53 protein-coding genes and 3 pseudogenes (1 of these 56 cut by a window edge) are annotated in these 57,154 nt (G+C 66.5%); 33 read left to right on the forward strand and 23 right to left on the reverse strand.

The features are described from left to right. The 4 genes and pseudogenes from A5706_RS30965 to A5706_RS30980 form a co-directional block, all read left to right on the forward strand. Positions 1-183 (forward strand): annotated as a pseudogene (locus A5706_RS30965) (hydroxylase); the annotation flags it as partial. A gap of 14 nt (positions 184-197) precedes the next feature. Further along, positions 198-1,106, forward strand: coding sequence for a biphenyl-2,3-diol 1,2-dioxygenase (bphC, locus tag A5706_RS30970; RefSeq protein ID WP_068140204.1), 909 nt, complete (start codon positions 198-200; stop codon positions 1,104-1,106). A 208-nt stretch (positions 1,107-1,314) separates the two neighbouring features. After that, positions 1,315-2,166, forward strand: coding sequence for an IclR family transcriptional regulator (locus A5706_RS30975; RefSeq protein WP_068140357.1), 852 nt, complete (start codon positions 1,315-1,317; stop codon positions 2,164-2,166). Then, positions 2,163-3,095 carry an alpha/beta hydrolase gene (locus tag A5706_RS30980; RefSeq protein WP_068140207.1) on the forward strand — a complete coding sequence of 311 codons (933 nt, stop codon included), beginning with the start codon at positions 2,163-2,165 and terminating at the stop codon, positions 3,093-3,095. The genes A5706_RS30975 and A5706_RS30980 overlap by 4 nt, the downstream gene beginning before the upstream one ends. Here A5706_RS30980 and A5706_RS30985 read toward each other — a convergent pair. After that, positions 3,072-4,310: an NADH:flavin oxidoreductase gene (locus A5706_RS30985; protein ID WP_068140211.1), complete on the reverse strand. Its 1,239-nt coding sequence runs from the start codon at positions 4,308-4,310 to the stop codon at positions 3,072-3,074. The two genes, A5706_RS30980 and A5706_RS30985, sit on opposite strands and share 24 nt — an antisense overlap. Positions 4,311-4,550: 240 nt before the next feature. Here A5706_RS30985 and A5706_RS30990 point away from each other — a divergent pair, with 240 nt between their 5' ends. Beyond that, on the forward strand, positions 4,551-4,988 hold the full coding sequence (locus tag A5706_RS30990) for an SRPBCC family protein (protein WP_068140214.1): 438 nt from the start codon (positions 4,551-4,553) through the stop codon (positions 4,986-4,988). Positions 4,989-5,075: 87 nt separating this feature from the next. Here the strand turns inward: A5706_RS30990 and A5706_RS30995 are convergent, their stop codons facing one another. After that, positions 5,076-5,963: an SDR family NAD(P)-dependent oxidoreductase gene (locus A5706_RS30995; RefSeq protein WP_068140217.1), complete on the reverse strand. Its 888-nt coding sequence runs from the start codon at positions 5,961-5,963 to the stop codon at positions 5,076-5,078. Continuing rightward, positions 5,960-7,891: an NAD(P)/FAD-dependent oxidoreductase gene (locus A5706_RS31000; RefSeq protein ID WP_068140221.1), complete on the reverse strand. Its 1,932-nt coding sequence runs from the start codon at positions 7,889-7,891 to the stop codon at positions 5,960-5,962. The genes A5706_RS30995 and A5706_RS31000 overlap by 4 nt, the downstream gene beginning before the upstream one ends. A 200-nt stretch (positions 7,892-8,091) precedes the next feature. Here A5706_RS31000 and A5706_RS31005 point away from each other — a divergent pair, with 200 nt between their 5' ends. After that, positions 8,092-9,666, forward strand: coding sequence for an acyl-CoA synthetase (locus A5706_RS31005; protein ID WP_231985483.1), 1,575 nt, complete (start codon positions 8,092-8,094; stop codon positions 9,664-9,666). A 562-nt stretch (positions 9,667-10,228) separates the two neighbouring features. On the opposite strand, the gene A5706_RS31010 is transcribed toward A5706_RS31005, so the two are convergent. Continuing rightward, entirely contained in the window at positions 10,229-11,131 is a 903-nt protein-coding gene (locus A5706_RS31010) for a hypothetical protein (protein WP_068140227.1), read from the reverse strand. 261 nt (positions 11,132-11,392) lie between these two features. On the opposite strand from A5706_RS31010, the gene A5706_RS31015 reads away from it, so the two are divergent. From A5706_RS31015 to A5706_RS31060, 11 genes and pseudogenes are all read left to right on the forward strand, one after another. Then, positions 11,393-12,013, forward strand: coding sequence for a TetR/AcrR family transcriptional regulator (locus tag A5706_RS31015; RefSeq protein WP_231985484.1), 621 nt, complete (start codon positions 11,393-11,395; stop codon positions 12,011-12,013). A 183-nt stretch (positions 12,014-12,196) separates the two neighbouring features. Further along, on the forward strand, positions 12,197-13,303 hold the full coding sequence (locus A5706_RS31020; protein WP_068140230.1) for a zinc-binding dehydrogenase: 1,107 nt from the start codon (positions 12,197-12,199) through the stop codon (positions 13,301-13,303). Between the two features lie 17 nt (positions 13,304-13,320). After that, a complete protein-coding gene (locus A5706_RS31025; protein ID WP_197518039.1) occupies positions 13,321-14,739 on the forward strand; it encodes an aldehyde dehydrogenase family protein in 1,419 nt (472 codons plus the stop codon). Then, positions 14,736-15,512 (forward strand): crotonase/enoyl-CoA hydratase family protein, encoded by a 777-nt coding sequence (locus A5706_RS31030; RefSeq protein ID WP_068140237.1) that lies wholly within the window; start codon positions 14,736-14,738, stop codon positions 15,510-15,512. The genes A5706_RS31025 and A5706_RS31030 overlap by 4 nt, the downstream gene beginning before the upstream one ends. Next, positions 15,512-16,651 carry an acyl-CoA dehydrogenase family protein gene (locus tag A5706_RS31035; RefSeq protein ID WP_068140239.1) on the forward strand — a complete coding sequence of 380 codons (1,140 nt, stop codon included), beginning with the start codon at positions 15,512-15,514 and terminating at the stop codon, positions 16,649-16,651. Before A5706_RS31030 ends, A5706_RS31035 begins: the two co-directional genes overlap by 1 nt. Before the next feature lie 17 nt (positions 16,652-16,668). Continuing rightward, positions 16,669-17,706: an acyl-CoA dehydrogenase family protein gene (locus A5706_RS31040; RefSeq protein ID WP_369831984.1), complete on the forward strand. Its 1,038-nt coding sequence runs from the start codon at positions 16,669-16,671 to the stop codon at positions 17,704-17,706. A 38-nt stretch (positions 17,707-17,744) separates the two neighbouring features. Then, positions 17,745-18,506, forward strand: a complete 762-nt coding sequence (locus A5706_RS31045) for a TetR/AcrR family transcriptional regulator (RefSeq protein WP_068140242.1) — start codon at positions 17,745-17,747, stop codon at positions 18,504-18,506. 70 nt (positions 18,507-18,576) lie between these two features. After that, a complete protein-coding gene (locus tag A5706_RS31050) occupies positions 18,577-19,065 on the forward strand; it encodes a nuclear transport factor 2 family protein (protein ID WP_068140245.1) in 489 nt (162 codons plus the stop codon). Then, positions 19,049-19,960, forward strand: coding sequence for an SDR family NAD(P)-dependent oxidoreductase (locus A5706_RS31055; RefSeq protein WP_156767428.1), 912 nt, complete (start codon positions 19,049-19,051; stop codon positions 19,958-19,960). Before A5706_RS31050 ends, A5706_RS31055 begins: the two co-directional genes overlap by 17 nt. 159 nt (positions 19,961-20,119) lie before the next feature. Next, positions 20,120-20,465 (forward strand): annotated as a pseudogene (locus tag A5706_RS35415) (alpha/beta hydrolase fold domain-containing protein); the annotation flags it as partial. After that, positions 20,465-21,541 carry a hypothetical protein gene (locus tag A5706_RS31060; protein ID WP_068140251.1) on the forward strand — a complete coding sequence of 359 codons (1,077 nt, stop codon included), beginning with the start codon at positions 20,465-20,467 and terminating at the stop codon, positions 21,539-21,541. The pseudogene A5706_RS35415 and the gene A5706_RS31060, both read left to right, overlap by 1 nt. 212 nt (positions 21,542-21,753) lie before the next feature. Here the strand turns inward: A5706_RS31060 and A5706_RS31065 are convergent, their stop codons facing one another. Together A5706_RS31065 and A5706_RS31070 are read right to left on the reverse strand one after the other, a co-directional pair. Further along, on the reverse strand, positions 21,754-22,059 hold the full coding sequence (locus A5706_RS31065; RefSeq protein WP_068140367.1) for a ferredoxin: 306 nt from the start codon (positions 22,057-22,059) through the stop codon (positions 21,754-21,756). Positions 22,060-22,064: 5 nt separating this feature from the next. Continuing rightward, positions 22,065-23,201 (reverse strand): Rieske 2Fe-2S domain-containing protein, encoded by a 1,137-nt coding sequence (locus A5706_RS31070; protein ID WP_068140255.1) that lies wholly within the window; start codon positions 23,199-23,201, stop codon positions 22,065-22,067. Positions 23,202-23,302: 101 nt separating this feature from the next. On the opposite strand from A5706_RS31070, the gene A5706_RS31075 reads away from it, so the two are divergent. Then, on the forward strand, positions 23,303-25,006 hold the full coding sequence (locus A5706_RS31075; protein WP_082964762.1) for a 3-ketosteroid-delta-1-dehydrogenase: 1,704 nt from the start codon (positions 23,303-23,305) through the stop codon (positions 25,004-25,006). On the opposite strand, the gene A5706_RS31080 is transcribed toward A5706_RS31075, so the two are convergent. Beyond that, complete coding sequence (locus A5706_RS31080; RefSeq protein WP_068140259.1) at positions 25,003-25,692, reverse strand: PadR family transcriptional regulator; 690 nt, start codon at positions 25,690-25,692, stop codon at positions 25,003-25,005. The two genes, A5706_RS31075 and A5706_RS31080, sit on opposite strands and share 4 nt — an antisense overlap. A 231-nt stretch (positions 25,693-25,923) precedes the next feature. On the opposite strand from A5706_RS31080, the pseudogene A5706_RS35420 reads away from it, so the two are divergent. Then, positions 25,924-26,507 (forward strand): annotated as a pseudogene (locus tag A5706_RS35420) (PaaI family thioesterase). On the opposite strand, the gene A5706_RS31085 reads toward A5706_RS35420, so the two are convergent. The 3 genes from A5706_RS31085 to bfr form a co-directional block, all read right to left on the reverse strand. After that, positions 26,485-26,979 carry a carboxymuconolactone decarboxylase family protein gene (locus A5706_RS31085; protein ID WP_068140261.1) on the reverse strand — a complete coding sequence of 165 codons (495 nt, stop codon included), beginning with the start codon at positions 26,977-26,979 and terminating at the stop codon, positions 26,485-26,487. The pseudogene A5706_RS35420 and the gene A5706_RS31085 overlap by 23 nt on opposite strands. Next, entirely contained in the window at positions 26,976-29,072 is a 2,097-nt protein-coding gene (locus A5706_RS31090) for an MDR family MFS transporter (protein ID WP_068140266.1), read from the reverse strand. Before A5706_RS31090 ends, A5706_RS31085 begins: the two co-directional genes overlap by 4 nt. Positions 29,073-29,137: 65 nt before the next feature. Continuing rightward, on the reverse strand, positions 29,138-29,617 hold the full coding sequence (gene bfr, locus A5706_RS31095) for a bacterioferritin (protein WP_068140371.1): 480 nt from the start codon (positions 29,615-29,617) through the stop codon (positions 29,138-29,140). A gap of 239 nt (positions 29,618-29,856) precedes the next feature. Between bfr and A5706_RS31100 the strand changes: the two genes are divergently transcribed. Beyond that, the gene (locus A5706_RS31100) at positions 29,857-30,036 is read left to right on the forward strand and encodes a bacterioferritin-associated ferredoxin (protein WP_067154578.1); all 180 of its coding nucleotides are present in this window, start codon (positions 29,857-29,859) and stop codon (positions 30,034-30,036) included. On the opposite strand, the gene A5706_RS31105 is transcribed toward A5706_RS31100, so the two are convergent. The 4 genes from A5706_RS31105 to A5706_RS31120 form a co-directional block, all read right to left on the reverse strand. Further along, positions 30,037-30,786 (reverse strand): enoyl-CoA hydratase/isomerase family protein, encoded by a 750-nt coding sequence (locus tag A5706_RS31105; RefSeq protein WP_068140268.1) that lies wholly within the window; start codon positions 30,784-30,786, stop codon positions 30,037-30,039. A gap of 95 nt (positions 30,787-30,881) precedes the next feature. Further along, entirely contained in the window at positions 30,882-31,325 is a 444-nt protein-coding gene (locus A5706_RS31110) for a PPOX class F420-dependent oxidoreductase (RefSeq protein WP_068140271.1), read from the reverse strand. Positions 31,326-31,334: 9 nt separating this feature from the next. Beyond that, complete coding sequence (locus A5706_RS31115; RefSeq protein WP_068140274.1) at positions 31,335-32,036, reverse strand: hypothetical protein; 702 nt, start codon at positions 32,034-32,036, stop codon at positions 31,335-31,337. Between the two features lie 26 nt (positions 32,037-32,062). Then, positions 32,063-32,998 carry a hydrogen peroxide-inducible genes activator gene (locus A5706_RS31120; protein WP_068140277.1) on the reverse strand — a complete coding sequence of 312 codons (936 nt, stop codon included), beginning with the start codon at positions 32,996-32,998 and terminating at the stop codon, positions 32,063-32,065. Positions 32,999-33,099: 101 nt separating this feature from the next. On the opposite strand from A5706_RS31120, the gene A5706_RS31125 reads away from it, so the two are divergent. Genes A5706_RS31125 through A5706_RS31135 form a run of 3 tightly spaced genes read left to right on the forward strand, consistent with a single transcriptional unit; the run spans position 33,100 to position 35,524 of the window. Next, the gene (locus tag A5706_RS31125) at positions 33,100-33,687 is read left to right on the forward strand and encodes a peroxiredoxin (protein WP_068140279.1); all 588 of its coding nucleotides are present in this window, start codon (positions 33,100-33,102) and stop codon (positions 33,685-33,687) included. Positions 33,688-33,696: 9 nt separating this feature from the next. Further along, positions 33,697-34,233: an alkyl hydroperoxide reductase gene (locus A5706_RS31130; RefSeq protein WP_068140282.1), complete on the forward strand. Its 537-nt coding sequence runs from the start codon at positions 33,697-33,699 to the stop codon at positions 34,231-34,233. Positions 34,234-34,243: 10 nt separating this feature from the next. Continuing rightward, positions 34,244-35,524, forward strand: coding sequence for an alpha-amylase family protein (locus A5706_RS31135; protein ID WP_068140373.1), 1,281 nt, complete (start codon positions 34,244-34,246; stop codon positions 35,522-35,524). On the opposite strand, the gene A5706_RS31140 is transcribed toward A5706_RS31135, so the two are convergent. After that, entirely contained in the window at positions 35,521-35,958 is a 438-nt protein-coding gene (locus A5706_RS31140; RefSeq protein ID WP_068140287.1) for a DUF1810 domain-containing protein, read from the reverse strand. The genes A5706_RS31135 and A5706_RS31140 overlap by 4 nt on opposite strands. Before the next feature lie 17 nt (positions 35,959-35,975). Between A5706_RS31140 and A5706_RS31145 the strand changes: the two genes are divergently transcribed. The 5 genes from A5706_RS31145 to A5706_RS31165 all read left to right on the forward strand — a co-directional run bounded on the left by A5706_RS31145 (position 35,976) and on the right by A5706_RS31165 (position 41,684). Beyond that, positions 35,976-37,220: an alpha-hydroxy acid oxidase gene (locus A5706_RS31145; protein ID WP_068140290.1), complete on the forward strand. Its 1,245-nt coding sequence runs from the start codon at positions 35,976-35,978 to the stop codon at positions 37,218-37,220. Between the two features lie 151 nt (positions 37,221-37,371). Beyond that, entirely contained in the window at positions 37,372-39,684 is a 2,313-nt protein-coding gene (gene lon, locus A5706_RS31150; protein ID WP_068140294.1) for an endopeptidase La, read from the forward strand. Positions 39,685-39,902: 218 nt separating this feature from the next. Beyond that, entirely contained in the window at positions 39,903-40,403 is a 501-nt protein-coding gene (locus tag A5706_RS31155) for a hypothetical protein (protein ID WP_068140298.1), read from the forward strand. A 156-nt stretch (positions 40,404-40,559) separates the two neighbouring features. Beyond that, positions 40,560-40,892, forward strand: coding sequence for a TfoX/Sxy family protein (locus A5706_RS31160; protein ID WP_068140301.1), 333 nt, complete (start codon positions 40,560-40,562; stop codon positions 40,890-40,892). A gap of 66 nt (positions 40,893-40,958) precedes the next feature. Then, complete coding sequence (locus A5706_RS31165; protein WP_068140304.1) at positions 40,959-41,684, forward strand: DUF72 domain-containing protein; 726 nt, start codon at positions 40,959-40,961, stop codon at positions 41,682-41,684. A gap of 6 nt (positions 41,685-41,690) precedes the next feature. Here the strand turns inward: A5706_RS31165 and A5706_RS31170 are convergent, their stop codons facing one another. The 3 genes from A5706_RS31170 to A5706_RS31180 all read right to left on the reverse strand — a co-directional run bounded on the left by A5706_RS31170 (position 41,691) and on the right by A5706_RS31180 (position 47,877). Continuing rightward, on the reverse strand, positions 41,691-43,814 hold the full coding sequence (locus tag A5706_RS31170) for an NAD(P)H-binding protein (protein WP_068140307.1): 2,124 nt from the start codon (positions 43,812-43,814) through the stop codon (positions 41,691-41,693). Positions 43,815-43,925: 111 nt separating this feature from the next. Then, entirely contained in the window at positions 43,926-45,410 is a 1,485-nt protein-coding gene (locus tag A5706_RS31175; RefSeq protein ID WP_068140312.1) for an acetyl-CoA acetyltransferase, read from the reverse strand. A 58-nt stretch (positions 45,411-45,468) separates the two neighbouring features. Continuing rightward, a complete protein-coding gene (locus A5706_RS31180; protein WP_068140315.1) occupies positions 45,469-47,877 on the reverse strand; it encodes a CoA transferase in 2,409 nt (802 codons plus the stop codon). A 150-nt stretch (positions 47,878-48,027) separates the two neighbouring features. Between A5706_RS31180 and A5706_RS31185 the strand changes: the two genes are divergently transcribed. Next, positions 48,028-48,930 (forward strand): undecaprenyl-diphosphate phosphatase, encoded by a 903-nt coding sequence (locus tag A5706_RS31185; RefSeq protein WP_068140318.1) that lies wholly within the window; start codon positions 48,028-48,030, stop codon positions 48,928-48,930. Positions 48,931-48,995: 65 nt separating this feature from the next. Beyond that, positions 48,996-49,493 carry a DUF427 domain-containing protein gene (locus A5706_RS31190; RefSeq protein WP_068140321.1) on the forward strand — a complete coding sequence of 166 codons (498 nt, stop codon included), beginning with the start codon at positions 48,996-48,998 and terminating at the stop codon, positions 49,491-49,493. A 7-nt stretch (positions 49,494-49,500) separates the two neighbouring features. On the opposite strand, the gene A5706_RS31195 is transcribed toward A5706_RS31190, so the two are convergent. The 4 genes from A5706_RS31195 to A5706_RS31210 form a co-directional block, all read right to left on the reverse strand. After that, entirely contained in the window at positions 49,501-50,304 is an 804-nt protein-coding gene (locus A5706_RS31195) for an SDR family oxidoreductase (RefSeq protein ID WP_068140323.1), read from the reverse strand. A gap of 57 nt (positions 50,305-50,361) precedes the next feature. Further along, entirely contained in the window at positions 50,362-51,018 is a 657-nt protein-coding gene (locus A5706_RS31200) for a TetR/AcrR family transcriptional regulator (RefSeq protein WP_068140326.1), read from the reverse strand. Between the two features lie 72 nt (positions 51,019-51,090). Beyond that, positions 51,091-51,507, reverse strand: a complete 417-nt coding sequence (locus tag A5706_RS31205; protein WP_156767429.1) for a hypothetical protein — start codon at positions 51,505-51,507, stop codon at positions 51,091-51,093. 91 nt (positions 51,508-51,598) lie between these two features. Then, complete coding sequence (locus A5706_RS31210; protein ID WP_231985485.1) at positions 51,599-52,126, reverse strand: GNAT family N-acetyltransferase; 528 nt, start codon at positions 52,124-52,126, stop codon at positions 51,599-51,601. Between the two features lie 46 nt (positions 52,127-52,172). Here A5706_RS31210 and A5706_RS31215 point away from each other — a divergent pair, with 46 nt between their 5' ends. The 3 genes from A5706_RS31215 (at position 52,173) to A5706_RS31225 (ending at position 56,981) form a co-directional block, all read left to right on the forward strand. Beyond that, a complete protein-coding gene (locus tag A5706_RS31215) occupies positions 52,173-53,021 on the forward strand; it encodes an SDR family oxidoreductase (protein ID WP_068140334.1) in 849 nt (282 codons plus the stop codon). Positions 53,022-53,123: 102 nt separating this feature from the next. Next, positions 53,124-55,511, forward strand: a complete 2,388-nt coding sequence (locus tag A5706_RS31220; protein WP_068140337.1) for a phosphoketolase — start codon at positions 53,124-53,126, stop codon at positions 55,509-55,511. A 222-nt stretch (positions 55,512-55,733) separates the two neighbouring features. Next, entirely contained in the window at positions 55,734-56,981 is a 1,248-nt protein-coding gene (locus A5706_RS31225) for a PE family protein (RefSeq protein ID WP_068140340.1), read from the forward strand. A gap of 69 nt (positions 56,982-57,050) precedes the next feature. Here A5706_RS31225 and A5706_RS33370 read toward each other — a convergent pair whose 3' ends face one another. After that, a protein-coding gene (locus A5706_RS33370; RefSeq protein ID WP_156767430.1) for a hypothetical protein crosses the window boundary here: on the reverse strand, positions 57,051-57,154 show its 3' portion. It continues 64 nt past the right edge of the window; the window shows 104 of its 168 coding nt (coding positions 65-168); its start codon lies off the right edge, out of view; it ends in the stop codon at positions 57,051-57,053.

The raw sequence follows: 57,154 nt of genomic DNA on the forward strand, positions 1-57,154 counted from the left end.
GACGAAATCTTCGCCCGCTCCGGCGGAAACGCGGCCCGGATGGACAAGCCCCTGCAACGGTATTGGCGGGACGTGCATGTCGGGCAGGCCCACGCCATCCACGTCCCCGGCACGGTCTACCACGCCTCGGCGCTGAGCTCCCTCGGCGTCGACCCGCAAGGTCCACTCCGAGCGATGATTTAGACAGGGCGGCTTTTGTGAGCGATCTGAAAAGCCTGGGTTACATCACGATCTCGACCAACGACGTCGACGGTTGGCGCCGCTTTGCCTTCGGTGTGCTGGGTTTCGCCGAGGGCAAGGGCCCTGACCCGTCGGCGCTATATCTGCGGATGGACGAGCGGGCGGCCCGGCTGATTGTGGTGCCCGGTGAGACCGACCGCGTGCTCACCGTCGGTTGGGAGGTGCGCGACCACCCGGCATTGCTGCGGGTGCAGGCCGCTCTGGATAGCGCTGGCGTGCCGTATAAACAGCTGTCGACCGAGGAGGCCGAGGCCCGCCGCGTCGAAGAGGTGATCAGCTTCGAGGACCCCGCTGGCACCACGCTCGAGGTGTTCCACGGTGCGGTCCTTGATCACAGCCCGGTCATCACTCCGTTCGGCGCCAGGTTCGTCACTGGTGATCAGGGTCTGGGCCACGTAGTGGTACCCGCGATCGATGCCAATGGGCTCTTCGACTTCTACACCGAGGTCCTCGGTTTTCGGTCCCGGGGTGCGTTCCGGGTGCCGTTGCCCAAAGAGTTTGGCCCGGTGCGGGTGCGTTTCCTGGGTATCAATGAGCGCCACCACAGCCTGGCGATCTGCCCGGCGGCCCATCAGCGCGACCCGCGCCTGGTGCACATCATGGTGGAGGTCGACACCCTCGACGCTGTCGGGCAGGCGCTGGACCGGGTCAACGCCGAGGGCTTGCAGTTGTCGTCCACGCTGGGCCGGCATACCAACGACAAGATGGTCTCGTTCTACGTCCGCGCACCCGGCGATTGGGACATCGAATTCGGCACCGACGGGATGCGGGTCGACGAAACCTATTACACCGCGGAGGAAATCACCGCCGACAGCTATTGGGGCCACCAGTGGCTCGGCGCAATGCCCGCGGCCATGCAGCCCTGACAACTCCTGTGTCGCCGCCGTCGGGCGGGCCAATGCTGAACCCCGTTGAGGGGTGCTGACCTGCGCTGTTCTCCACCTGGCTGGTCCAGATTCGAGCTGTGGTCGGTGGCACAGCCGACGCCGTGTGTGACAGCACCCACACCAATGTGGTAGAAATCCTTCTAGCTGAGATATTACGACTAGTCATACTGAAGTTTGGAGGACGATGATGTCGGGAACCGGGTGCGACGCTGCCCCTGTCGATCCATCCACGCCGAGCGCAGTCATCGACCGCATCTCGCTGCTGTTGGACTCCTTTGAAGGATCGGGACGGTTGACGCTGGCCCAGATCGTGCGCCGCACCGGCCTACCACGATCCTCGGCACACCGGATGCTTGAGCGTCTGGTGCAGCTGCGCTGGCTGCGCCGCAGCGGCCGCGACTACGAGCTCGGCATGCGCCTGGTGGAGCTGGGGTCACTGGCCGTGCATCAAGACCGCCTGGTCCGCGCGGCCACCCCGTTGATGGGCGAATTGCACCGCGCGACGGGGCTGGTCGCACACCTTGCGGTGCTGGATGGGCCCGATGTCGTCTACCTTGAGAAGGTCGGCGATCGGGTGATCGCCCTGCTGCCCACCCGGGTTGGGAGCCGTCAACCGGCGCACTGTACGGCAGTCGGCAAAGCCATCTTGGCCTTCGCCGACCACGACGCTGCGGTGGACCTACAGGCCCGCAAGACCAAGTACTCGATCTCGAGCAGCTCCCAGCTGGCCGCCGAATTGGCCAAGGTACGAGCTCACGGTGTGGCTTTCGAGCGCGAGGAATCACTGCTCGGGTTCGGTTGTGTGGCCGCACCCATCGGCAATCCCGGTGAAGCGGTCGCGGCGGTGTCGGTGTGCGGGCCGATGAATCGGATGACGTTCGATCACCGGCTGGTCGCCCCGGTCCGAGTGACGGCGATGGGCATCTGGCGCAACGTCGATGACGGCGCGCAGCGCGTCGCACCCACCTTGCAGCCCCTGCGACCCCTGTTGGTTCCGCGCCCGGGCACCGAGCCGCAGCCGGCCCTGCAGTACGCGTGAGCCTTGATCCACAGATCGGCGCCCTGATCGAGACGCTGGACGCGAACTTCCCGCCGGTCCACACCATGACCGGAGCGCAGGCCAGGGCGACGATCCGGTCACGATTCGTGCCGGCCGCCGAGCCCGAACATGTCGCCCAGGTGCGCGACGAGGACATCCCCGGCCCGCGCGGCGACATAGCCGTGCGGATCTATTGCCCGGACGCTGGAGGACACACCAAACCGTTGCCGCTCTTGGTGTACGCCCACGGCGGCGGTTTTGTGTTCTGCGACCTGGACAGCCACGACGGGTTGTGTCGCGATCTGGCCAACCGGTTGCCCGCAGTCGTGGTTTCGGTGGCTTACCGGTTGGCGCCCGAGCATCGCTGGCCTGCCGCCGCCGAGGACTTGTACGCCGCCACCCAGTGGGCGGCGTACAACGCCGTGACATTGGGCGCTGACCCAGGGTGCATTGTCGTGGGCGGCGACAGCGCCGGCGGCAACCTTGCCGCCGTCACCGCGCTGATGGCCCGCGACCGCGGCGATCCGGCGCTGGCGGCCCAGTTGCTGCTGTATCCGGTGATCGCCGCCGACTTCGACACAGACTCTTACCGATTGTTCGGCCGGGGCTACTACAACCCCACGCCAGCACTGCAGTGGTATTGGGATCAGTACGTGCCTTCGGTGAGCGACCGCGCGCACCCATACGCCACACCGCTCAACGCCGACCTGAGGGCACTGCCTCCCGCGGTGGTGGTGATCGCCGGACACGATCCGCTGCGCGACGAAGGATTGGCGTTTGGCGCGGCGTTAGACGCCGCCGGTGTGACCACGGTGCAGCTGCGCTATGCCGGCGGAATCCACGGCTTCATGACGATGCCTGCGTTTGATATCGCACACCGCGCCCGCAAAGAAGCCGCCGCCGCGTTAACCGAAATCCTGCAGCGATAATGCCGTCGCGGGCACAGATTGTGCCGCACCGTAACGCTGCGCGGGGTCGAGCACGCAATGTGTGCGGCCAAACACCGTGACCATGCATTTATTGTTGTGGGTGCAGCGGCTGCGCACCGTGGGGTCGGCGATCATCGCGGCGACGAGGTCCGGCTCGCGCAGCAGTGCCCGGCCCATGGCCACGAAATCGAATCCCTCCCGCAGGCCCGTCTCGACGTGGTCGCGGTTGGTGATCCCGCCGAGCAAGATCAGCTTGGTGTTGCGCATGACGGGGACGAATTGACGGGCGTTTTGCAGCATGTACAGATCCTCATACGGATAGCTGCCCATCCCCCACTTACCGAAGACCCGCACCGCGGCCCGCATCGACGGCGGCATCACGGCGGCGAACTCTTTGACCGGGACATCGCCGCGGAACAGGTACATCGGTTTGAACACCGAGGAACCCTGGGTGAGTTCCAGGGCATCCAGGGCAGCGTCAGCGTCAAGTAGCTGGGCGGTCCGCAAGGCCTCATCGATCCAGATGCTGCCCGGCAGACCGTCGTCCATGTCGAGTTTGGCGATGACCGCGATCTGCCGGCCCACCACGCCGCGCACGTGAGAGGCGATCTCACGCACCAATCGCGAACGGTTGTCGATGCTGCCGCCGTAGACGTCGCGCCGGCGATTAATCAGCGGGCTCAGAAACGAGCTCGGCAAGTACAAATGGCCGAAATGGAGTTCTACGGCGTCGAATCCAGCGTCGACGGCCAACTGCGCGGCGTGACCGAACTGAATGATCACCGCGCGGATCTCCTCGCGGGTGATCTGACGGCAGTACGACATCGACGCGGGATTGATGAAGCGACTCGGAGCGACGGGTGTCAGCCCCGTGAGCTTCTTCTGGGCCACTACTCCGGCGTGACCGAGCTGGGCCGAGATCGCGGCGCCTTCGCGATGAACTGCGTCAGTCAATTTGCGTAGTCCCGGCAGCGCCGCCGGGCTCATGACGATCTGGCCGGGGGCGCTGGCCCCCTCCGGTGACACACAGCAGTAGGCGACGGTGGTCATACCGACACCACCCTGGGCGAAGCTGCGGTGAAACTCGATCAGATCTTCGGTGACCAGCCCGTCTGGTGAGCGCCCTTCCGAGGTGGCAGCTTTAATCACCCTGTTACGCAACGTCGCTGGCCCCAGTACTGCAGGGGAAAACGGATCGGGCCGGGTCGCACTCATCAGCTAACCTTGGCCTCGGTCGTGTTCAGGGTCAAGGCGGTCTCCCGATAGTCGGGAAGACCACGGCTGGCACCGGCCGTCTGCCTTACAGTCGGTGCATGGCTGGCGGCGAAGTGTTTGTGAATTGACTGGGTGGTGACCCGACCCGGCCGCGCCATCACTCCGCGTGTCCGAGTCGGACGTCCCGGTGGACGGGAAGGCGCGTGCAGTTCGGATCTTTTCATCACCTAGCTTCAAAGCGTGCGCTTCTGGTGTCGATTCGAGCAGGCTTGCGCCGCGCCAGCGCAGGTCGTTTACGACCTGCTTATTGATGTCGAGCGGTGGCCGGATTGGTTGGCAGGTGTGCGGAACGCCGTCTGGGAGTACCCGGGAGATCCGGACACGCGAGAAGGGGCCATACGCCAAGTCAGGGTGAGCGGCCTGGCCATGCGCGAGAAGATTCTCGTCGGCCACCGGCCGCACCACCACGCCTATGCCATCTTGTCTGGCATCCCCGTCGCCGGCCACCGCGCGGACGTCCATATACACGACGCGCCGGGCGGATCCCTTATCGTGTGGCAATCGACGTTTCGCGCGCGAATCCCGTTCACAGGGCCCATGATTTGGATGATGCTGCGCGCGAGCATGCCACGGATGGCCGGTGCGCTAGCCCGAGGTGCAGAACGCCAGCCGACCTGAAGCGGCCTCACAGATCATCCCGACATCTGGTGCTGTGCCGATGCGTTCCCACATGACCGAGCGCCGAGGGCCCCGGGTTGCGCGACGTTAGAGCCCAGCGGGCAAAATATTGGGATTAGCAGTGGGGGGTGGTTGCAGCGGCGGGAGCAAACGGCCGCCGTCCAGGCTTCGCACCGGTAGCTGCTGCGACCACGGATAGTGCAGGCTGAACGCGATCAGTCCAGTGCGCTCAGCGGCCGGCAAGTGACACATCGCCAGCACCGTTTCGGCCAAATACTCCACCGGCTCGGTCGGGAAAGAGTCCGGAATCAGTTGTGCGGCACCGGGTGTGCGGATCGCCGTCGACGGGCCCACACAGTTGACCGCGATGTTGGCATCCATCAGTTCAGCGGCCACACCCTGGGTGAAACGGTGCAGCGCGGCCTTCATCGAACCGTAGATGACATCGCCGGAGGTTTTGTTGTATTCCCGGTAGGGACGGGCCGGGGCCAGCCCAGTCACTGAACCGATGTTGACGATCCAGCCCGCGCCCTGTTCGTGCATGTGCGGTATCGCGGCCTTGGTGAGAACGAAAGGTGTTCGCAGATAATGGTCCACGGTCCGGTCAAATGTGTCCAGGCTCATCTCCTCGATCACCGAATAGTCGGCGAACCCGGCGTTGTTGACCAGGATGTCGATGCGGCCGGCGCGCTCGAGCACCTCCTCGACCAAACCCGCGCGCTGCGCGGGGTCTGCCAGGTCGGCGGCGACGGCGACTGCTTTGCCGCCCGCAGCTTTGATCAGTTCGACGGTTTCACCGATGGTGCCTGGCAGCGTCCGGGCCGTACCGGCGCGCGTCGACGAAGATGGGTTGTGGGATCGGGCCGTTACGACCACCGTGGCGCCTTCGGCCGCCAAGCGCTGGGCGATCGCGCGCCCGATACCGCGGCTGCTGCCGGTGACCAACGCCGTTTTGCCGCAGAGCATTTGGCTCACCGCAAATCAAAGTCCTCTTCGACGGGAGCACGGTGGCTATGCCACACATCCACGAGCCGGTAAGGGAATGCGGTCACGATCCGTCCCCCGCCCGACCGGTAATAGGTATGTGCCGTCGGGGTATGGCACCACACGGTGCCAGCCATCGTCGCATCGATGGCAGCGACATAATCGTCGTAGGCCTGCGGTGTCACTTCGATGGTGGATGCTTCGCGCAGCGCCATCAACTGCAGGCATTCCATCACGTAGTGCACCATCACCTCGACACCGAAGTTGTGTCCGGCACCGTGCCCTGGACTGTAGTTAGGGGCCGAGGAGATGAACAGGTTCGGAAATCCCGGCACGGTCCCACCCCGGTAGGCGCGCGGACGATCACCCCACTCCTCCGTCAGTCTCTTGCCGCCGCGGCCGCGAATATCCACGGTGGACAGGAAATCCAGATAGTAGCCCGTTGCATAGATGATCACATCGAGGTCAATCTGGCGGCCATCGGCGGTCACGATGCCCGCCTCGTTGACCCGCGCGGGTTCGCTGGCCTCGACGTCGACATGCTCGCGCGCCAGGGCCGCGTAGTAGCCGCCCGGATCGCGGATGATGCGCTTGCCGTAGGGCGCGAAGTCCGGAGTGACTTTGCGGGCCAGCTCGCTGCCCGCACCGAAGACCTGGTCAATGTAATTTCGACAGAGCTGAAGCAACGCGTCATTGGCTGGCGAGATCGACAGGTGCTCGGCAGCCCAGTCAGGGTCATACAAGATGACCGGGTAGTTGTTGTCCCCTGTCCCCCAAAACGACTTGAGCCGGTGCCAGTTCGCATAGTAGGGCAGGCGGGTACCCAGCCACCGCTGATAGTCCGGGACGTCATCGGTGGCTCGCCGCCGCGGTGCCACCCAATGCGGTTGACGTTGAAAGACGGTCAGGTGCGCCACGTCGTTGACGCATGCATCGACGATTTGCACCGCGGTGCATCCTGCGCCGATGACGGCGACCCGCTTGCCGGTGAGATCCAGCTGCGGGTCCCACAGCGCGGAATGGACCGAGATGCCCGAAAATGTTTCGCGGCCGGGCAAATCCGGCCAGCGCGGCCGGTTAAGGTAGCCGGCGGCCGGGATCACGACGTTGGCGTAACTGACGTCGCGGGTGCCGTCGGGGCCCACCGCGTGGATCTGCCACTGGTTGCGTCGCTCCTGCCAGTGCAATGCTTCAACCTCGGTGCCGAACCGGGTGTGTTGGCGCAGACTGCTTTTATCGGCGACCGAGACCAGATAGGACTGGTACTCCGGGCCCATCGGGTAGTAACTCGACCAATCACCGTTGACCTCGCGCGACAACGAGTAGTACGCCGAAGGGGTGTCCACCCCGATACCGGGATAGGTGGTGGTGTACCAGGTGCCGCCAACTTCGTCGTTTCGCTCGAAAACGAGGTAGTCGATGCCGGCGTCCGCGCAGGCGAGCGCAGCCGTCATCCCGGCGATACCTGCGCCGATGATTGCGACGCGAAAGCCGTCGGGAAGTTTGGCCGAGCGCGGCAACACCGGCTGTGCGGGCTGAAACCCGCCTTGCTCCAACAACAGCGGCAAATACTCGGCGTCGACGGGACCCCCGAGTGCCACCGGAGCGATCCGCGCGAACAAATCCGGGTCATCGGCGGGCACACCCTGGTGGGGATCGGGTGAGAAGACCGCGGCCAGCACCGCCTCCACCAGTTCGGCGGTGGTCTGGGGATCGGTGACTCCGGCCTGCTCCGGGGGGTCAGGCACGTAGGTGATTTCGGGTGCGAACCGCTCGACGACCTGCGGGTTACCGGTCAGCTGTGCCAGTACGGCAACCAGGACCCCGGCGTCGGCTTTGCTCAGGTTGGCCCGCAGTTCGTCCGGATCCACCTCTGCCCGCAGAATGTTGCCAGTCGTGACGGGGGCACCTGTTCTCATGGCAGCGAGTATCGAACGCCCGGATCGCCAGGTGCGCGGTCTTGTCTACTGAGCGGGACACTGCCGCCACACGTTGGCCCCACCGCGCCTAGCGTGTCGGGAGATCTACTGGCTAGGCGGGGTCAGCGGTTGCACGAGTTGCTCGCACGGCCGCGCCCTCGACCGGCAGGAATGGCATTGTGACAGGTGATCGAACCGAATTGGACGAAACCATCGCGCGGGCGCGCAGCCATACTCTTGGCGATATTCCGCGCCGGTCGGCACACAAGCATCCCGACAAGATCGCCATCATCGATGGTGAGGTCACCCTCACCTTCGCGGTGTTCGAGGACTTGGTCGACCGGGCGGCCGCGGCATTGCAGCACAACGGATTCCAACCCGGCGACCGTATCGCACTGCTTGCCCACAACTGCTGGCAGTACGCGGTACTGGCATTCGCCACGGCACGGGCCGCTGTGGTGCTGGTTCCAATCAACTTCATGCTCACCGCCGAAGAGATCGCCTACATTCTGGGCCACAGCAAGGTCCGCGGGATCATCGTCGAAGCCGGGCTGATTGCCACAGCAGAACAGGCGATGCAGCTCGGCGGTGCGGTTACGACCAGGGCGGCGATCATGCCGGCCGGCCGGCCGGCCCCGCCGGGCTGGGACGACTTGGCGAATTGGCTGACAACAACGAAGACCGCACTACTACCCCGCATTGACGACGACCAGCTGGTGCGGCTGATGTATACCAGCGGCACCGAGTCACGCCCCAAGGGGGCAATGCATAGCAGCCGCAGCTTGATCGGGCAATACGTGAGCACCATCGTGGCCGGTTCGATGTCCGCCGACGACGTCGAAATCCATTCGCTGCCGCTTTATCATTGCGCACAGCTAGACAATTTCCTGGCCACCGACATCTATCTCGGCGCGACCAGCATCATTTTGCCCCGCCCTGAGCCTGAGTGGGTGCTGCGCACCATCGAGAAGTACGGTGTCACAAACTACTTCGCGCCGCCGACGGTGTGGATCTCGTTGCTTCGCTCACCGGTGTTTGACCTCGTCGACCTGTCCAGCCTGCGTAAGGGCTACTACGGCGCCTCGGCGATGCCCACCGAGATCCTTGCCGAGCTCCGTGAGCGCCTCCCCAATCTGCGGTTATGGAACTTCTACGGGCAGACCGAGATGGCGCCGCTGGCCTCGGCGCTGGGACCTGACGAACAAGACGCGCATCCGGGCTCGGCAGGGCGCCCGGTGCTCAACGTGCAGACCACGATCCTCGATGACAACGACAGCCCGCTGCCCCCTGGCGTGGTGGGCGAAATCGCCCACCGTAGCCCGCATTTGATGCTTGGCTACCTTGACGACCCGGTACGCACTGCTGAGGCATTTCGCGGGGGTTGGTTTCACTCAGGCGATTTGGGTTTCTATGACGAACACGGCTTGTTGCATGTCGTGGACCGCAAGAAAGACATGATCAAAACTGGCGGGGAAAACGTCGCAAGCCGCGAGGTGGAAGAAGTTCTGTACCGGCATAGCGGTGTGCGCGAAGTTGCGGTGTTCGGCCTGCCACATCCGCTGTGGGTCGAAGCCGTGGTGACAGCAGTGGTGCCGCGCGAGGGCATCGTGTTGACCGAGGACGAGATCATCGCGCACTGTCGCGCGCATCTGGCCGGGTTCAAAACACCCAAGCAGGTCTTCTTCGTCGATGAGCTGCCCAAAAACCCCAGCGGCAAGCTACTTAAGCGCGAGCTGCGCGCACGCTTTAGCGACCCTCGGCCGGTCTCGACCTGAGCACCGCCGATTGGGTCGCGCTAGACCGGCGGCCCACCGGTGCTCACGCGCAGCCGCGCGATGAGCTGGCCGATCCCGCGCTCGTGCAGGTCGACAAGCATCGCAGGGCTTACCTCGCCATCCTTGCCGTCGGCCCATTGCGTTAGGCGTGGCGGCTGATGTGGACCACCGGGCGCGCGGGCATGCGCCCACCCATCTCGGCGGCATCCGAACGCCACACTCGGTAGCGGATCCTGCAGTGACAGTGATTCTGTACCGAAGCGACCGCGCACGGGCAGATGGCTTCCACTGACCGGCCGCGGGTATAAGGCTGCCGTCGGCAACCCAAATGCATCATGAGGAAACACTGCTCGATCGCGGGCGCCGCCCACCCCCGCAGACGGCGACAACGCACGAAAGCACGCTGAACGGGCGCCAGCCCATCTCGCCCGAACGCCCGCTTCTACGCGCGTTGCCGCCGTGTGGGAAAGGGCCGTGTTGGCTCGCATGAATGCCGGGGCTGATTCCTCGGGCAGCTGTAATTGTCAGTGACTGCGGCGTTTTGGCGGCCGGTGTGTGTCGATCAAGAGACCGGGATGATGGGGATCTTCTTCATTGCACTGGCCCGTGGGTCTGGCGCAGCCGCGGCAGCCCGATGATTTTCCTCGCCGCGGGTGTAGGTCCAGACGCAGAACGGCTCACCTTGTGCGAACTTGAAGTCCTTCGGCGGCAAGTTGATATCGAGCTTGCAGCCGGGAAAGAACGGCGCAGAAATCCGTTGTTCGAAGGTGCAGTTCATCCATGCTCGCGCCGGCGGATAGAGGCCCTCGTCGGTGTATTTTTGGAGGACTTCACATCGACGCATGTTCAGCACCACATGATCGGGGTTGTAGACGATGTACTCACCGCCGTATCCCAGGGTGCCGTCGATGCTCAAACACGCCAATTTGAGGAAGTCAACAACGTGGACGGGCTCGATCTTGAGCACCTTCGCCAGCTTCGGGTACTCGTAATCGATGATCAATTGATACATGTCCGGCAGGGCCAACCACACATCCTCTTCCGGGATGATCTTGGTCCACTGGTCGATGAAGTAGTTGTGCCCCTTAAGGTACTGATCCCAGTAGGTTTTGATCAGCCGCAGCAACGCCGGCTTAGTCAGATCCTCGGTTTGGACATCGAACGGGATCGCTTGGTACTGCGCGTTTTTCCAGTCCCATCCAGGAGGCGCGATGAACCGGCCCATTGGCATGACCTGGCGCATCACCGCGCGACTCAGCTCCGCGGCAACATCCATGGCGGCGTTGATGCCAACTTTGTGCGCGTAGGTGGTCACATGCGCGTAGGGGACGAAATTGAGAGTGTCCTCGAATACGCGGGCCAGCCCCAGTAGAAAGTCCCGCGAGAAATCTTGGATATTGCCGACCTTACCCATGAAATCGTGCGTGTAGTCGTCGTAGTTGAGTTCAGCTTGATCAGTGGTCATTTGCGCCTCCTCTGGCAGTCGAGCCGACCGTGACACGGACCTTCGATGTCAGACTCTGCACCAGTAGGCAGAAACTGACATGCCAAAGCTAGGGGCAACAGGCTGGGCCCGCGTTGCACGTGTCCGCTGGGTGGGACAGAAGTCGCGTAGGTGCGAAGCGCTCGGGGTTGGCGGTTGCTTCCAGCTACGATGCGCGAGCACGAGTCAATCGCACGTAAAGGACCCAGGGAGCGAGACGTGACTGCGCCGAGGAGGCCGACGTTGAGCCAGCGGCGTGCCGAGCAGTTTCGCTTGGACATTGCGCTGGCTGCGCGAGACATCTTTCTTGCCGAGGGATCGATGTCGGCAACTGTCGAGCGCATCTGCGAGGCGGCCGGTATTGCGCCCCGTACCTTTCACCGCCATTTTCCGGTCAAAGAAGACGTCGTCATGCCGCTATTTCGGGAATTCGGCAGGCTCAGCATCGAAGTCCTGCGGCAGGCAGCACCGACAAGCGATGCCGTCGACACCCTAGTTGAGGCATTTAGCAGCGAGGTTCCCAAGCGCGGACAGGTTGAGATAGACCGTCGGCTGTTAGCCCTGATGATCAAAGACCCGCAGTATCGGCTGCGGTGGCTTGATTGGGGACAAGATCTTGCCGCGCCCGTCTCAGAGTTTCTCGCAACCCGCTTCGACCTCGGCGCAGATCCCTTCCGCCGCGAGCTTCCCGCTCAACTCGTCATACAAACGTGTCGGCAGGCCTACGTTCATTGGGTCGACGGCGGCGACTTTGGTTACTTGAAATCTGCGCTGCGAGTCGGCTTCGAGATGGTCGTTGCGTCGTTATCTGCCCTGCCCGCCGATCCAGTTACTCCGCGCGCCAGTCACCGACCAATCCGGTGACCGCTGGGCGGGAGACCCGCGTCCAGCATCCCGCGTCGCGACTTAGATTCGACGGCGAGCAAGCCACTGCTTGACCCATCGCTCGTCGCCGTGCATGCGCCTAACCACCGATACCGTGCGCGCCTCACGTCAGCGCAGTGACTGCGGTCGCATCAAACTGCTAGTGAGAGGAACGTCGGCACCGTGTTCAAGGGACGCATCGCGCGATTCAACGCGCCGGGTCAACCGTTCGAAATCGAGTCGGTCAGCCTGCCGGAGGTGGGTGCCGGTGAGATCTTGATCAAGGTGACGCGCACCAACATCTGCGGTTCGGACCTTCATGCCTGGCATGGAACGTTTGCCACTGGTGGTCTTGGTGGTCAACTCCCGACCGTTCTCGGCCACGAGATGGTGGGCTCGGTCGAGGCGCTCGGTGACAATGTGACCGCGGACTCCAACGGCAGGCCGCTGGCGCCGGGCACCCGCGTGGTGTTCCCGTATTTCTTCTGCTGTCACCAGTGCCGCAACTGTTTGGCGGGCAGGCGAAACGCGTGCCTGCGTTTGAAAATGGCGATGCTTGGCCGCGCCGATGAGCCGCCGTACTTTGTCGGTGGCTACGGCGACTATTTTCTGCTGCCCGCGGGTGCGGTCGTGTACTGCGTGCCCGATACCGTGTCCGACGAGGTGGCCGCGGGCGCTAACTGTGCGTTGTCACAGGTGATGTACGGCCTTGAACGCGTCGACCAGCAGCTCGGCGACACCGTCGTGGTGCAAGGTGCTGGTGCTTTGGGCCTGTACGCCGTTGCGGTGGCCAAGGCTCGGGGGGCCGCCCAGGTCGTCGCGATTGACGGGGTTGCTGAACGCCTGGACTTGGCAACGGCATTCGGCGCTGATGCGGTGATCGATATCAACGAGGTGACCACCAGCAAGGAGCGGGCCAAGGTCGTGCGCAGGTTGACCGGCGGTTTTGGCGCCGACGTCGTGGTCGAAGTGGTCGGCCATCCTTCCGCGATCGACGAGGGGCTGAAGATGTTGGGCCAGTTCGGTCGTTACGTGGAGATCGGCAATATCAACATCGGCCAGACCGTCCCATTCGAGCCGTCCCGCTTCGTGTTCGCCAACAAGTCGATGGTCGGCGTCTCGCTGTACGAACCCGACGTGCTCTGGCGAGCACTGATGTTCCTCGAGTCGCATCAGGATCGGTTGCCGCTGAAGCGGCTTGCGGCAGCCCAGTATTCGCTCGACGACATCAACGACGCGTTCGCCGCGGCCGAGGGCAAGCGCGATGTCCGCGCAAGCATCGTCCCCTGACTTCCCGAAGGATCACCATGCACGATTACACGCGCACAACGCTTTTCATCGACGGCCAATGGGTGAAATCGACTAACACTGATTCAATCGATGTGATCGACCCGGCAACAGAGAAGGTGATCGGTTGCGTGCCTGACGGCACAGTAGCCGACGTCGATACGGCGGTGGCGGCCGCCCGGCGCGCCTTCGATCCACTGATCAGCGTGGCCGAGCGCCGCGAGCGCCTCGCCGCTGTGATCGCCGCGGTGGAAAAGCGCCTTCCGGATATCGCCGAGACCATCACACGAGAAATGGGCGCACCGGTACGGATTTCGCAGACCGTCCAAACGCAGGTTCCGCTGGCCGTGGCTCGTGGCTTCGCCCAGGTGCTCGATCGCTTCGAATTCGAAGAGCGCGTAGGTAATTCACTGGTCATTCGCGAGCCCTACGGCGTGGTCGGCGCTATCACGCCCTGGAACTATCCGTTGTATCAGGTGGTCGCCAAGGTGCTCCCAGCGATCGCGGCGGGCTGCCCGGTGGTGCTCAAGCCCAGCAACGAGGCGCCGCTGTCGGTGTTCGAGTTTGTCGAGGCCGTCGAGGAGGCAGGTCTGCCGGCCGGGGTGGTTAACCTGGTGTCCGGGCGCGGCAGGGTGATCGGCGAGCGGATCGCCGAGCACCCTGATATCGACTTCGTGTCGTTCACCGGCTCCACCGGCGTCGGCGCGCGTGTGGGTGAGTTGGCCGGGCGCACGGTCAAAAAGGTCGCCCTGGAACTGGGCGGCAAGTCAGCGAACATCGTCCTTGCAGACGGCGATCTTGTGGCAGCGGTCAAGGTCGGCGTCGGCAACGCCTTCCTCAACGGTGGCCAGACGTGCATGGCCTGGACGCGCATGCTGGTTCCCCATTCCCGCTACGATGAGGCGCTCGACCTGGTTCGGGATGCGGTGGCGAGATACACCGTGGGAGACCCTTTGGACCCGGCCACCCGGATCGGTCCGTCGGCCTCGGCCGCGCAGTACGAGACGGTGCTGGGATTTATTGAGCGCGCCCAGCGCGATGGCGCGCGGTTGCTCGTCGGCGGTGCTGAGAAGGTCCGCGATGTCGGCTATTACGTGGCTCCGACGGTGTTTGCCGATGTTGATCCCGACTCCGAGCTGGGCCAGGAAGAGGTTTTCGGCCCGGTGCTTGCCGTCATCCCGTATGCCGACGAGAGCGAGGCTTTGCGGATCGCCAACGGCACGCCGTATGGGCTATCAGGTGCCGTGTGGGCCGCTGACACCGCGCGGGCGATCGCGTTCGCTCGTGGCGTGCAAACCGGCCAGCTCGACATCAATGGCGGCAAGTACAACCCGGTCGCACCATTCGGGGGCTACAAGAAATCCGGTATCGGCCGCGAACTGGGGCGCGCAGGTTTCGAAGAGTACCTGCAAACCAAGTCCTTGCAGTTGCCCGCATGAACGCGCCTCTGGATGTCGTTACCGCGGGTCCGACGCAGGTGTGGACGATCAGCACGCCCGGGGCCGGCAACGCCATCACGGGCCACGATTTCATCGCCGCCTTCGAAGCCGCTGTCGATGATGCGAACGCCGACACCTCGGTGCGCGCAGTCATTTTGACCGGAGAGGGCAAAATTTTCTCCGCAGGCGGCAACGTCAAGGAAATGGCCGATCGCGAAGGCATGTTCGGCCTGGATCCGCTCGATCAACGGCGGGCGTATGTCAACGGGATTCAGCGCATTCCCCGAGCCTTGAGCCGTCTCGAGGTGCCGTTGATCGGTGCGATCAACGGGGCCGCCATCGGGGCGGGTTGCGATCTGGCGCTGATGTGTGACATTCGAATCGCTTCCGAGCGTGCGTCGTTCGCCGAGAGCTTCGTGCAACTCGGTCTTATCCCCGGCGACGGAGGTACCTGGTTTCTGCAACGGGCCGTCGGCTACGAGCGGGCCGCTGAAATGACATTCACCGGCGAGCGCGTCGACGCAGCAACCGCCCTGCAGTGGGGCATGGTGAGCCGAGTGGTTGCCCATGATGACCTGCTCGCCCAGGCGCATGCGCTTGCCGAGCGCATCACCGGGAATCCCGCCCATGTATTGCGGATGGCCAAACGCCTGCTGCAGGAGTCACGAACGGGTTCGCTGGAATCGACGCTGGGCATGGCCGCGGCGATGCAGCCCCTGGCACACCGCGACCCCGAGCACGAACAGCGGATCGCGAAGTGGAGGACACGCTAGTGTCGCTCCCCCGGTTGGTGCCATCGGCCGTTGCCGATCTCTCATCGACACAGGCGCTGCGCGCTGAGGTGCGTCAGTTCCTCGCGGAGCAACGTGCCGCCGGGTTGTTCACCCCTTCCGTGGATGCCTGGCTCACGGGCTGGGATGAAACGTTCACCGCCGCGCTTGCCGCGCGTGGCTGGCTGGGGATGACGGTGCCCGCCAGATATGGGGGGCACGGGCGTTCATTTCTTGAACGGTTCGTTGTGACCGAGGAATTGCTCGCGGCCGGCGCGCCGGTGGCCGCGCACTGGATCGCCGACCGTCAGATCGTGCCCTCGCTGCTCAAATATGGTTCCGAACTGCAGAAGATGGAGTTTTTGCCGCGGATTGTGCGCGGCGAATGCTTCTTCGGCATCGGCATGAGCGAACCCGACTCGGGTTCGGACCTGGCAAGCGTGCGCACCCGGGCCACACCCGTCGAAGGTGGCTGGGCGCTCACCGGTACGAAGGTGTGGACGTCGGGCGCCCACCGTGCTCACGCGTTCATCGCACTAGCGCGTACCGCGCCGATGGATCCCGCGAATCGCCACGGGGGTCTGAGCCAGTTCATCGTGGATCTGCGCAGCCCCGATGTGCATGTCCGCCCGATCATCTCGATGAACGGCGCGCATCACTTCAACGAGGTCATCCTCGATGAGGCTTTTGTCGCCGACACCATGGTGTTCGGCGAGATTGGTTCAGGCTGGCGGCAGGTCACGTCGGAGCTAAGCTTCGAGCGCAGCGGACCCGAGCGGTTCCTTTCGACGTTTGTGCTGCTTGCCGAAGCCGCCGAATACATCGCGACGCAACGTATCTCACGTGATAATCATTTGGGCGCCCTGGTGGCTCGGGTCGCCGCCCTGCACCACATGTCCAGCGCCGTGGCCGGTGCGCTGCAGCGCCATGATCCCGCCGACGTTTGCGCTGCGGTGGTCAAGGTACTGGGCACCGGCACCGAGGGTGACATCGCAGAGTTCGCCGACCTATGTGGCTGCTCCGATGCGATGTTCTCGACCTTGGTCCGCGCGGCCCTGGATCAGCGTCCGGGCTTTACGCTGCGCGGCGGCACAAACGAGGTATTGCGCGGCGTAATCGCCCGGGATCTGGGGCTTCGGTGAAAGGTACCCCGGTTTCTTTGTCTGGACGGGCCTCCGTCGACCCGGCGGTGATCGACATGATCGACAGTGTCTTGGCAGAACATCGCCGGTCGCGTCCGCCCGCGGCGCTCCCTGAGGTGGCGGTTACACGGGATCCGGGGCTGTGGCAGCGCCTCGAGGATCTCGGGCTGGTGCGGTTGACCGGTGCCGAGTCGGCTGGCGGCAGTGGAGCCGGTTGGTATGAGGCGGCCGAATTACTCACCGCCGCGGTGCGCCACGGGGTGCGAATTCCGTTGGCAGAACACGACTTGTTGGCCTGCTGGTTGTTGGAGGCGAACCAGATGCCCGTCGACGGTGCGCTACGCACCGTCTGCGTCATCGGCGAGCATGGAATCGCCAGCTTTGTGCCCTGGGCCGGTGTTGCGGACCGGATCGTGGTCGTGTGGTCAGCCGCCGGGGCGTTTCACATGGCAGACATCGATGCCGCAGAACTGGACATCACCCGTGGCGCCAATCTGATCGGCGAGCCGCGTGACACGGTGGCCGTCGACGTGGCGGCCCTGCGCGGTCTCCCAGTGGCAGCGGATCTGGTTGCTCAGCTGGGGCTGCGATCGGCGTTGGTGCGCTCGATCCAGGGGTGTGCCGCGCTGGATCAGATCTTGCACCTATCGATTGAGCATGCGACAGCGCGCATTCAGTTCGGTCGCCCGCTTTCGAAATTCCAGGCGGTGCAAAATCTGATCTCCGACATCGCCGCCGAAGCCGCGCTGGCGCGTACCGCGACCGAGGCCGCGCTCAACGTCGCGGTCACCAGCGACTGGTCGGCGTCGAACCTGGACTTCCTGGTCGCCGTGGCGCGGTCGTGTCTGGGTCATGCCACGTCGGTTGTCGTGCGCAACGCCCATCAGGTCCACGGCGCTATCGGCACTACCCGCGAGCATCGCCTGCACGAGTACACCCGGGCCGCACTGGCGTGGCGATCGGAATTCGGCTCGGTTCATGACTGGGACGACCGGCTGACCACCGCCGCAGTGCAGGCAGGCGCACGAGGGCTATGGGGCCTAATCACTGGCTAGTGATTAGTCGGCGAATTTGATCGGGCGGAGGGTATGGGATGCAACGGCGCCGACTAGAGCCGCAGCAGCGGCGTGAGCAGCTGCTCGATGCGGCGGCCGCGTTGTTCGCTGAGCAGCCGTACGAAGATGTCATGGTGGAGGACATCGCCGCGCGCGCAGGTGTGTCCAGAGCGTCGCTGTATCACTACTTTCCCAGCAAGCGGGATTTATACGTGGCGATATTCACCCGCGCGAGTCAGCGGTTGCTGGCACGCGCCAATCCCGATCCGCAGCTACCGCTGGCCGCGCAGCTTGCCAGTGGACTGCAGGCCCACATCCAGTATTTTGCCGATCATCCTTTTGAAGCGATCGCGATCAACCGCGGTGCATTGTCGGACGATCCGGCGATTCAGGCGATTATTACCGAAGAGCTCAATGTCATCGGCCAGCGGATGGCGGACAAACTCGTCGCCGAGGGAGGTCCGCGCGACGCCACCGAGATTGCCATCGAGGGCTGGCTGGCGTTCGTTCGCGCCGCGTGCGTGAAATGGATTCAGTCGCAAAAGATCACGCGGGCGGACCTGACCGAACTGTGTCTGCGCGCATTTGACTGCGTGCCCGGATACGCTGGCACGCCGGACGCCCGGCCCGGGGAACGCAGCATCGAAGGCGTGCGCCGTGGCGCCTTCGGCAGTGTGGTTCGCCTCACCATGGCGATCGGCGGCGTTGAGGGGTGGAAGGCGACCGCCGGCGACATCATCGCCAAAGTTCAACGCGGCCGCGCCGCTGAGCCCCAGTGCAAATCGCCGATGGACGGCTAGGCGCGGGTGCGTGTTCCACTGAACGGCATTACCTGTGTTATCGGCACCACACCCGCGGTTGACTGGCGTCATGAGCAATGACATCCTCCTGCCCGAACTGCAGGAGTTCATCGACAGCTTCTGGTATCACTACGACGAGGCGCGCTACGACGAATTGGCGGCAAGCTACGCGGCAGACGTGCACTACGTGACCCGAAGCGACTCCGGTGCGAGCCCGTTTGAGGAACTGATGTCACCGGAGCTGCAGGGCCGGGAGGCCGTCATGGAGTGGATGATCGAGCATCGCAAACAGAGCCCGTACCCGTTGCGCCACCATGCCACCAATGTGCACCGCACGGGCACCGACGGCGACGTCACCCGTGCCCGGTTCTACATCCTGGTCAACCAGATCACCAACTTCGTCCCGTTCGTGGTGTCAAGCGGGGTGGTCGAGGTCGCGGTCCGCCGTGGCGCCGCGGGTTTGGAGTTCACCGAGATGGACGTCGTGCTTGATGCCACCAATTCGGTCCTGCTTTCGGAACTGAGCGCCAGTCGCGCGTCAGATGCCAGCGTTTCCTAGCGCGGTGAACGTCGACGAAGCGTTCGGCGGCGGGGTCGCCGTTATCACCGGCGCCGGCGCCGGAATCGGTGCCGGGTTGGCCCGTTACGCCAGCCGGTTGGGGATGACCGTTGTGCTGGCCGACATCGATACCGATGCCATCGCGGCACTCCGTGATGAGCTTTGCGCGCGGGGCGGCATAGCGCTCGATGAGCAGTGCGATGTGCGCGATGCCGATGCCCTGCAGCAGCTCGCCGACAAAACCTACCGCGACGTCGGGCCGGTGCGGCTGCTGGTGAACAACGCCGGGGTCGAGCAGTTCGGCTATCTGTGGGACACGCCGGTGGCCAACTGGCGCCGAGTCGTCGATATCAACATCAGCGGTGTGTTCTACGGCGTGCGAGCGTTTCTGCCCAAGATGATGGCCCTGGAGGAACAAACCTGGGTGTGGAACCTGTCGTCGATCGGGGGGGTGGTGACGATACCGCTTCAGGCCCCTTACATCACGAGCAAGCACGCCGTACTCGCATTGACGGAATGCCTCTACCTCGACGTTAACGCAGCCGGACACGGCGATCACATTCACGTGCAGGCCGTGCTGCCTGGTGCGGTGGTATCCAACATCTTTGAATCTGCGGGCGGCGTCGACGCCGGCCCCACCAGCGACACCACCGCCGCCGAGGCCCAGCGCGCGGCCATGCTCGACATCAAAGCCGAGGCCATGGATCCGTTAGCCGCCGCCGAGACTCTATTCGAACAAGCCGCCGAAGGCCGGTTTTACCTCCTTACGCAGCCCGAGGCCGTCGGGTCGGCGATGAGCGAACGGGCCAACACGCTCGCCGCACAACGGCCTCCAAGGTCGCACACCACGCGCCGGTTCGAACCTGCCGAGCACAGATGTCCACCCCTCGCCTAGATCCCGACGCCGCGGCACGGGTCGCATCCTTCGGCCACATCCCTCCCATGCACCAACGTGGTTTGGCCGCGGTGCGTGCCACTCTCGAATCGACTGCGCCCACCAACGCAATGCCCGAGATGGTCAGTATCAGCGAGACAACCATTCCCGGCCCAGGTCAACCCGGCTTACGCCTCAGACCTTTCCGGTCTGCCACCCGCGATTGTCGTCACCGCCGCGTGCGATCCGATTCATGACTGGGGCGAGCGTTATGCCGCCCGCCTGCGCGATGCGGGCGTACAAACCACCACCACCCGATACCCGGGGATGTACCACGGGTTCCTCATGCATCCCGAGGCAACCGCGCGCGGACGGCTGGCCGTCGCCGAGATCGGCGCGCTGTTACGGGCGAAGTTCTGCCATCCGCTGCGGTTTTGACGTCCCGGTCACCGGACACCGACCGTCTATGCCTGGTTCGCACTCCGCACAATCCAAGCCAATCACGAACGACAGAGGAGACACCTGATGCTCACCGACGAGCGGCGGATGGAGCTGTCCAACTTGTTGCGGCCGGCCGCACCGCCTCGCGAAATCGACAACGTCTACAGCGACGACCAACGTGAACGCCTACTCGACGTAGTGCGGACCGAAGGCCCGTGGAAGCTGATCATCGCTCAACACTTCGCTTCAGCCGAGGAATTGATCGCCACCATGAGCGGCTCCTTCCCCGAAGGATTCACCCCGTCGCTGGATCTTTTCTTGACACCGACCTTCCGCGGCTATCTGGCTAACTATGGAACGGTGCTCTACCCGCAACTGCACGACTGCTTCTACAACGCGCAGTTTGTGGGGCTCGCGAAAAGCTACTGGAAAGCAGAGTACGCAAAGCCACAGATGATGCTGTTCAACATCAACGGGCCCTGCGCCAACCGCGACCCCGGACACCTGGATTCACCCAGCTTCCGCGGCGTCCGTTATGAGAACGCGCCGACTTGGCTATGCAGCGTGATGGGCAAGTCCGGCTTGTTCAGCGACTACCTGATCAAGATGGCCCAGGTGATCACCTGGTTTTCTCTGGACACCGACAGCGGCTTCACCTATTGGCCTGAGGGACCCCTCAAGGCGCCTGGGCGCGTCCTACCTCCGATCAACAATCGCGGTGTGGTGGTCCAAAACGAGATGATGATGCACCGTGGTGAGGCCAATGGCCCACTGGACCAACAGGTTCCCGCCGGTCTGGCCTTTGACACCGTGTTCACCGGAGACCCCGATGATCGTGACCACTGGCTTTTGAAAAGCGATGACACGGTCATCGCCCGCCACCACACCGACGATCTGCGGTTTCTCGTGCACTGGTCAGCCGAAGTCTTCTCCGACTACGACGAACTCAAGAAGAACATGGACGGCAGCGACGACCTGACCGTCGAACGAGCCATCGGCATGATGGTCGACGACCTCAAATCACGCGGCATTAAGCTCGATGTGCCCAGCGAACCGCTGCACGATCCGGCTTTCATCAAGGCGCTTAACGCTGCCTACGACGTAGGTGCGCCTGCGTCCTACCCTGAGGATGCGCCGCTGAGCGCCTTCCAGATCGCCTGAGTCGGAAAGGGACTGCGATATTGCGGTGTTTGGCCGATCGCCGTGTCGTCGTTACTGGCGCCGGCTCTGGGAATCGGGCAAGTGTCGTTGTCAGGCTCCTCGAGAGGGACCACTGTCGTCGGCTATGACATCTCCTTGGCCGGCTTGTTCCGGCACTGAAGTCATGGTCGATCGGGGCGCCCGCCCCTAAGATCGCAAACTCAGCAATAGGGTTATGGATTTGGCGCGCCCGCTGTTTCGTCGACAATCGCCAGCTCGCCGCGCCGCACCGCGTGCCGTATCGATTCACTGAGTGCTGAACAGGCCAGGAACACACCCCGATCCTCGAGCATCGAAATCTGTTGCGCCTGGGCTCGCTCGGAGCATCGAGCGGTCGCGGCCGCGTTCCACTGCACACTGGTCTGGTCCCAGCTGCTTTTGCGGACCAGCACCGCGGCGCCGCAGGTGTCGCACGCAACCGGCGTCATCGGCACCTCGTCGAGGCGATTGTCCGTCCTGAGTGAGGACTGGTCTGCCATCACATCTATCCGGTGTTGGTCGCCTGCGCCCGCATATTCGCCTCGACCTCTTTCATCCACGCCTCATACGGCCGTGTCGTGTCGAGCTCAAACTCAAAGCGGTCCACCATATCTGGTTGTACATCAGCGACATCGACGTAGAACTGCTGATACCAGCGACGCAGCTGATAGACGGGGCCGTCCTCTTCTACCAGCAACGGGTTGTCGATCCGTGCCTTGCTCCGCCAGATTTGCACGTCCTGCTCGAAACCCAGCTTCACGAAGTCACCCAGCGCAATCGCGGTCTGCATGGCAAGGTCGGCGGGAAGCGCGTCGGATTTCTTCACAATGATTCCGTATTGCAGGACAAAGGAATTCGCGTCAATCGGGTAGTGGCAATTGATGAGCACCGTGTGGTGGTCGGCATGCTCGTAGTGATACGTGAGGTCGTCGATCATGAAAGACGGACCGTGGTAGGAGGCATCGGAGGTGGTGCCGAGCAACTTTGCACCTTCGGTACCACCCAGATCGGGGCGACCGGCGCTGTTCATATATTGCGTGGCGACATGCCCTTCGAAGATGTTCTTGAAATGGGTGGGCAACGAGCCGTGGATGTAGAAGAAGTGTGCCATATCCACAACGTTGTCGATGATTTCGCGGCAGTTGGTGTTGACCACGGTGGTGTACCAGTGCCAGTCCGTCCATTCATCGCTTGTCGCACCCGCGATGCGGGGGATCGTGACGTCGGGCGGCGGCGGGTTGCGCTCGGGGTCATTCCACACGAAGAGCATCCCGTCCTGTTGCAGGGTGGGCCAGACCTGCGTGCGGGCCAGCCGCGGCGTGCGCTTGCTGTAGGGCACCTGTTTGCATCGCCCGTCACCACCCCAGCGCCAGTCGTGGAATGGGCAGGCGATTTCGTTGCCCTTGACCACACCCTGCGACAGGTCGCCTCCCATGTGTCGGCAGTAGCCGTCGAGGACATTGATATTTCCGTCGGCGCTGCGAAAGACGACAAGTTTTTGCCCGAAGGCGCTAATCGCGTGCGGCTTGCCGTCTGCGAAATCTCTGATCAGGCCTAAGCAGTGCCAGCCTCGGGCAAAGCGGGTCGGGGCGGCCTGCGCTTCGATCAGCCGAACGTCTTGTGTCTCGGAATGCGACATCATGGGCGCTATTCAACCCCCAGCGGGCCGCGTTGCGGCCGCCGTGTTCCACTCATCAGGACAGCCCTTCCCGTCCCCTCCCCGCTCGGCATACCGTGCTCGCCGTGAAAGCGCAGAGCACGACGATCCCAGCGGGACTATTCGTAGCCGACACCCATGTCGATCTGCTGGTTGTCGGTTCGGGCACCGGGATGGCCGCGGCCCTGGCCGCCCACGAACTCGGGCTGTCGGTGCTCATCGTGGAAAAATCCTCGTATGTAGGCGGCTCAACCGCGCGGTCCGGCGGCGCACTGTGGCTGCCCGCCAGCCCTGTCCTGGCCGACGCCGGTGCCCACGACACCGCCGAGCGCGCCGCGGAGTATTTGGATGCGGTCGTGGCGGGTACAGCGCCCCCGCAACGGTCCGCCGGGTTTCTCGAGAATGTCGCGGCGACAGTCGAGATGCTTCGGCGCGCGACGCCGATGCGCTTGTTCTGGGCCCGCGATTACTCCGATTACCACCCCGAAGAGCCCGGCGGCAGCGCCGCGGGCCGCACCTGCGAGTGCCGCCCGCTGGACACGTCGATTCTGGGGCAGTATCGCACCCGCCTGCGACCTGGGGTCATGGAGGCCAGCGTCTCGATCCCCACGACAGGTGCTGACTATCGATGGCTGAATCTCATGGCTCGTGTACCGCGCAAAGGCATTTCGACGCTGGCCAAGCGAGTGGCACAAGCCGTGGGCGGCCGCATGCTGGGGCGGCGCTACGTTGCGGGGGGCCAAGCCCTGGCGGCCGGCCTGTTCGCAGGGGTGCTGCGCGCCGGCATCCCGGTATGGACCGACGCCACCTTGCTGCGCCTCAACGGCGACGAGGAACGCGTGACCGGCGCGGTCGTAGTTCACGGCGATCATGAAGTGACAATCACCGCTCGGCGCGGGGTAGTTCTGGCCACCGGCGGTTTCGACCACAGCATGGACATGCGGTGGAAATATCAGTCCGAATCGTTGGATGCGAACGCGAGCCTGGGCGCCGAATCGGATACCGGCGACGGCATCCGTGCTGGGCTAGAACGGGGCGCCGACATCGACTTAATGGATCAGGCATGGTGGTTTCCCGCTATCGCGCCGCTACCCGGTAAGGCGCCAGCGGTCATGCTGGCCGAACGCTCACTTCCGGGCTGCCTCATCGTGGACCAAAACGGCCAACGGTTCGCCAATGAGTCGGCCGACTACATGTCATTCGGACAGCGGTTGCTCGAGCTGGAGCGGTCAGGCAATCCGGTTGAAACCATGTGGATCATCTTCGACCAGCAATACCGCAATAGCTATGTGCTTGGCGCAGAACTCTTTCCGCGGATGCCGATTCCGCAAGCGTGGTACGACGCAGGCATCGCCGTACGTGCCGAAAGCCACACCGAGTTGGCCGCACACATCGATGTTCCGGCGGCAGCGTTTAGCCAGACCATGACCCGGTTCAACGAAAATGCTTTTGCGGGAGAGGATCCCGACTTCGGCCGCGGGCGTAGCGCCTACGACCGGTACTACGGCGACCCGACGATTACTCCCAACCCGAACCTGCGGCCATTGGTCAAAGGACCGTTCTACGCTCTGAAGATGGTGCTGTCGGATTTGGGCACTTGCGGCGGGCTCCGGGTCGATGAGCACGCCCGGGTGCTGCGCGAGGACGGCAACGTCGTGGCCGGGCTGTACGCCATCGGCAATACCGCGGCCAACGCCTTCGGCGCTACCTACCCCGGCGCGGGCGCCACGATCGCGCAAGGCCTGGTGTACGGCTACATCGCGGCCCGAAACGCGGCGGGCCTCAATTAATCGGTGTCGCGTTTCGCCTCGACCTGCTTTTCGACTTCGCGCCAGTATCCGGGCGCGGGGCGAGGTCTGCCAAAACCAGCTTTTGTGGCTTTGTCGATGATGGCTTCAGCCTCGTCGATGTCCTTCATCAGTTCGAGAGCGAATTCCCGCTCGGCAGCGTAGTACTTGGCCGCCCACCGCAGCGCGAGAACCGAATACGCCCAGGCGGGTTGGGCCTCAGCCCCGTCAGCGTCCTCTACCGCCTTGCGGTGCCTGGCTTCGGCGTAGGCGACATGCTCTTGCAGCAACTCTTTGAGCCGAGCCGGATTACTGAGGTGGCCGAACGTGACCCGAAGCAGCACGCTGTGTTTGAGCACCGGTGGGTCCACTGGGGCGTCATTGGTCCACTCGGTGACTGCCTCTATTCCAGCTGGGGTGATTTTGTAGAGTCGCCGGCTGCGAGTCCCCTCGTCGCGTTCCACGCGTGAGGTAACCAGCCCAAGCCCCTCCAGCTTCTTCAGTTCGCTATAGATTTGGCTGAACGATGGGCTCCAGTAATAAAGGTCAACGCTCCAATCAATCCATTTCTTGAGGTCGTAACCGGACACTTCCTCTTCATAAGACAACATGCCCAGCAACGCCCAGCTTGTGGCAGCCAGTGGCGATTTCACCGACTTTTTGCTGGTGTCGCCGGTTTCCGAGCTCATTTCGCCAGGTTAACAACTCCGGCCACGCGATTTCGGGTTAGCACCCACTGGCCGGGACGCCGTCTTGCTCACGATGCCATCGATATCGCAGCTTTTCGTGGATGACGACGACTCCAAAACCATCGCCGCCACGCCCCCCGACGCCGCGGGTCGGCGCCCGCAGCTGTGGGCAGCAAAGTCGGCGTTATCACCGGCAACGACGACCGCTCCGGCGTGGCACGGGGTGCGACAATGAGCGGCTCGGCCGCGATGTATGAGGCGCTGGCGACGCCAATCCGGCGTTTGATCGATGTGACGATCCGCACCGAGGTGGACATCGACACCGCTATGGCGCGGTGAAAGACAAAATCGAGGAGCTAACCGAGCAAGTCGGCGCAAAGCTGATGCCGGGATCGCTCCCCCACTCACGATTCACCACGGCAGCGACGGAACGGTGTGGACCGAATGCGTCCTCGGTGCGGCCTTCGAAGGGCCCCCGGTCATGTCCACGGGGGTGTCTCCGCCATGGTCCTCGATCACCAACTTGGGGCCACCGCGCAAAACCGGGCCAGCCCGCCTACACCGGGACACTTACGTCGCGATAACACCGAAGAACGCGGCTGCGGCAGTCCATCCGAGCCGACGCCTGGATCGACGGTGTGCAGGGAGTAAAGGCTTTCGCGGCAGGAAAACTCAGCGACGGCGCCGGTGCAACAGTATCCGCCGAAGGCAAGTTCATTCATTCAACGCCACTCAGCAATCGGAGGCCAAACCCCGATCATCCGACTGTCACCAACGTCGTGGCCGAGTACCCTAGGCGCGGCTGGGCAGCGTGAGCTTGCAGGCCTGGCCGATGTCGAGGGTGCGCAGCATCCGGCCCATCCCGACCCACAGGGCGCAGGACATCGCCAGGTCGGCCAGCAGCTCCTCGGAGAAGTGCTCGTTTGCGCGGGCCCAGAAGTCCTCGTCATCGCGCAGCTTGGTGTGCTCGGTGGCGAACCGGTGCGCGAACTCGGCCGCCAGGCGCTCCTGTTCGCTGTACCCCGGCCAGGTGCGCCACTCGAGCGCGTGCTCGTAGAGCTCCTCGTCCACGCCCGCCGCGGGCCCGTCGGCGTCGCGGGTATTCATGCACACCGTGCACTCGTTGTCGTGCGCGATGACCGTGCGTGCCAGTTCTCGGGTGCGCATGGGCAGCCGGTTCTTGGTGTAGACCGCCTGGCTGAAGTTGGCGATCGCGCCGCCGAGGTCCGGAGACTTCGCGGCCCAGCCATAGATGTCGTCGTCAGCGAACGTTCCGATTCGGCTCATGGCGAGATGGTACGCCCAGCGCCCGCACCTATCGCCTTGATCGCCACCGTCGGGTGCTCGTCGTGCCAATCGCGTTGGGCCAGCACTCGGTGCGCGACGCGCTCCAACGCGGCCTGCACCTGCCTGCGGTCGGGCCGCCCCTCGAATCCGGGCGAGCGTTCCAGCTTGTCGACGAGCCAGGCCACAAGCAGCGCCTGGACATAGTCGACCTGTTGCGCACCGGCGGGTGTCAGCCACAATTCGTCGCCGTCGCCCCGCGCGTAACCGGCGGCGACGAGGCGGGCGAAGGTCGGCTCGAGCACCTCGAACGGGATGCGCAGGTATTCGCCCATGTCGGTGAGCCGCGCCGTCCCGTACATCTGGCGGAAGCGGTTGATGCGCAGGACGCCCCACAACCCGGCCACGTCGAGGCGGCAGTCGGGCCGCATCGCGATGCTGCGCAGCCGGATACCGGGTTCGCCGCGCAACATGCGCGCGATGGCGACCTCCAGCATCTCGTCGGGCGACTGGCTGTTGGGCATGGCGAACGCCTCGCCGATGTCGCCGCGGTTGTTGCCGATGCCCCGCAGCGGCACCTCGCGCAGGAACAGCGCCAACACGAACCCGACCAACGCGACCGGCACCGCCCAGAGGAACACTCGCGTCAGCGAATCGGCATACGCGGCCACGATCGGCGCCGCCACCGAATGCGGAAGCCGGTGCAGCGCCTCGGGTGACGCGGCCGCGGCGGCCGGCGCGCGAGCGGCGGCCAGGGCCGGACCGATCCGACTGTGCAGGAAGTTGGTGAACAGCGAACCGAATATCGCGGCGCCGAAAGAACTTCCGATGGTGCGGAAGAACGTCACGCCCGAGGTGGCGACGCCGAGATCGTCGAAGCTCGAGGTGTTCTGCACGATGAGGATCAGCGTCTGCATGCACATCCCGATCCCGGCGCCGAGGATGACCAGGAACAGCGACTGCATCAGGGCCGACGTCGACGGGTCCATCCGCGACATCAGGAAGAACGCCACCGCCATCACCGCGGTGCCGGCGACGGGAAAGATCTTGTATCGGCCCGTGCGGCCGACGAGCACCCCGCTGCCCATCGAGGTGGTCAGCATCCCCACCACCATCGGCAGCGTGCGCAGGCCCGACGTGGTGGCCGAGACGCCGTCGACGAACTGCATGTACGTGGGCAGGAACGTCAGCGCGCCCAGCATGGCGAACCCCACCACGAACGACAGCACGCAGCACACCGTGAAAACCGGACTGCCGAACAACCGGGTCGGCAGAATCGGTGCGGCGGTTCGGCTTTCGACCCACACGAAGATCCCGAGGGCCACCGCGGAGCCGGTGAACAGCCCGACGATCGCCGCCGAGCCCCACGGATACGTGGTGCCGCCCCAGCTGGTGGCCAGCGTCAGCCCCGAGGCGCCCAGTCCGACGAACAGGATCCCGACGTAGTCGATGACCGGTTTGCTGCGGTCGGCCAGCGCCGGGATGGCGGCGGCCGCCACGAAGAACACCACGATCGAAATCGGCACGTTGATCCAGAACGCCCAGCGCCACGTGAAGTGGTCGGTGAAGTAGCCGCCCAGCAGCGGCCCGATCACCGTGGTGACGCCGAACACCGCGCCCATCGCGCCCTGGTAGCGGCCGCGATCCCGCAGCGGAATCACCTCGCCGATCAGCGCCATGGCCGTCACCATCAGCCCGCCACCCCCGATGCCCTGCAGCGCGCGCGCCGCCACCAACATGCCCATCGACGTCGAAAGCCCACACAGCACCGACCCGCCGACGAAGAAAACGACCGCCGCCTGGAACACCCGCTTGCGGCCGAACAGGTCACCGAACTTGCCGACGAGGGCGGTCATGATGGTCGACGCCAGCAGGTAGCTCGTGACCACCCACGACTGATGGCCCGCCCCGCCGAGGTTGGCGACGATCGTCGGCAGCGCGGTCGCGACGATCGTCTGGTCCAGTGCCGCCATGAGCATGCCGAGCAGGACCGCCACGAAGATGAAATTGCGTCGCTGCGGGTTGACCGCGGCGTCGCCGTGCGGGGACTCGTGGGCCCGGCGGGTCGGAACCGCAGCCGGTGTCGTGCTCGTCATGCCTGCCCTTCCGTCGGCGCCCGATGCATACGGGTGCCCAGCGTCAGGCGGCGGCAATCAATTCGTCAGCTCGGCGGCCGCGACACGCACTGCGCCGAGTACAGCTCCTCCCCGAGCTTTTCCATCAATTCCAGCTGCGTCTCGAGATAGTCGATGTGCTTTTCCTCGTCGGCGACGATCTTCTCCAGCAGGACGGCGCTGGTGCTGTCCTGCTTCTCCCGGCACATGATGATTCCGGGCTTGAGCCGGTCCATCACCTCGTATTCGATCGCGAGGTCGGCCTCGAACTGTTCGCGCAGGGTCTGCCCGACGCGCAGTGAGAAGAGGCGCTGGTAGTTCGGCAACCCGTCGAGCAGCAGGATGCGGTCGGTGATCTCCTCGGCGTGGCGCATCTCGTCGAACGACTCTTCGCGGGTCTTCTCGGCCAGCTCGGTGAAGCCCCAGTTGTCCTGCATCTTGGAGTGCAGGAAATACTGGTTGATCGCGGTGAGCTCGCTGGTCAGCTGCTCGTTGAGCAGACGCAGAACGTCCGGGTCACCTTGCATCGTCACTCCTAGCTTCTGAGGGCTGTCACGTCTCGCCGCGGCGGCGGGCTGGGCTGAAACACCGGGCGCTACCAGCACTTTGCCATGCCGGATTGGAATCTTCCAGGAAGGTATGGCTGTGCTCAGTGTGTTGCGCGGGTCACTTTTTTGGGGTTAGGCGTCGCTAACCTACTTAGGGTAGACTTCGCTAACATGCGGCTGGTTCGTTCGGCTTACGCCCGCACCCGAGGGGTGCGCTGATGTACGTCTGCCTGTGCGTCGGGGCCACCAATCAAACCGTGTCGGACGTCGTGGCGCGGGGAGCGTCGACGTCCAAGGAGGTCGCCGAGGCGTGCGGCGCCGGCGGCGACTGCGGGCGCTGCAGGCGCACCCTGCGCGCGATCATCGCCGCCTCGCGCCAATTCGAGCCCGCCCAGTAGCTAGCGCTTGTTGAAGTCCGCCAGGGCCGCGGCGTTGGCCTGGGCGCCCATCAATTCGGCGAAGTGAGCGTTCTCGCGTGCGCTGGCCGCGGCGATCTCCGGACGGACCGGTTCCATCATCGTGTGCTTGACCGCCATCAGGCTCGAAATCGGCCGGGCCGCAAGGACTTCGGCATGGCGCCTGGCTTCGGCGAGCAGGTCCTCCGGGTCGCAGACCCGCCAGACCAGGCCCATCCGCAGCGCCTCGTCGGCGTCGACCCATTCCGAGGACATCAGCAACCAGGCGGCGTTTTGCCGGCCCACCAGCTGCGGCAGCAGATACGACGAGGCCGCCTCGGGGGCCACGCCCAGGCTGGTGAAGGGGCACTTCAGCCGGGCCGTCGATGACATGAAAGCCAGGTCGGCGTAGCCGAGGATGGTGGCGCCGATCCCCACGCCGACGCCGTTCACCGCGCAGATCAGGGGTTTGGGGAACGCGGCGAGCGCGTCGATCAGGCCGGGAAATCCGTGCTTTCCGGGTGCGAAGTCCGGGCCGGTGATCCGCGCCTGCATCTCGGCGAGGTCGGTGCCCGCGCTGAACCCGCGGCCCGCTCCGGTCAGCAGGACAACGGCGACCTCGGGATCGTCGGCGGCGGCCAGGAGCGCGTCCGCCGTGGCGTCATACAGCGCTTCGTTGAACGCGTTGAGCGCCTCGGGCCGGTTCAGCGTGAGGGTGCGCACCCGGTTCTTGTCGTCGATCTGCAGCGTCACCGCTGCAGCCTAACGGCGAGCAGACGCAGAATCGCACCCGAGAACCGCCTTTGATGCGATTTTGCGTGTGCTCGCGACCGGTGGCGGTGCCCCGCTCAGCCGTTGCTGTAGACGCGGGTCGGCACGATCAGCACCACCGCGCGACGCTCCTTGGCCATGACGCGGTCGTATTCGTCCCAGTCGTCGTGGGTGCCGCCGGCGGAGGTGAACACCTCGCGCAGCAGCAGCCGCAACTGGTCGGCGTCTTTCAGCCAGCCCGGCGCGTCGTCGGGGCCGGCGAGCTCCGCGCGGCCCTCGACCGTCGCCCACTGCCAGCCGTTCTTGAACGTGACGGCCAGTTGCGGGCGGGCCCGCAGGTTGGCGAGCTTGACCTTGCCGTAGGTGGTGAAGGCCAAGCAGGGCTCACCGGTGGCCGGGTTGGGCAACTGCCCGACGTTGACCAGCGAAGCCTGCACGGTTCCGTCGGCGCGAATCGTCGACACCACGGCCAGACCGCTTTCTCCCTTGGCCAGCGCCACTGCCTCGTCGAGCGTTGTCATGAGCGATCCTCAATCCCGGAATGGTGTCCTGAACACGTAGCGGCTGGTCGGCACGGTGTCGATGTTCTCGTTGGCGCCGAATGCGGTTGTGCTGGCGACCATCCGGCCGAGCCGGTATTGCAGGTCGTCGTCGTCGGCGGCACCGAAGAACGCCTTCAGGTCGGTGATCGCTTCCTCGGGGAACAACTCCTCGACGATGCCCGCGATTCCCGGCGCGTCCGGGGTGAGGGTTCGCACCACCCAGTTCTGGGTATAGCCGAACGTCGACTGCGTCTCGATGGCCACCGAGGTGTGGTCGCCCTGCCACCGGGCCAGCCAGGTCGCCTGGTCCAGATGTGCGGGCCGGCGCAGCAACGCGATGTTGGCCAGACCCGTTGTCCGACAACCGGGTTCGGTCGGCGGCGCGGCGAGCGGGACCGACTCCGTCACCAGGTAGGCGGCCAGCTGCTCGCATTCCTGGCCGAGAAACTTGAGCGCCGCGTGTATCTGGTCGCCATAGCACTGCTGAGTCCACATGCTCACCACCGCCCCCGCCGGCGGATCCATCGTCGTCAGCGTCATCAGCGAGTGACGCACCGCGCTGTCACGGACGTTCACCTGCAGCCCGAACAGGCCCAGTTCCAACAGCGCGTCGGCGACGTGACCCCGTTGGCGGGCACACCAGTCGTCGTCCGGCTCCGGGCGCATCAATACCGCGATCACCTTTTCCATGCGCCGAACTTACCGCCGGCGATCGGCTATTTGACCGGGCGCACGTCGTGTTCCTGGCCGATCAATTTGCCGAGCGTCGCCGCCAGTTGCCGGTAGGACTCGTCGCGGCCGCTCGAGGAGCGAAACACCAGCCCGATCCGCCGCCCCGGGCGCGGCGCGGCGAACTGCGCGAGCCCGAGCCGGCTCCGGGCGGCCTCGACCGGCACCGCGCTCTGCGGAATGAGCGTCACCCCCAGCCCGCCGGTCACGCACTGCACCGCGGTAGCCAGCGACGCGGCGCGGGTGTTCGCCAACTCGGCCCGCACGCCCGCCTTTTGGCAGACGTCCAGCGCCTGGTCGCGCAGGCAGTGTCCCTCGTCCAGCAGCAGCAGCGGCAGCTCGGCCAGCGCGGCCGCGGGCACCCGGCGCTTGCCCGACAGCGGGTGACCGGGCGGCAGCGCCAGCACGAAGTCCTCGTCGTAGATGGGGATCGCCGTCATGCCCGCAGCGTCGGCGGGCAACGCGATCAGCGCCGCGTCGAGCGCCCCCTCGCGCAGCAGCCTGAGCAGCCGCCCGGTTTGGTCTTCGATCACCCGCAACGTGAGTGACGGCAGTTGGTCGGCCAGCCCGGCCAGCACCGTCGGCAGCACGTAGGGCGCCACGGTGGGGATCAGTCCCAGCCGCACGCCGGCCCGCAGCGGATCGGATGCGCCGGCGGCGGCGGCACTGAACGCGTCGACCGCCTCGACCACGGCCTGGGCCCGGGGCAGGAGCTGCGTCCCCTCCGTCGTCAAGAAGACACGCCGGGTCGATCTTTCGATCAGTTGCGTGCCCAGCCCCGCCTCCAACGCTGCCAACGCCTGCGACAGCGTGGACTGGCTCACGCCGAGAGTTGTTGCGGCGCTGCTGAAATGCTTCTTTTCGGCGACCGCGACGAACGCGCGGAGGCCGGCGACGGTGGGCTGATAGGTCTTATCGATCATGCCTATAAGTATAGTGTGATATATCACCTTTACTTCAAATGCGTGGGGCGGCATCATGGTGACAGACGGCTAATCTTGAATAATTCCAGTTAAGGAGTGACATGTCCCTGCTGACAATCGGCGACCAATTCCCCGCCTACCAGCTCACCGCGCTCATCGGCGGTGACCTGTCGAAGGTCGACGCCAAGCAACCGGGCGACTACTTCACCACCATCACCAACGAAGACCACGACGGCAAGTGGCGCGTTGTCTTCTTCTGGCCCAAGGACTTCACCTTCGTGTGCCCGACGGAGATCGCGGCGTTCGGCAAGCTCAACGACGAGTTCTCCGACCGCGACGCCCAGGTGCTCGGTGTCTCGATCGACAGCGAGTTCGTGCACTTCCAGTGGCGCGCGCAGCACGAAGACCTCAAAAAGCTGCCCTTCCCGATGCTTTCGGACATCAAGCGGGAGCTTTCGCTGGCCACGGGGGTGCTCAACGCCGACGGCGTCGCCGACCGGGTCACCTTCATCGTCGATCCGAATAACGAAATCCAATTCGTCTCGGCGACCGCCGGATCCGTGGGGCGTAATGTCGACGAGGTGCTGCGAGTCCTGGACGCGTTGCAGTCCGACGAGCTGTGCGCCTGCAACTGGCGCAAGGGCGACCCGACCATCGACGCCGGCGAGCTGCTCAAGGCATCGGCATAAGGGGGCGAGATGAGTGTCGAGAACCTCAAGGCCGCGCTGCCCGAGTACGCCAAGGACCTCAAGCTCAACCTGGGCTCGATCACGCGCAGCACGGTGCTGAACGAGGAGCAGCTCTGGGGTACCCTGCTGGCCAGCGCCGCGGCCACGCGAAACACCCAGGTGCTGGCCGAGATTGGCGCCGAGGCCGGCGACTACCTGTCGGCCGAGGCGTACCAGGCGGCACTGGGTGCCGCGTCCATCATGGGCATGAACAATGTGTTCTACCGGGGTCGCGGCTTCCTGGACGGCCAGTACGACGATCTGCGGGCCGGGCTGCGGATGAACATCATCGCCAACCCGGGTGTGGACAAGGCGAATTTCGAGCTCTGGTCCTTCGCGGTGTCGTCGATCAACGGGTGTTCGCACTGCGTCGTCGCCCACGAGCACACGCTGCGCGAGGCGGGGGTGGACCGCGAGGCCATCCTCGAGGCGCTGAAGGCGGCGGCGATCGTCGCCGGTGTGGCGCAAGCGATCGTCGCCGCCCAAACCCTGGCCGCCGTGGGCTGATCGCGCCGTCGTGACGAAACCCGCCTGGATCGAGCACGCGATCTGGTGGCAGGTCTATCCGCTGGGATTCGTCGGGGCATTTCCGGAGTCGTCCGAGCCGCCGCAGCCGATGTTGGCTCGGCTGCGGCGGCTCGTCGACTGGTTTGACCACGCCATCGCGCTGGGGGCCTCGGGGATCGCGCTGGGCCCGATATTCGCCTCGCGCACACACGGTTACGACACCACCGATCACTACCGGATCGATCCCCGGCTCGGGGACGACGCCGACTTCGACTATTTCGTCGCCGAGGCCCGTCGCCGCGGCCTGCGCGTCCTGCTGGACGGGGTGTTCAATCACGTCGGCGTGGACTTTCCGCGCTATCGCGACCAGGCACCGGGCTGGTTCAGCGGCGGTACGTTCGAGGGCCACTCGGAACTCATCACGCTCAACCATGACAACCTCGAGGTCATCGACTACGTCGCCGACGTGATGACGCACTGGCTGCGCCGCGGCGCGGACGGCTGGCGCCTCGACGCGGCCTACATTGTGCCGCAACGATTCTGGGCATCGACGCTGCCGCGGGTGCGCGAGCAGCATCCGGACGCCTGGTTCGTCGGCGAGCTCATCCATGGTGACTACGCCGCCGTGGTCGAGGCGGCGAAGTTCGACTCGGCGACCCAGTACGAGCTGTGGAAGGCGATCTGGAGCACCCTCAACGACGGCAACTTCTTCGAGCTGGACTGGGCGCTGCAGCGGCACAACGAGTTTCTGGCCCGGTTCGCCCCGCTGACGTTCATCGGCAACCACGACGTCACCCGCATCGCCAGCCGGCTCGACCGACCGGAGCACGTGGCCCACGCGCTGGCGATCCTGCTGACCGTCGGGGGTGTGCCCAGCGTGTACGCCGGCGACGAGCTCGGGTTCCGCGGCATCAAGGAGGAGCGGTACGGCGGCGACGACGCGGTGCGCCCCGAGTTCGGCACTCCCCCAATGGAATTAGATTCTTTCGGCGCCGAGATGTGGAGACTGCACCAGTTCCTCGTCGGGTTGCGCCGCCGTCACCCGTGGTTGCACGCGGCCTCGACGACCGCTTTGCGGCTGGAAAACCGGCACTACGTCTACGAGACGCGCAGCGGTGACAACGCGCTGCTGGTCGCGCTCAACATCGGCGACGAGCCGATGCGCCTGGCGCTGCCGAAGCTTGGGGTCGACCGCGCGCGGGTGGTCGCCGGGTCCTCGGCGCCGCCCCAGGAGGTCGTCGAGACATTGGTTGTCGAGCCGCACGGCTGGCGGATCTTAGGCCCGGCCTAGAGGCCTGTCAGCCGCGCCAAGGTCAGAGGGTCCTCCTGGCCGTAGAAGTAGTTGTCGAGCAGGGTGACGAAGTCGTGGTTATCGTCGGTCGCGTGGGCGAACAGCGTCATCGACGAGCGCAGCTTGAGGTCGTCGGGCGAACCGAAGATGTCGATGATCGAGCGGTCCTGCACGTCGTTGACCAGCTGAGTGCACTCGCGTAGTCGCGACCCGAGCAGCTCATGCTGCAGATAGGCGCGGGCTTCCTCGAGTGACGTGATGCCGTAGCGGGCCGCCATCGGACTGCTGCCCAGCCCGCGCAGTTGTGGGAAGACGAACCACATCCAGTGACCGCGTTTTCGTCCGTCGCGCAGCTCTTCGACGGCGGTGCGGTAGATCCCGGACTGTGCCGACACGAAACGTCTCAGATCGAATGGGTCGCTTGCCGATGCCACATGACTACGGTTGCTACATGGCCGTCAAGCGACGAATGCCCAAGGTGCGCGATCTGGCGCCGCTAATGCAATTCAAACGGCCGCAGCTCGACGCGACCAGGCGCCGCCTGGCCGCCGCGTACACCATCGAGGACCTGCGCCGCATCGCCAAACGCCGCACCCCCAGGGCGGCGTTCGACTACACCGACGGCGCCGCCGAGGACGAGCTGTCCATCGCGCGGGCCCGACAGGCGTTCCGCGACATCGAGTTTCACCCGACCATCCTGCGGGACGTGTCCAATGTGACCGCCGGATGGAACGTCCTGGGCCAGCCGGTCGTGCTGCCGTTCGGGATCGCGCCCACCGGATTCACCCGGCTGATGCACACCGAGGGTGAGATCGCCGGCGCGCGGGCGGCCGCGCGGGCGGGGATCCCGTTCTCGCTCTCCACCCTGGGCACCACGGCGATCGAAGACCTCGTCACGGCGGTTCCCCAGGGCCGCAAGTGGTTTCAGCTCTACATGTGGCGCGACCGGGACCGCTCGATGGCGCTGGTGAAGCGCGCGGCCAACGCGGGATTCGACACCCTGCTGGCCACCGTCGATGTCCCGGTGGCGGGCGTGCGGCTGCGGGACAACCGCAACGGCATGACGATCCCGCCGACGCTGACGCTGCGCACCGTCCTGGACGCGGTGCCGCACCCGAAGTGGTGGTTCGACCTGCTGACCACCGAGCCGCTCGCCTTCGCTTCGCTGGATCGCTGGTCGGGCACGGTCGGCGAGTATCTCAGCACGATGTTCGACCCCAGCCTGACCTTCGATGACCTGGAGTGGATCAAGGGCCAATGGCCCGGCAAGCTGGTGGTCAAGGGGATCCAGACGCTCGAGGACGCCCGCGCCGTCGTCGACCGCGGCGTCGACGGCATCGTGTTGTCCAATCACGGCGGGCGCCAACTGGATCGGGCCCCGGTGCCCTTCCATCTGTTGCCGACGGTCGCGCGTGAGCTGGGCAAGGACACCGAGATCCTGGTGGATACCGGCATCATGTCCGGAGCCGACATCGTCGCGGCGATCGCGTTGGGGGCCCGGTGCACGCTGGTCGGGCGTGCCTACCTGTACGGGCTGATGGCCGGCGGCGAGGCCGGTGTGGCCCGGGCCATCGAGATCCTGCAGAGCGGGATCATCCGGACGATGGGACTACTGGGCGCGACCTGCCTCGAGGAGCTGTCGCCCAAGCACGTGACGCAATTGCAGCGGCTGGGACCGGTTTCGCCGCCAGCGTAATGCCCGTAGCGCCGGGTGAGCCCAGCGTGCGGCTGGCCGCGCGCTCGCCGTCCAACGTGCGGCCAGCTTCACACTCGTGGCGAAATCGCGCCGGGAACAAAGGGGCACCCGCCTGGGTTAAGCGCATCAGACTCAACTTTTGGAGGATCGAATGGCTGAAGCCAACTCCGTGCCGGTGTTGTTCACCGGGACGATCGTGTTGCCCGGGATGGTGGTGCCGATTGCGCTGGACGACGCCGCGCGGGCGGCGATCGACGCCGCGCAGGCCAGCGAGTCGGGGCAGCTGCTGATCGCCCCCCGGCTGGACGACCGGTACCCGACCCACGGCGTGATCGCGAAGATTCTGCAGGTCGGCCGGATCGCCGGCGGTGGCACCGCCGCCGTCGTGCGTGGCGAGCGCCGCGCACACATCGGGGCGGGCGCGTCCGGGCCCGGCGCCGCGCTGTGGGTCGAGGTGACCGAGGCGCCCGAGCCGGAGCCGACCGACGAGATCAAGGCCCTGGCCGCGGAGTACAAGAAGCTGCTGCTGGCCATGTTGCAGCGCCGCGAGGCCTGGCAGATCGTCGACTACGTCAACAGCCTGACCGATCCGTCGGCGCTGGCGGACACGTCGGGGTACGCGTCGTACCTGACCGACGTGCAGAAGCGCCAGCTGCTGGAAACCGTGGACGTGGCCGAGCGGCTGCGTGTGCTGATCGACTGGACCGGCTCGCACCTGGCCGAGGTCGAGGTCAACGAGAAGATCGCCGAGGACGTCCGCGACGGCATGGAGAAGACGCAGAAGGAATTCCTGCTGCGCCAGCAGCTCGCGGCCATCCGCAAGGAGCTGGGCGAGGGTGAGCCCGACGGGTCCGACGATTACCGGGCCCGCGTGGAGGCGGCCGAGCTGCCCGAGAAGGTGCGCGAGGCCGCGCTGCGCGAGGTCGGCAAGCTGGAACGCTCCAGCGACCAGAGCCCTGAGAGCGGCTGGATCCGCACGTGGCTGGACACCGTGCTCGACCTGCCCTGGAACGTGCGGACCGAGGACTCGACGGACCTGGCCGCGGCGCGGGGCGTCCTGGACGCCGACCACCACGGGCTGGACGACGTCAAGGACCGCATCGTCGAATACCTGGCCGTGCGCACCCGGCGTGCGCAGCGTGGGCTGCAGGTCGTCGGCGGTCGTGGCTCCGGCGCCGTGATGGTGCTGGCCGGTCCCCCGGGCGTCGGGAAGACGTCGCTGGGTGAGAGCGTCGCGCGGGCGCTGGGCCGCAAGTTCGTCCGCGTCGCCCTGGGCGGCGTGCGCGACGAGGCCGAGATCCGCGGGCACCGGCGCACCTACGTGGGAGCGCTGCCTGGCCGCATCGTGCGTGCGATCGGCGAGGCGGGATCGATGAATCCCGTCGTGCTGCTGGACGAGATCGACAAGGTCGGATCCGACTACCGGGGCGACCCGAGCGCGGCGCTGCTCGAGGTGCTCGACCCGGCACAGAACCACACGTTCCGCGACCACTACCTGGATCTGGACCTGGACCTGTCCGATGTGGTGTTTCTGGCCACCGCCAACGTGATCGAGAACATCCCGTCCGCACTGCTGGACCGCATGGAGCTGGTGGCTATCGACGGCTACACCGAGGACGACAAGGTCGCCATCGCCCGCGACTACCTGCTGCCCCGGCAGCGGGAGCGGGCTGCCCTGAACGACGACGAGGTCACGGTGACCGACGCCGCGCTGCGCAAGATCGCGGCGGACTACACCCGCGAGCCGGGAGTCCGGCAGTTCGAGCGGCTGCTGGCCAAGGCGCTGCGCAAGGTGACTACCAAGATCGCCGACGAACCGGTGACGATCGACGAGCCCGACCTGGTCGGTTACCTGGGCCGTCCGCGGTTCACCCCGGAGTCCGCCGAACGCACGGCGGTGCCCGGCGTGGCCACCGGCCTGGCCGTGACCGGCCTGGGCGGCGACGTCCTCTACATCGAAGCGGGCGCCACCGACGGCGAGCCGGGTTTGCAGTTGACCGGTCAGTTGGGCGACGTGATGAAGGAGTCGGCGCAGATCGCGCTGTCCTACGTGCGCTCGCACGCCGCGGAGCTGGGCGTCGACCCCAAGGCGCTGGACCGGCGCATCCACGTGCACGTGCCGGCCGGTGCGGTGCCCAAGGACGGCCCGTCGGCTGGTGTCACGATGGTGACCGCGCTGGTGTCGATGGCCACCGGACGACAGGTGCGCTCCGACGTCGGCATGACCGGCGAGGTCACGCTGAACGGGCGGGTGCTGCCGATCGGCGGCGTGAAGCAGAAGCTGCTGGCGGCCCAGCGGGCCGGCCTGTCAACGGTTTTCATCCCGTCGCGCAACGAGCCGGACCTGGACGACGTCCCGGCCGAGGTGCTCGGCGCGCTGGAGGTCAAGCCGATGACGGACGTCGCCGACATTATCGCGCAGGCGCTCGAACCCGTGCCGCAGGCCGCGACCGTCGCCGCCTAGGAGGGCGCTGGCTGCCAGGCGCTTGTCGAAAACCTGGGAGTCCGCTGCCAATAAATCGGCCCGAGCGTGTTTTCGGCTCGGCCGACTCGGGTAGCCGAGGGACCAGGGGGTCATCCCCTATCCCTCGGCCCCACCCAGGAGCTTGGGGAGATAACTGAACAACACCGTCAATGCTGTTGCGCTGCGTGCGTCGCAGCCAAGCTGGACAAGGAGTTCACATGAACCTCAAGAAGATCACCGCAGCCGCCGCGATGGCCGGCGGCCTCGGATCCGCGGCGCTCGGGATCGGCGCCGGTTTCGCGCAGGCCGATCCGGGTCTCCCGGGCGTGCCGGGACCGGGCCCCAATGTGCCGGGTCCGAACGTGCCCGGCGGGGACCGTGACCTGCCGGGTCCGGGCCAGGGTCCGTTCATACCGGGGCAGCCGATTTGTAACCCTGGCGCGCCGGGTGTGAACTGCAACGCTCCGGGCAGCCCGCTTCCCCCCGGGCACGACAACTTCCCGCCGCCGGGGCACTACAACGACCCGGGCCGCTACGGGCTCCCGGCAACCTGGATTCCGCCCGTCGGTGACCCCGACGGCACCCAGCTTCCGGTCGTGTTCAACCCGGACGTGGGCCAGTGGGGCGTCAACACGTCCGCCGGTTTCCAGGCGTACACGCCCGCGGGCAACGCCGGCGGCAACGTGAACGGCGGAGGCAACATCGGTACCCCCCGCTAAAGCCGGTTCCTGAGAGCCGCAGTGTGGCAGCCGCCCCCAAAAAGGGGGCGGCTGTTCTCACATCGGCCGAGCCGGTAAATCCGCCGACGAAGTTCGAGTACGGGCCCGCGAAATTACAGGCTCGGCTTGTGTCGTACGTCGGGGTTAGGGTCGGCCATGGCCTACGACGAAGACCTGGCCAACCGGATCCGCGAACTCCTCGGCCCCCAGCGCGGCGTCGAGGAAAAGCGGATGTTCGGTGGTCTGGCGTTCCTGATCAACGGCAACATGTCGGTTGCCGCCAGCGGCCAGGGCGGACTGCTGGTCCGGGTGCCGCCGGAGGACACCGACGCGCTGCTGAGGCGCTCCCACGTCGGCCCCATGGTGATGGCGGGCCGGGAAGCGCGCGGGTGGCTGCGCGTCGACGCCGACGGCGTGCGAACCAAACGGCAACTGCAGGATTGGGTCACCAGGGGCGCCGGCTACGCCCGCGGCCTGCCGCCGAAGTGACGGCGGTTTGCTCGAAGACGGCGCGGGTAAGCGGTGCGGTGTGGACAACGACGAGGTGCGCCGGCCTTGACCGTGCGGATCGGCACCTCCGGATGGTCCTACAACCATTGGGCGGATGTGCTCTACCCGACCGGCTTGCCGGCCGCGCGCCGGTTGGCCCGCTACGTCGAGGTCTTCGACACCGTCGAGTTGAACGCGAGTTTCTATCGGTGGCCGAAAGATTCGACGTTCGCCGGTTGGCGCGAGCAGCTGCCCGACGGGTTCCGGATGTCGGTCAAGGCGCATCGCGGACTGACCCACTACCGCCGGCTGTCCTCGCCCGAACCGTGGATCGAGCGGTTCGAGCGCTGCTGGCAGCTGCTGGGCGACCGCTGCGGGGTGCTGCTCGTTCAACTGCACCCCGAGCAACAGCGTGACGACGCGCGCCTGGACGCCTTCCTGGGCAGCGTGCCCGAATCCATCCGCGTGGCCGTCGAGCTGCGCCACCCGTCTTGGAACGAGCCGGCCGTGTACGAATTGCTGGAACGGCGCCGCGCCGCGTACGTGGTGATGAGCGGCGCGGGGTTGGCGTGCGTGCCGCGCGCCACCACCGATCTGGTGTACGTCCGGATGCACGGCCCGGATCAGGACGCGATCTACGCCGGCTGCTACTCGCACGACGAGCTGCGGCGCTGGGCCGACCAGATCGCCGAGTGGGACCGCGACGGCAGGGACGTGTGGATGTATTTCAACAACGATCTGGGCGGCCACGCCGTGCGCAACGCGCTGTTCCTGCGCGGGCTGTTGGGTTGATGCCACTCAGGCGTCGCCGAGCTGGCCCAGGGGGGCCCAGCTGCCGTCGATGACGTCGGGTGGACGCTGCGCCTGCAGCCGCTCCCGCTCGGCCCGGCGGCGCTTGATCCGCAGCCGCGCGTCGGTCGGCATGGTGATCAGCTCGTCACACGTGAGGTAGTGGACGTCGTCGGCGACATCGAGCAGGTCGGCCGCGACTCGCCGGGATCCCAACTCGCGCAACGTCATCCGAAGCTCATGGGTGAACCGGAGGGTGGCGTCGTGGGCCAGCTCACGCGAGCCGCGCGCGTTGGTCGCCACTCGCCGTGCGAGCGTCGGAGGCGGCGCCGGCTCGGTGACCACCGCGGGGTCGGCCAGCTCGGCGGCCGCGGTCAGCAACATCGCCGGATCGTCGCTGAACACCGGGCTGGCCAGCTCGGCCTCCCCCGGCCCGCGGTGCCCGATCCTGGCGACGGCGGCGTCGAGGGCGGCGGCGGTGTCGGGAGACAGCGCACGGATGCTGCCGAGGTTGCCCTCGGCGGCCAGCGCACACAACGGCGGATCGCCTCGCAACGCCGCCGCCAGCTCGCCGGCCTCGGCCGCGATGCGGGTGCTTTCCATGATCATGCCCAGCCCCGACACCCGGGAAGCGGCGCGCGTGGGCTCCAGCGCCGCCGCGGTGACCCCCGAATCGATCAGCCACAGCGCCGTGAGGATCCAGCCCTGGTGGATGCGATCCCGCAGCAGCGGCACCCGGACCTCGATGGCGGCGTCCGGCAGCGCGGCCAGCTGCGCGGCACCGGCGTGTTCGGCCTTCGCGGCGGCGGCGTAGGCCAGCGTGTCGCGTTTGAGGTGGCGCATCACCGCCAGCGAGCGCGCGGTCACGACCGCTTTGGCGAGCGACCCGAGCGCCCCCTCGGCCAGCTTCGGCTCGCCGAACGGCAGGACGTCGCCGACCTGCGGCTGGTCGGCCAGGGCGTTCCGGGTGACGGCGTGCTGGTCCCACCCGGGCAGCTGGGTGGCGGCGACGACGTTGGCCGACACCCCGACGTAGGCGCGATGGCCGAAGACCGCGATCGCCCGGCTGCTCCACTCGTCGTCGACCACGCCGCCCAGCGCGAGCACCTGGCCCATCACCCGGCTGGCCGTGCGCAGCCCGCTGAGCTGGACATCGAGCGTTATCGGGGTGAGCGGGCCGGGCAACGCCTCGGCCAGCCGGGCGGCGCTGAACACCGGGAACCGGGGATCGATCCGGTCGTCGAACTCGCCCTCCATCCCGTCGGGGGCCGCGCTGCGCAATTCGTCGGACGGCCGGGGTCGCGGGAGGACCTCGACCGGAAGCGCCACCTGGCCGCCGTGGCTGAGCGCACCCTCCGGAAGGAGGCGGCGCCCGGCGAGGCCGCGTGCGGTGTCGGCGACCGCCTCGAGCGCTTGCCAGCCGAATTCGAAACCCCAATCCTCTTGCACCGCAGTGGTATCCATCTTCGGGATCAACTTCGACCAGCTGCGAACCCCGTTCAGTCGCGACCGCGGGCCGACGGATCGCAGCAGCCGCCACGCGGTGACCACGTTGGTGGTGTCGGGCGTGGCGAGGTCGACCGCGCCGGTGCGGTCGGTGTTCAGCGAGAAGACCAGGAACCGGACCAGGTCCTCGACGTGCAGGACACGCATCGGCCGGGTCGAGGCCGCGGAAATCCTCGTGCGCAGCAACGTCGCCACGGTGCGGCACACCATCCAGTCCAGCTGGCGGCCGACCGGCGGCGCGATGCGGACGACCAGGCTGGGCGCCCAACTCGTGGACACCAGCTCCTCGGCGGGTCGATACAGCTCCGGCCGGCCGGCGGCCTGGGAGACGAACAGCAGCCGCGCACCGGCGCGCGCGGCAGCGTCGGTTACGAGGGCGACCCCGTCGATGTCCGCGCCGCCGGGCGCGCTGGTGTCGATCGGGGCCAGGTGGATCACCGCGTCGGCCTCGTCGGCCAGGTCTTGCAGGACAGGGTCGCTCAGCTGCGCGCAAACAAACTCGACGCCCGGATCCAGGCAGGGATGGGGGTGCTCAGCAATCCCGCTGACCGTGTGCCCGGCAGCGATCAGCTGCCGTGCGGCCAGCCGCGCTACTGCGCCGGTGGCGTCGGTAACCAGGACGTGCACCTGGGCTCACCTCCCCCAACGTCCAACCCGACAATAGGCAAGTTGGTGTCACTTACGCGACCGTTGCCCCCGGATTGGGGACCTTTGGCCCGTGGCGATCAGCCCGGCCGGTTACCGCAGCGCCGCGTTGCCGTCCGGGGTGACGGCAACCTTGGCGCCACCGATATCTTCACGCACCGTCGCTTCGGCGGCACCCGGATCGGCGATGACGGCCAGGGTCCGGGCCCCGTCGGGCGTGCGCACCGCCAAGAACGCCTTCTCGGGTCGCCCCTCGCGGTCGAATGGTGTGGTCCAGGCTTCGACGGTCCCGACGCCGTCCCATTCGACCAGGCCCTCCCGGGTGGGCTCGTGGTCCACCGCCGGCTGCGCATCCTCCCAACGGAATTCGGCCGGCGGCTCGGTGCCGTAGACGCCGAAGCTGTGTTTGGTCAGGTAGCCGCCGTTGCCGGTGATGAGGCCGCGGCGCCCGGGGTTGGCCACCAGCAGCTCGGCCATGGTGGCGATCGAATGCATCACGTAGTTGCTCCACGGGCCGCCCGCGAAGGTCAGCCCGCCAGTGACGGTGAGCGGGCGGGCCGGGTCGTCGGCGCTAAGGCCCAGTTCGGCCGCGGCGACCTGAACGGCGGAGGGGAAGCAGGAGTACAGGTCGACGTAGTCGACGTTGTCGATGCCCAGGCCGGCCAGCTGAAGGGCCCGCGCGCCCGCGATCCGGATGGCCGCCGAGCGGTGCAGCTCGTCGCGCTCGGCGATGGAGGGGGTGTCGTGCGCGTCGGTGCCGGCGTGCGGGAACACCCACCGGTCGGCGGGGACTTGCAAGCGCTGCGCCTGCTCGACTGACGTCAGGACCAGGGCGGCGCCCTGGTCGACCATGTTGTTGGAGTTCATCAGCTTGGTGTAGGGCCAGCTGATCATCCGATTCTGCGGCCCGGGCCGCCGGATCTCCTCGGCGGTCACCGGCTTGCGGATCCACGCGTGCGGGTTGCCGACCGCGATGGCGTTGAACCGCGCCCACAGTTCGCTGATGCGCGTGAGGTGGCTGTCGACGGATTCGCCGTTGGCGATGCGAAGCGCCTGCTCGAACAGCGGGTAGACGAAGGACGGCAGGTTCAGCCCGCTCTTGAGCTCCGCGTCGCCGAACATCGGGACGTCCTCGCCGATCATCTCGGCGATCGGCACCGATTCGTCCTGCACCGTCCACTCGAGCCGGCCGCCCTTGGCCTTCAGGCCCCGGCGGGTGCGCCAGGTTTCGGCTCCGGCGAGCAGCACCACACCGGCCCGGCCCTGCTGGATGTCCAGGCAGGCGTGGTTGACCAGCGACTGCGGGACGTTGCCCCCGACCGGGCTGTACCGGGTCGTGTATTCCGCGGCGCCGAGCCGCTCGCCCAGCAGCAGCGCGGGGTCGCGGTAGTGCGCCGACAGCACGTTCACCACGCGGATGGAGTCCACGGCCTCGATCACGCGGGCATCGGCGGCCTCCCGGGCCGCGGCGGCCATCAGGTCCACCGGTTCGACCGAGCGCGCCGCCGGGTCGATTTCGTCGCGGTGGTTGACCTGGCCGTAGCCGATCAGCACCGGTGTCCTGGGATCGACGCTCATGCGACGAATTTAGCGTGACTATGAATCCGGCCCGCGATGGGCATCGAGCGTCGTTGGACTAATCGGCGGTCGCGAACAGCACGCCGTCGCGGATCAGCCGCTCGGTTTCGTCCGCGTTCATCCCGAGCAGATTCCGGCAGATCTCGCGGGTGTCCTGGCCGGGCAGGGGCGCCGGGCGCTGTGGGGCCGGCGGAATGTGCTGAAACGGTGCCGGTCCGGTCTCGGCGGGCATCGGGCGCTCGATCAGCGGATGAGTCATGTCGCTGAACAGCTTTCGCCCGGTCAGCTGGGGGTCTTCGAGGATGTCCGGCGGGCGGTTCATCGGACCGGCCGGGACCCCGGCCGCTTGCAGCAGTTCGGCGTTGCGCAGCGGGGTGCGGGTGCGGGTCCAGGCCGACACCAGGTCGATCAGCTCGTGGCGGTGGGCCAGCCGCGATTCGCCGGTCCCGAACCGCGGGTCGTCGACCCATTGCGGATGGTCGAGAAGGCCTGCGAGGCAGCGCCATTCGTCGTCGGTGCCGATGGAGATGACGCACCACTCGTCATCGCCCGCGCAGGGGTAGACCGCGTGCAGGCTGGTGTCGTGGCGGATCGGGCCGATGCCCGCGGCCAGCGCGGCCTCGGTGACGTACAGGGTGTCGAGCTGATTGATCACGACCTCGGCCTGCGAGACGTGGACGTGGGCGCCGCCGCCGGTGCGGTCGCGACGGATCAGCGCGGCGAGCGCCGCGATGGCGCTGACCCGCCCGACGACGTGGTCGGGGAAGATCGTCGTCGCGTCGTAAAAGGCGTGCCGCCCCGTGTCGGCCTGCACGTCCGCCCGGTCGTCCGCGTCCTCCGACGTCCACAGCCGGGTGACCCCGGTGGCGGCGCGGACCAAGGGACCGTAGCCCAGCCGGGTGCGCCAGGGGCCGCTGTCGCCGTAGGCGCTGCTGCCCGCGAGCACGATCCGCGGGTTGATGGCGCGCAGCGCGTCGTAGTCAAAGCCAAGGGAGGCAAGGGTTCCCGGCTTGAAGTTGGCGAACACCGCGTCGGCCTCGGCGACCAAGCGGCGGAAGATGGCCTTGCCCTCGGCGCTGCGCAGGTCCAGGCCCAGGCCGAGCTGGTTGCGGTGGGTCCAGGCGAATGACTCGCTCATGGCGTCGCCAGCGCGGGCCTGCCGTAGGCCGTCGGGATAGTCGGAGCTTTCCACCTTGATGACCTCGGCGCCCAGGTCGCTGAACAGCCGGCTGAGCTCGCCGCCCGCGACGATGATGCCCAGGTCGAGAATCCGCAGCCCGCTGAGCGGGTAGTCGCCGACCCTCCCCGACGGAGCGCGCACCAGCACCGGGTTACCGCGCCAATACGGTTCGTCCTGCCCCATGGCCGGGGCCGGCGTGCGGAAACCCGCGCGCTGCCTGTCGACGACGAAGTACCCGGTGGGCACGCTGGTCCGCACCCGCGGCAGCAGCTCGGCCTCGGTGATGGCGCCCACCTCTTGGAAATGTTCGGAGCCCAGCACCCAGGACGGCGGCAGCACCGCGGCGATCGGCACTCCGTGCGCCTGCCCCGCGGCGACCAGGTCCTTCATCGTCTGGTCGGCGAACAGGGCCTGGGCCAGCACGCTGATCTCGGGCCAGGCCGCCATCCGGGCGCCGATCGCGTCGTATTTGGGGTCCTGGAACTCGTCGGGCTCCCCCAGCCAGCGCCGCAACCCCCGCCACTGCCGCGGCGCCATCACGCACAACCGGACGTACCCGTCCTTGCATGGGCAGATCGGGTAGGCGTCCTGGTTCTTCGGGCGCCCGCGCCACTGCCCGCTGTGGCGGGTGCCGGCGGCGACCTGCCCGTGCGCGCCAAACGCGGGGTCGAGCGCCATCACGACCGCGTCGAACCGCGAGAAGTCGATGTAATCGCCCGTGCCGCAGCGCAACCGGTTGTAGTACGCGACGAGCGCCGCCCACGCCGCCTGCACCGCGGCGGTGGCCGAGGCGATGCCGTCCGGCGGCAGCACCGGGGTGCCGGTGGTGGGACCGGAACGCGCCAGCGAGCCGCACATCGCGAACAACACCGGATCGGTGGCACGCCACGCGGAGCGCGGACCCGTCTCGCCGAAGTCGGTGACCGACAGCACCACCAGGTGCGGATAGCGGGCCGCCAACTCCGCGCCCGATATCCCGAAGGCGCCGACGTGCCCGGCCAGGCCGCTGTCCACGACGATGTCGGCCTCGGCGGCCAGGTCGAGGAACCGGCCGCAGTCGTTGTCCTCGAGCGGGTCCAGCACCGCGGCCCGCTTGTTGGCGTTGTGCAGCGCGAACGGGATGCTGGCGCCGGCCAGCGCCGGCAGGTCGTCGCGCCCCAGGCTGCCACCGGGGAATTCGATCTTGAGCACGTCGGCGCCGAGATCGGCGAACAGGCGGGTGACGGCGTCGGCGCTGCCTCCGGACAGGTCGAGCACGCGCACGGTTTCGAGCAGCCCCTCCGCCATCCGCCCACCGTACCCGCCTGGTCAGGGGCCACCTGCGAGCAGTTGCGCGGCGGCCAAATGTGCAGCCGCCCAAGCCGGTTCGCGCGCGAATTTCGACCGGCTACGCTCGGTAGTTCTTGTTCACGATCCCGGATGGAGGCGCCCCGCCCAATGACCGCGCACTTGAGCTATGTCGAGGCCGTGGTAGTCGGCGCGTTCCAGGGCGTCACCGAGCTGTTCCCGGTCTCCAGCCTGGGGCACGCGGTGTTGGTGCCGGCGCTGGTCGGCGGGCAATGGGGCCGGGACCTCAACGTGTCCACGCCCGAATCGCCCTACCTCGCCTTCATCGTCGGCCTGCACGTCGCGACCGCCGCCGCGCTGCTGGTGTTCTTCTGGCGGGACTGGTTGCGGATCGTCGCCGGCTTCTTCTCCTCGCTGCGGTATCGCCGAATTCAGACGCCCGACGAGCGGCTGGCCTGGCTGATCGTCGTCGCCACCATCCCGGTAGGCCTGGCCGGGGTGGCCCTCGAGCACCTGTTCCGGACCACGCTGGGCAAACCCATTCCGGCGGCGGCTTTCCTGTTGCTCAACGGCATCGCGCTGTATGCCGGCGAGGTGCTGCGCCGCCGCGTTTCACCGGCCGGCGACGAGGAGCACGAGGACCATCGCGGCGAGGCCATCGACAACCGGCTGGCCCAGCTGCCGATGGGCCGCGGGCTGGTGATCGGCTCCTCGCAGATCCTGGCGCTGCTGCCCGGCATCAGCCGCTCCGGCATCGCGATGGTGGCCGGCCTGTGGCGCGGGCTCTCGCACGAGGACGCCGCCCGCTTCTCGTTCCTGCTTGCCACGCCGATCATCCTGGCGGCCGGGGTGTACAAGATCCCGGACCTGTTCGGGCCGCTGGGGGCCGGGATCGGCGGCCAGGTCCTAGCCGGCAGTGTCGCCTCGTTCGTCTGCGCCTACCTGTCTGTGCGGTTTCTGACGCGGTATTTCCAGACGCGCACCCTGACGCCGTTCGCGGTCTACTGCGCCGTCGTGGGCGGCGCCAGCCTCGTGTGGCTGAGCGTGCACTAGGCCGGGTTCGCCTAACCTGGGTTGATCGCGACCGAAGGTCGATCGACGAGTTCGGAGACTGTGCAATGCGCCGTGCCGAGGGGCGAGCAGCCGGGCCCGACCGGGAATCGGTGTGGGATTACCCACGGCCGCCTCGGGTGGAGCCCTTCACCGGGCTGATCACCGTGGAGCTGGGCGGCGAAGTGATCGCGTCGACCGAGCAGGCCTGGCGCGTGCTCGAGACCAGTCATCCGCCGACCTATTACCTTCCGCGGGAAGCCTTTGCCGACGCGACGCTGCGTGAGACGTCCGGAAGCTCGTGGTGTGAGTGGAAAGGGCAGGCCACCTATTACGACTTGGTGACCGCTACTACTACCGCAGCGAAGGCCGCGTGGAGCTACGTGAACCCGCCGCGCGGGTTTGCGTCGATACGCGGCGCGGTCGCGGTGCTGGCGGCGAAGGTCGACCGCTGCACCGTCAATGGTGAGGCCGTGGTGCCACAACCGGGCGGCTTTTACGGGGGCTGGATCACCAGCTGGATCACCGGTCCGTTCAAAGGCGTCCCCGGCTCCACTGGTTGGTGATGACGATTCAGACGGCCGGTGCGGGCGCGGCCCGCATCCGGCGAACCACGTTTCCAAGGATCTCGCTGCGAAGGCGTCGGGGCAGCGGCATGAGCGACGCGGTCAGAAACTTCGCCTGCAGACCGGGCACGACGGTGGTCCGCCGTCCCAGGGCCGAGAGGGTGGCTGTGGCGACTACCTCTGGCGTGGTCGCCGAATTCATGGTCATCCCGGCCCGCGCGCCGAAGCCGGTGTGCACGGGACCCGGTGCCACCGATATGACATCGACGCCTTGCGGCTTCAGCTCGCCGTGCAGCGCCTCGGCGAAGCTCTGGACGTAGGACTTGGTCGCCGAGTAGGTGGCCTGCCCTGGGACGCCCTGCCATCCGACGATCGACCCGAACAACACGATGCCCCCGCTCGCGCGGCGGGTCAGGCGCGGGGTGAACGCGTGCGTCAGCGCGGTCACCGCGGTGACGTTGACCGCGATCATCTCGAGCTCTGCCGCGAGGGCCAAGTCGGTGAACGGACCCACGGTGCCGAAACCCGCGGCAAGGACGACAAGGCCGACGTCTAAGTTCCTCGTCGCATCGGCCACCGCTTCGGCTCCGTTGGCGTCGGCGAGATCGGCTGCGACGACCAGGGTTTCGACCCCGGTGGCGGCATTGACTTCCCGCGCGATCGCTTCTAGCCGCGCCTGGTTTCGGGCCGCCAGCACCAGGTTGAGACCGCGGCGGGCCAGCTCGGCGGCGATCGCGCGGCCGATGCCGTCGCTGGCTCCAGTGACCAGGGCCCACGGTCCATAGCGGCTGCGAAATCGGCTGGCGTCCATTGCGCAACGATAACCATCCGATGTTATCGGTGTCAACATGCGGGGAGGGCCCCCTCGCTAGCCGATGCCGCGCTCGAAGGTGTCGAGTAAGCGGCCGGTGATCTGGCGCTTCTCGGGCTCCCCCAGGCCGCTCAGCGCCCCGTCCAAGTACAAGATGGCCAAACCGTGGACGGCGGCCCACGCCGCCTCGTCAAGCCCGGCCCGTTGGCGGGGATCGATCACTCCGGTCGCCACCAGGTCGTCGACGTAGCGGCGCAGGAGTTGAAACGGATGCTGTTCGCCCGCAACGTCTTCGGCAGCTTCGACGGCCTGGAGGCTGGCCGGGTGGGCCGCGAACGCGGTGCGAAACAGCCCGGGTTCGGCGAGCGCGAAGTCGACGTACGCCTGGCCGGTGGCACGGAATCTTGCCCGCGCCCGGCGCTTTCGATCACCGCGTGGCGGCACCGTGTTCAGGGCTTCGTGCATCATGGCGGCCAGCCGTTCCAAGGCGTAGCCGATGACCGCCTCGAGCAATTCGTCGCGGTTCGCGTAGTGACGGTAGGCGGCGGCGTTGCTCACGCCCGCCCGGCGCTGCACGTCACGCATGACCACCGCGTCCGGGCCACCCGCGCGGGCGAGTTCCACCGCGTGGTCAAGCAGAGCCCTTCGAAGGTCCCCATGGTGGTAGGTGTCGGTGGATGACCGCGTTCGATGCGTGTCTGGCCCTCGTGGCATGGCGTTATGGTGACATCGCCGCTCGGCGGTTCCGGGCGAGACTCACCGCAGTGTGCGGCACGGTTCGCCACATCATTTGGTGTGCGTCGTCTGGTCTTTGGTGAAACGCGACTGCGGTACCTCGTCCCACGTGGCTGGTAAAGCCGTGACGGCAAGCGTGCCGTAGTTGACGGATACGTCACCGAGCCGGCCGCGCAGGCGTCGGTAGATGACCCCGTGTGCACCATCGGCGATGTAATCGCGCAGCGAAGCTTCGCTGTCGAAGGCTCCGAACGTCCGGAATCTTGCGCGCTCCCAGTCGATATCGAACCCGAAGCGAATCATGCCGGGAAAGGCTTTAGCATGCTCGATCACCGAGGGTATGGCCACCGCGAAGGCCGTCAGATGTTTCATCCGCCGTACCTGCAGTTGCAACCACACCGACGGATAACCGTCCGCACCCGGTTGCGTCGTCGGCATCGGGTTCTCACCGTCGTACATCACTTTCACCGCTGACGCCTCCCTGCGATGTTATCGCCGTAAACATACCAGGATGACGCGTCGCGGGCAACGGCGGGCGTCCAGTCGCGTGCGGACCGACTCAGACCGGCGCGCAGCGGTAGTGCACCTGTCGCACGGGTGCGTCACCGAAAGTCTCTGTGCGACAGGCTCCGTCGAACCGCCACCCGTCGCGTTCGTAGAACCGGCGGGCGCCGAGGTTCCCGTCCAGCACCCACAGGACGGCTCCCGCCACACCGAGCCGGCGCAGCCGCTCCCGCGCGGCGGCCATGAGCAGCCGCCCGATGCCGGTCCGCACGTGCGCGGGGTCGACGTAGATCGCCATCAGCTCGCCGAAATTCGGGAACTCCATCTCGCTGCACAGTCCCGTGGTCGCCAGGCCGCGGATCGCGGAACCGTCGACCGCGACCACGGTTGACGGCAGCCGAAGCCCGACCCGACCAAAGGTGTAGCGGTCGGCGAAGAACTCGGGCGTCAGGCCGTCGAGGTAGGCCTGGTCGATCAGCCCGCGATACGCCGACTGCCACGACCGGACCTGCACCCGGGCCACGTCGCGTGCGTCGGCCGGGACGGCCGCCCGCACCTCGATCACGGGTGCAGTATCGGGCATAATCGCCAAAATTGACACCCGTCAACTCTCGGGAAGGACGACGAAGATGGCAGACACGGCTTCAATTGGCGTGAAGGTGCGCGACAAGGTCGTCGTCATCACTGGCGGCGCCCGCGGGATCGGGCTGGCCACCGCGACCGCGCTGCACAACCTGGGCGCCAAGGTCGCGATCGGCGACATCGACGAGGTGCGGGTGAAGGAATCGGGCGCCGCGCTCGGCCTCGACGTCTACGGGAAGCTCGACGTCACCGACCCGCATTCGTTCGCGGATTTCCTCGATGAGGTGGAGCGCCAGCTCGGCCCGATCGACGTGCTGATCAACAACGCCGGCATCATGCCCGTCGGGCGGATCATCGACGAGCCGGATGCGGTCACCCGCCGCATCCTCGACATCAACGTCTACGGCGTCATCCTCGGCAGCAAGCTGGCGGTGCAGCGCATGGTCCCCCGCCGATCCGGGCACGTCATCAACGTCGCGTCCCTGGCCGGCGAGCTCTACATCGTCGGCCTGGCCAGCTACTGCGCCAGCAAGCACGCGGTGATCGCGTTCACCGACTCGGCCCGCCTCGAATACCGCTCGGCCGGTGTGGAGTTCTCCACGGTGTTGCCAACCTTCGTCAACACCGAGCTGGTCGCCGGGACACCCGGCATGAAGGGGTTCCGCAACGCCGAGCCCGCCGAGATCGCCGACGCCATCGTCAGGCTGGTGGCCCACCCCAGGCCGCGGGTGCGGATCACCAAGGCCGCCGGCGCGATGGTCGTCTCCCAGAGATTCTGGCCGCGCAGGATCGCCGAGGGGCTCAACCGCCTGCTCGGCGGCGACCACGTCTTCACCGACGACGTCGATGTCGAGAAGCGCCGGGCCTACGAGGCGCGGGCCCGCGGGGAGGAGTAGTCGGCGATCGTGAGCGCGGCGCAGCCGGGTGAAGCGGGTCGCCGCCATCGGGAGTAGCTCGCCGACAAGCGCCGTTCACCAAAGACACGGACAATCGGGCGGGTGACCGCAGAAACCTCGACCACGAATGCCGCAGCCCTCTCGGACGACGAGCTCGCTCTCATCGACAAATATTGGCGCGCAGCCAATTACCTCTCGGTCGGCCAGATCTACCTCCTGGACAACCCGCTGCTGAGCGAACCGCTGTCGTCCGAGCACGTCAAACCCCGGCTGTTGGGTCACTGGGGCACCACGCCTGGGCTCAACCTCATCTACGCGCACCTGAACCGGGTCATCCGCAACCGCGACGCCAGCGTCATCTACGTCACCGGGCCCGGCCACGGCGGGCCCGGGCTGGTCGCCAACGCGTACCTGGAGGGCACCTACTCCGAGGTGTACACCGGCATCGAGGAAGACGCCGAGGGACTGCGAAAGCTGTTTCGGCAGTTCTCCTTTCCCGGCGGCATCCCGAGCCACGTCGCGGCCCAGACGCCCGGGTCGATCCACGAGGGCGGCGAGCTGGGCTACGCGCTGGTGCACGCCTACGGGGCGGCGTTCGACAACCCGGACCTGGTGGTGGCGTGCGTGGTGGGCGACGGCGAGGCCGAGACCGGGCCCCTGGCCGCCGGCTGGCACTCGAATAAGTTCCTGAACCCGGTCACCGACGGCGCCGTGCTGCCCATCCTGCAGCTGAACGGCTACAAGATCGCCAACCCGACCGTGCTGGCCCGCATCCCCCACCCCGAACTGGAATCGCTGCTGCGCGGCTACGGCTACCGGCCCATCACGGTCGCCGGTGACGACCCGGCCAACGTGCACCAGCAGCTGGCCGCCGCCCTCGACGACGCCTTCGACGACATCGCGGCCATTCAACGCGCCGCCCGTACCGGAAGCCGTGCGGAGCGGCCCGTCTGGCCGATGATCGTGCTGCGCACCCCGAAGGGCTGGACCGGCCCCAAAGTGGTCGACGGCAAGAAGGTGGAGGGCACCTGGCGGGCCCACCAGGTCCCCTTGGCCGAGACCCACGACAACCCGGCCCATCGCGCGCAGCTGGAGGAATGGCTGCGCAGCTACGGGCCCGAGGAGTTGTTCGACGCCAGCGGCGCGCTGCGCCCCGAGCTGCGGGCGCTGGCGCCCCGCGGTGATCGCCGGATGAGCGCCAACCCGCACGCCAACGGCGGGCTGCTGCTGCACGACCTCGACCTGCCCGACTTCCGCGACTACGCGCTGGCCGTGGCGCAGCCGGCCGCCGAGACGCACGAGGCCACCCGGATGCTGGGCACCTTCCTGCGCGACGTGATCGCGCGCAACCCGGATCGGTTCCGGCTCATGGGCCCCGACGAGACCGCCTCCAACCGGCTCGACGCCGTCTACGGGGCGACCGACAAGGTGTGGCTCTCGGAGATCGGGCCCGACGACGAACACCTCGCGCCCGACGGCCGCGTGATGGAGGTGCTCTCCGAGCACCTGTGCCAGGGCTGGCTCGAGGGCTACCTGCTGACCGGACGGCACGGCCTGTTCAACTGCTACGAGGCGTTCGTGCACATCGTCGACTCGATGCTCAACCAGCACGCGAAGTGGCTGGCCACCAGCCGGGAACTGCCGTGGCGGCGGCCCATCGCGTCGCTGAACTACCTGCTGACCTCCCACGTGTGGCGCCAGGACCACAACGGCGCGTCGCATCAGGACCCCGGATTCATCGACCTGGTCGCGAACAAGCGGGCCGAGCTGACGCGGGTGTACCTGCCGCCGGACGGCAACACGCTGCTGTCGGTGGCGGACCACTGCCTGCGCAGCCGCAACTACGTCAACGTGATCGTCGCCGGCAAGCAGCCCGCGCTGGCCTATCTGGACATGGACCAGGCCATCGCCCACTGCGCGCGGGGCCTGGGCATCTGGCCGTGGGCGAGCACGGCTAAGTCTTTAGGCGCCGAGCCCGACGTGGTGCTGGCCTGCGCCGGGGACATCCCGACGCTGGAAGTGCTCGCGGCCGCCGACATCCTGCGGCGCGAACTACCCGGCCTGGCGGTCCGGGTCGTCAACGTCGTCGACCTGATGCGGCTGCAGCCGGAATCCGAGCATCCACATGGCTTGCCGGACAAGGAGTTTGACGCGCTGTTCACCCGCGACAAGCCGGTCATCTTCGCCTACCACGGCTACCCATGGCTGATCCACCGGCTCACCTACCGGCGCACCAACCACCCGCACATCCACGTGCGGGGCTTCAAGGAGCGCGGCACCACGACGACGCCGTTCGACATGGTGATGCTCAACGACCTCGATCGCTTCCATCTGGTCATCGACGTCGTCGACCGGGTGGACGGGCTGGCCAGCCAGGCCGCCGTGCTGCGTCAGCGCATGGTCGACGCCCGCCTCGCCGCTCGCGCCTACACCCGTGAACACGGCGAGGACGACCCGGCGATCTCGGGGTGGACCTGGGAAGCGGACTGAGCTGGGCGGGGCTGCCCGATGGTCTGGCACCCTCCCGAACCTGCACCACGCGACCTACCCCGATAGCGGCGACCCACCGCGCGGCTGCCTGGCCATCCCTTCGGCAGCGGACGAATGGCTTCGGGCGTACCAACGGTTTGCCCAAAGGCCAAAATACCGGGCGGAAACTCGTTACAGTGCCTTGCACCGGAAGTTCGGTACTGTCCGGACAGGAGAATCCTTATGTCGTATCTGGTGGCGGCACCCGAGTTCTTGGCGTCGGCGGGAACGGATCTGTCCAACCTCGGCTCAGCGTTGAGCGCCGCGAAAGCGGCCTCGGCGACCCCGACGACTGGCGTGCTGGCCGCGGCTGCGGATGAGGTGTCGTTGGCCATTGCGGCGGTGTTTTCCGCTCACGGTCAGCGCTTCCAGGCGCTAGGGGCACAGGCGGCGGTGTTTCATGACCAGTTCGTGCAGCTATTGGAGGTCGGCGCAGGGCGGTACGCATTGGCCGAAACGGCGAATGCCTCGCCTTTGCAGGGTGTCGGGCAGGGCATCATCCCTGGCTTCGGCAGCACAAACCTCGGTTTCGGGAACAACGGCAGCGCAAACCTCGGCAGCGGAAACCTGGGCGCCTTCAACGTGGGAAGCGGGAACATTGGCAACAACAATGTCGGCTTCGGCAACTTGGGCAGCAACAACATGGGCTTGGGGAACCACGGCAATGGAAACCTCGGCTTTGGGCTCACCGGCAACAACATGGTGGGCGTTGGCGCGCTGAATTCCGGCAGCGGAAATTTCGGCTTCGGGAACTCGGGTAACAACAACATCGGGTTCTTCAACTCGGGTAATAACAACGTCGGCTTCTTCAACTCGGGCACTGGTAACTTCGGCTTCTCGAACTCGGGCAACACCAACACAGGGTTCTGGAACGTGGGTGAGGTCAACACCGGCTTTGCAAATTCGGGTGACTACAACATGGGTTTTGCAAACCCGGGCGACTACAACATGGGCTTCGGGAACGCCGGCACCAACAACATGGGCTTCGAGAACACGGGCTCGGACAACACGGGAAGCTTCAACGCGGGCGACTTCAACACGGGGTGGGGAAACTCGGGCGACATCAACACCGGCTTCTACAACTCGGGCAACCTGAACACTGGTTTCGGCAGCTCGGTCAACCAGACTGGTCCGAACTCGGGCTTCGGAAACACAGGCACCGGGAACTCGGGGTTCTTTAACCAGGGCCTCAACAACTCGGGCTTCTGGAACTCGAACACCGGCCCCGGCTGCCACAAGACTGGGTTCTTCAACTCGGGGAGCGGCGTATGGGACACCGGCATCGGGAACTCGGGCAACGCCGACTACAACACGGGCTTCTTCAACTCGGGCGTCGGCGGCTACAACACGGGCTCCTTCAACTCGGGCATGGACAGCTCCGGGAGCTTCAACACGGGTAATGACCAGTCGGGTTTCTTCGGCCTGTTCTGACGTTGCAATGAGCGAGTGCGTGAGCGACTCGAGCGAACCCGTGAACTGGAACCCCCCGATCGCCCGCGGCTACGCGGCGCGGGGTTCGCCGGTGGCACCGGAAGGCTCGCCGTAGTCCCTCGGCTTGTCGGCGTCGATATGCCAGATCCAGTTGCCGTAGAGGGGCCGGTCAA

This window comes from Mycobacterium sp. E796 (genome assembly GCF_001672815.1).
Taxonomy (GTDB): domain Bacteria; phylum Actinomycetota; class Actinomycetes; order Mycobacteriales; family Mycobacteriaceae; genus Mycobacterium.

Coding starts and splice junctions, on each gene's coding strand:
- A5706_RS31080 (WP_068140259.1), bottom strand. CDS start 25,692: ATGAGCTCGGAAACCGGCGACACCAGCAAAAAGTCGGTGAAATCGCCA.
- A5706_RS31215 (WP_068140334.1), top strand. CDS start 52,173: ATGGCAGACACGGCTTCAATTGGCGTGAAGGTGCGCGACAAGGTCGTC.
- A5706_RS31155 (WP_068140298.1), top strand. CDS start 39,903: ATGAACCTCAAGAAGATCACCGCAGCCGCCGCGATGGCCGGCGGCCTC.
- A5706_RS31210 (WP_231985485.1), bottom strand. CDS start 52,126: ATGCCCGATACTGCACCCGTGATCGAGGTGCGGGCGGCCGTCCCGGCC.
- A5706_RS30975 (WP_068140357.1), top strand. CDS start 1,315: ATGTCGGGAACCGGGTGCGACGCTGCCCCTGTCGATCCATCCACGCCG.
- bfr (WP_068140371.1), bottom strand. CDS start 29,617: ATGCAAGGTGACCCGGACGTTCTGCGTCTGCTCAACGAGCAGCTGACC.
- A5706_RS31160 (WP_068140301.1), top strand. CDS start 40,560: ATGGCCTACGACGAAGACCTGGCCAACCGGATCCGCGAACTCCTCGGC.
- A5706_RS31025 (WP_197518039.1), top strand. CDS start 13,321: ATGCACGATTACACGCGCACAACGCTTTTCATCGACGGCCAATGGGTG.
- A5706_RS31065 (WP_068140367.1), bottom strand. CDS start 22,059: ATGGCAGACCAGTCCTCACTCAGGACGGACAATCGCCTCGACGAGGTG.
- A5706_RS31175 (WP_068140312.1), bottom strand. CDS start 45,410: ATGAGCGTCGATCCCAGGACACCGGTGCTGATCGGCTACGGCCAGGTC.
- lon (WP_068140294.1), top strand. CDS start 37,372: ATGGCTGAAGCCAACTCCGTGCCGGTGTTGTTCACCGGGACGATCGTG.
- A5706_RS31050 (WP_068140245.1), top strand. CDS start 18,577: ATGAGCAATGACATCCTCCTGCCCGAACTGCAGGAGTTCATCGACAGC.
- A5706_RS31225 (WP_068140340.1), top strand. CDS start 55,734: ATGTCGTATCTGGTGGCGGCACCCGAGTTCTTGGCGTCGGCGGGAACG.
- A5706_RS31180 (WP_068140315.1), bottom strand. CDS start 47,877: ATGGCGGAGGGGCTGCTCGAAACCGTGCGCGTGCTCGACCTGTCCGGA.
- A5706_RS31200 (WP_068140326.1), bottom strand. CDS start 51,018: ATGCCACGAGGGCCAGACACGCATCGAACGCGGTCATCCACCGACACC.
- A5706_RS31000 (WP_068140221.1), bottom strand. CDS start 7,891: ATGAGAACAGGTGCCCCCGTCACGACTGGCAACATTCTGCGGGCAGAG.
- A5706_RS31085 (WP_068140261.1), bottom strand. CDS start 26,979: ATGAGCCGAATCGGAACGTTCGCTGACGACGACATCTATGGCTGGGCC.
- A5706_RS31070 (WP_068140255.1), bottom strand. CDS start 23,201: ATGATGTCGCATTCCGAGACACAAGACGTTCGGCTGATCGAAGCGCAG.
- A5706_RS31115 (WP_068140274.1), bottom strand. CDS start 32,036: ATGGAAAAGGTGATCGCGGTATTGATGCGCCCGGAGCCGGACGACGAC.
- A5706_RS31185 (WP_068140318.1), top strand. CDS start 48,028: ATGACCGCGCACTTGAGCTATGTCGAGGCCGTGGTAGTCGGCGCGTTC.
- A5706_RS31045 (WP_068140242.1), top strand. CDS start 17,745: ATGCAACGGCGCCGACTAGAGCCGCAGCAGCGGCGTGAGCAGCTGCTC.
- A5706_RS31110 (WP_068140271.1), bottom strand. CDS start 31,325: ATGACAACGCTCGACGAGGCAGTGGCGCTGGCCAAGGGAGAAAGCGGT.
- A5706_RS31060 (WP_068140251.1), top strand. CDS start 20,465: ATGCTCACCGACGAGCGGCGGATGGAGCTGTCCAACTTGTTGCGGCCG.
- A5706_RS31100 (WP_067154578.1), top strand. CDS start 29,857: ATGTACGTCTGCCTGTGCGTCGGGGCCACCAATCAAACCGTGTCGGAC.
- A5706_RS31125 (WP_068140279.1), top strand. CDS start 33,100: ATGTCCCTGCTGACAATCGGCGACCAATTCCCCGCCTACCAGCTCACC.
- A5706_RS30985 (WP_068140211.1), bottom strand. CDS start 4,310: ATGAGTGCGACCCGGCCCGATCCGTTTTCCCCTGCAGTACTGGGGCCA.
- A5706_RS31145 (WP_068140290.1), top strand. CDS start 35,976: ATGGCCGTCAAGCGACGAATGCCCAAGGTGCGCGATCTGGCGCCGCTA.
- A5706_RS31055 (WP_156767428.1), top strand. CDS start 19,049: ATGCCAGCGTTTCCTAGCGCGGTGAACGTCGACGAAGCGTTCGGCGGC.
- A5706_RS31090 (WP_068140266.1), bottom strand. CDS start 29,072: ATGACGAGCACGACACCGGCTGCGGTTCCGACCCGCCGGGCCCACGAG.
- A5706_RS31195 (WP_068140323.1), bottom strand. CDS start 50,304: ATGGACGCCAGCCGATTTCGCAGCCGCTATGGACCGTGGGCCCTGGTC.
- A5706_RS31190 (WP_068140321.1), top strand. CDS start 48,996: ATGCGCCGTGCCGAGGGGCGAGCAGCCGGGCCCGACCGGGAATCGGTG.
- A5706_RS31010 (WP_068140227.1), bottom strand. CDS start 11,131: ATGACCACTGATCAAGCTGAACTCAACTACGACGACTACACGCACGAT.
- A5706_RS31120 (WP_068140277.1), bottom strand. CDS start 32,998: ATGATCGATAAGACCTATCAGCCCACCGTCGCCGGCCTCCGCGCGTTC.
- A5706_RS31130 (WP_068140282.1), top strand. CDS start 33,697: ATGAGTGTCGAGAACCTCAAGGCCGCGCTGCCCGAGTACGCCAAGGAC.
- A5706_RS31030 (WP_068140237.1), top strand. CDS start 14,736: ATGAACGCGCCTCTGGATGTCGTTACCGCGGGTCCGACGCAGGTGTGG.